The sequence below is a fragment of the Virgibacillus kekensis genome (assembly GCF_042654125.1).
GTDB lineage: Bacteria > Bacillota > Bacilli > Bacillales > Amphibacillaceae > Lentibacillus > Lentibacillus kekensis.
Genome location: NZ_JBHSFU010000011.1, coordinates 115,344 through 161,112, shown reverse-complemented (window position 1 = coordinate 161,112; position 45,769 = coordinate 115,344). Strand labels below are relative to the sequence as shown.

Annotated in this window: 44 protein-coding genes, 1 tRNA gene, 1 rRNA gene, 1 pseudogene and 2 other annotated features; of the genes and pseudogenes, 17 read left to right on the top strand and 30 right to left on the bottom strand. The window is 43.4% G+C overall.

Annotated elements, in window-relative coordinates:
• From ACFO3D_RS16895 to ACFO3D_RS16865, 7 genes are all read right to left on the bottom strand, one after another.
• A 16S ribosomal RNA gene (locus ACFO3D_RS16895) occupies positions 1 to 72 on the bottom strand; the annotation flags it as partial.
• Positions 73 to 597: 525 nt separating this feature from the next.
• Positions 598 to 1,404: an adenosylmethionine decarboxylase gene (speD, locus tag ACFO3D_RS16890; RefSeq protein WP_390298850.1), complete on the bottom strand. Its 807-nt coding sequence runs from the start codon at positions 1,402 to 1,404 to the stop codon at positions 598 to 600.
• Positions 1,405 to 1,579: 175 nt separating this feature from the next.
• Entirely contained in the window at positions 1,580 to 2,938 is a 1,359-nt protein-coding gene (locus tag ACFO3D_RS16885) for a GntP family permease (RefSeq protein WP_390298847.1), read from the bottom strand.
• Between the two features lie 82 nt (positions 2,939 to 3,020).
• Positions 3,021 to 4,169: a galactonate dehydratase gene (dgoD, locus tag ACFO3D_RS16880; protein ID WP_390298844.1), complete on the bottom strand. Its 1,149-nt coding sequence runs from the start codon at positions 4,167 to 4,169 to the stop codon at positions 3,021 to 3,023.
• Positions 4,166 to 4,807: a bifunctional 4-hydroxy-2-oxoglutarate aldolase/2-dehydro-3-deoxy-phosphogluconate aldolase gene (locus ACFO3D_RS16875; RefSeq protein WP_390298873.1), complete on the bottom strand. Its 642-nt coding sequence runs from the start codon at positions 4,805 to 4,807 to the stop codon at positions 4,166 to 4,168. The genes dgoD and ACFO3D_RS16875 overlap by 4 nt, the downstream gene beginning before the upstream one ends.
• A gap of 17 nt (positions 4,808 to 4,824) precedes the next feature.
• A complete protein-coding gene (locus tag ACFO3D_RS16870) occupies positions 4,825 to 5,781 on the bottom strand; it encodes a sugar kinase (protein WP_390298841.1) in 957 nt (318 codons plus the stop codon).
• A gap of 74 nt (positions 5,782 to 5,855) precedes the next feature.
• Positions 5,856 to 6,710, bottom strand: a complete 855-nt coding sequence (locus ACFO3D_RS16865; RefSeq protein WP_390298838.1) for a MurR/RpiR family transcriptional regulator — start codon at positions 6,708 to 6,710, stop codon at positions 5,856 to 5,858.
• 133 nt (positions 6,711 to 6,843) lie between these two features.
• Between ACFO3D_RS16865 and gnd the strand changes: the two genes are divergently transcribed.
• Both gnd and gntK read left to right on the top strand, forming a co-directional pair.
• Complete coding sequence (gnd, locus tag ACFO3D_RS16860; protein ID WP_390298835.1) at positions 6,844 to 7,731, top strand: phosphogluconate dehydrogenase (NAD(+)-dependent, decarboxylating); 888 nt, start codon at positions 6,844 to 6,846, stop codon at positions 7,729 to 7,731.
• A 127-nt stretch (positions 7,732 to 7,858) separates the two neighbouring features.
• Positions 7,859 to 9,406, top strand: coding sequence for a gluconokinase (gene gntK, locus ACFO3D_RS16855; RefSeq protein WP_390298870.1), 1,548 nt, complete (start codon positions 7,859 to 7,861; stop codon positions 9,404 to 9,406).
• Positions 9,407 to 9,804: 398 nt separating this feature from the next.
• Here gntK and ACFO3D_RS16850 read toward each other — a convergent pair whose 3' ends face one another.
• The 18 genes and pseudogenes from ACFO3D_RS16850 to selB form a co-directional block, all read right to left on the bottom strand.
• Positions 9,805 to 11,061, bottom strand: coding sequence for a SpoIID/LytB domain-containing protein (locus ACFO3D_RS16850; RefSeq protein ID WP_390298832.1), 1,257 nt, complete (start codon positions 11,059 to 11,061; stop codon positions 9,805 to 9,807).
• Positions 11,062 to 11,106: 45 nt separating this feature from the next.
• On the bottom strand, positions 11,107 to 11,787 hold the full coding sequence (locus ACFO3D_RS16845) for an aspartate/glutamate racemase family protein (RefSeq protein ID WP_390298829.1): 681 nt from the start codon (positions 11,785 to 11,787) through the stop codon (positions 11,107 to 11,109).
• Positions 11,775 to 13,127 carry a TRAP transporter large permease subunit gene (locus ACFO3D_RS16840; protein ID WP_390298826.1) on the bottom strand — a complete coding sequence of 451 codons (1,353 nt, stop codon included), beginning with the start codon at positions 13,125 to 13,127 and terminating at the stop codon, positions 11,775 to 11,777. Before ACFO3D_RS16840 ends, ACFO3D_RS16845 begins: the two co-directional genes overlap by 13 nt.
• Positions 13,128 to 13,156: 29 nt before the next feature.
• On the bottom strand, positions 13,157 to 14,323 hold the full coding sequence (locus ACFO3D_RS16835; protein WP_390298823.1) for an NAD(P)/FAD-dependent oxidoreductase: 1,167 nt from the start codon (positions 14,321 to 14,323) through the stop codon (positions 13,157 to 13,159).
• Positions 14,307 to 15,545 (bottom strand): NAD(P)/FAD-dependent oxidoreductase, encoded by a 1,239-nt coding sequence (locus tag ACFO3D_RS16830; RefSeq protein ID WP_390298820.1) that lies wholly within the window; start codon positions 15,543 to 15,545, stop codon positions 14,307 to 14,309. Before ACFO3D_RS16830 ends, ACFO3D_RS16835 begins: the two co-directional genes overlap by 17 nt.
• Positions 15,542 to 15,841 carry a (2Fe-2S)-binding protein gene (locus ACFO3D_RS16825; protein ID WP_390298817.1) on the bottom strand — a complete coding sequence of 100 codons (300 nt, stop codon included), beginning with the start codon at positions 15,839 to 15,841 and terminating at the stop codon, positions 15,542 to 15,544. The genes ACFO3D_RS16830 and ACFO3D_RS16825 overlap by 4 nt, the downstream gene beginning before the upstream one ends.
• On the bottom strand, positions 15,838 to 16,104 hold the full coding sequence (locus ACFO3D_RS16820; RefSeq protein WP_390298867.1) for a (2Fe-2S)-binding protein: 267 nt from the start codon (positions 16,102 to 16,104) through the stop codon (positions 15,838 to 15,840). The genes ACFO3D_RS16825 and ACFO3D_RS16820 overlap by 4 nt, the downstream gene beginning before the upstream one ends.
• A gap of 161 nt (positions 16,105 to 16,265) precedes the next feature.
• Entirely contained in the window at positions 16,266 to 17,885 is a 1,620-nt protein-coding gene (locus ACFO3D_RS16815) for a long-chain fatty acid--CoA ligase (RefSeq protein WP_390298815.1), read from the bottom strand.
• 610 nt (positions 17,886 to 18,495) lie between these two features.
• Positions 18,496 to 19,632 carry a CaiB/BaiF CoA transferase family protein gene (locus ACFO3D_RS16810; RefSeq protein WP_390298812.1) on the bottom strand — a complete coding sequence of 379 codons (1,137 nt, stop codon included), beginning with the start codon at positions 19,630 to 19,632 and terminating at the stop codon, positions 18,496 to 18,498.
• Positions 19,633 to 19,805: 173 nt separating this feature from the next.
• Entirely contained in the window at positions 19,806 to 20,951 is a 1,146-nt protein-coding gene (locus ACFO3D_RS16805; protein ID WP_390298809.1) for an acyl-CoA dehydrogenase family protein, read from the bottom strand.
• Positions 20,952 to 20,985: 34 nt separating this feature from the next.
• Positions 20,986 to 21,753: a 3-hydroxyacyl-CoA dehydrogenase gene (locus tag ACFO3D_RS16800; protein WP_390298806.1), complete on the bottom strand. Its 768-nt coding sequence runs from the start codon at positions 21,751 to 21,753 to the stop codon at positions 20,986 to 20,988.
• A gap of 318 nt (positions 21,754 to 22,071) precedes the next feature.
• Positions 22,072 to 22,200 carry a hypothetical protein gene (locus tag ACFO3D_RS16795; RefSeq protein ID WP_390298803.1) on the bottom strand — a complete coding sequence of 43 codons (129 nt, stop codon included), beginning with the start codon at positions 22,198 to 22,200 and terminating at the stop codon, positions 22,072 to 22,074.
• Positions 22,201 to 22,268: 68 nt separating this feature from the next.
• Positions 22,269 to 23,345: a bifunctional 3-deoxy-7-phosphoheptulonate synthase/chorismate mutase gene (locus ACFO3D_RS16790; RefSeq protein WP_390298800.1), complete on the bottom strand. Its 1,077-nt coding sequence runs from the start codon at positions 23,343 to 23,345 to the stop codon at positions 22,269 to 22,271.
• Positions 23,346 to 23,458: 113 nt separating this feature from the next.
• Positions 23,459 to 23,671 (bottom strand) — a binding site (T-box leader).
• A 45-nt stretch (positions 23,672 to 23,716) separates the two neighbouring features.
• Positions 23,717 to 23,945: a binding site (T-box leader), on the bottom strand.
• Between the two features lie 101 nt (positions 23,946 to 24,046).
• A complete protein-coding gene (locus ACFO3D_RS16785; protein ID WP_390298864.1) occupies positions 24,047 to 24,673 on the bottom strand; it encodes a thioredoxin family protein in 627 nt (208 codons plus the stop codon).
• 15 nt (positions 24,674 to 24,688) lie between these two features.
• The gene (locus ACFO3D_RS16780; RefSeq protein WP_390298797.1) at positions 24,689 to 24,802 is read right to left on the bottom strand and encodes a TlpA family protein disulfide reductase; all 114 of its coding nucleotides are present in this window, start codon (positions 24,800 to 24,802) and stop codon (positions 24,689 to 24,691) included.
• Positions 24,803 to 24,826: 24 nt separating this feature from the next.
• Positions 24,827 to 26,230 carry an L-seryl-tRNA(Sec) selenium transferase gene (selA, locus tag ACFO3D_RS16775; RefSeq protein WP_390298794.1) on the bottom strand — a complete coding sequence of 468 codons (1,404 nt, stop codon included), beginning with the start codon at positions 26,228 to 26,230 and terminating at the stop codon, positions 24,827 to 24,829.
• A gap of 29 nt (positions 26,231 to 26,259) precedes the next feature.
• Positions 26,260 to 26,442: pseudogene (locus tag ACFO3D_RS16770) on the bottom strand (Rdx family protein); the annotation flags it as partial.
• Between the two features lie 123 nt (positions 26,443 to 26,565).
• A complete protein-coding gene (gene selB, locus ACFO3D_RS16765; RefSeq protein WP_390298791.1) occupies positions 26,566 to 28,461 on the bottom strand; it encodes a selenocysteine-specific translation elongation factor in 1,896 nt (631 codons plus the stop codon).
• A gap of 284 nt (positions 28,462 to 28,745) precedes the next feature.
• On the opposite strand from selB, the gene ACFO3D_RS16760 reads away from it, so the two are divergent.
• From ACFO3D_RS16760 to phnC, 5 genes are all read left to right on the top strand, one after another.
• Positions 28,746 to 28,842 (top strand) — tRNA-Sec (locus ACFO3D_RS16760).
• Between the two features lie 117 nt (positions 28,843 to 28,959).
• Positions 28,960 to 30,009 (top strand): selenide, water dikinase SelD, encoded by a 1,050-nt coding sequence (selD, locus tag ACFO3D_RS16755; RefSeq protein WP_390298788.1) that lies wholly within the window; start codon positions 28,960 to 28,962, stop codon positions 30,007 to 30,009.
• Positions 30,010 to 30,130: 121 nt separating this feature from the next.
• Positions 30,131 to 31,033, top strand: coding sequence for a phosphate/phosphite/phosphonate ABC transporter substrate-binding protein (phnD, locus tag ACFO3D_RS16750; protein ID WP_390298785.1), 903 nt, complete (start codon positions 30,131 to 30,133; stop codon positions 31,031 to 31,033).
• 11 nt (positions 31,034 to 31,044) lie between these two features.
• A complete protein-coding gene (phnE, locus tag ACFO3D_RS16745; RefSeq protein WP_390298782.1) occupies positions 31,045 to 31,800 on the top strand; it encodes a phosphonate ABC transporter, permease protein PhnE in 756 nt (251 codons plus the stop codon).
• Positions 31,801 to 31,813: 13 nt separating this feature from the next.
• Positions 31,814 to 32,551, top strand: a complete 738-nt coding sequence (gene phnC / locus ACFO3D_RS16740; protein ID WP_390298779.1) for a phosphonate ABC transporter ATP-binding protein — start codon at positions 31,814 to 31,816, stop codon at positions 32,549 to 32,551.
• 70 nt (positions 32,552 to 32,621) lie between these two features.
• Here the strand turns inward: phnC and ACFO3D_RS16735 are convergent, their stop codons facing one another.
• Complete coding sequence (locus ACFO3D_RS16735; protein ID WP_390298776.1) at positions 32,622 to 32,825, bottom strand: thioredoxin family protein; 204 nt, start codon at positions 32,823 to 32,825, stop codon at positions 32,622 to 32,624.
• A 233-nt stretch (positions 32,826 to 33,058) separates the two neighbouring features.
• Between ACFO3D_RS16735 and ACFO3D_RS16730 the strand changes: the two genes are divergently transcribed.
• A complete protein-coding gene (locus ACFO3D_RS16730) occupies positions 33,059 to 33,553 on the top strand; it encodes a DUF3231 family protein (RefSeq protein WP_390298861.1) in 495 nt (164 codons plus the stop codon).
• Between the two features lie 46 nt (positions 33,554 to 33,599).
• The gene (locus ACFO3D_RS16725) at positions 33,600 to 34,817 is read left to right on the top strand and encodes an MFS transporter (RefSeq protein WP_390298859.1); all 1,218 of its coding nucleotides are present in this window, start codon (positions 33,600 to 33,602) and stop codon (positions 34,815 to 34,817) included.
• Between the two features lie 8 nt (positions 34,818 to 34,825).
• Here the strand turns inward: ACFO3D_RS16725 and ACFO3D_RS16720 are convergent, their stop codons facing one another.
• Positions 34,826 to 35,440 (bottom strand): YitT family protein, encoded by a 615-nt coding sequence (locus tag ACFO3D_RS16720; protein WP_390298773.1) that lies wholly within the window; start codon positions 35,438 to 35,440, stop codon positions 34,826 to 34,828.
• Between the two features lie 109 nt (positions 35,441 to 35,549).
• Here ACFO3D_RS16720 and ACFO3D_RS16715 point away from each other — a divergent pair, with 109 nt between their 5' ends.
• Positions 35,550 to 35,708 carry a hypothetical protein gene (locus tag ACFO3D_RS16715; protein WP_390298770.1) on the top strand — a complete coding sequence of 53 codons (159 nt, stop codon included), beginning with the start codon at positions 35,550 to 35,552 and terminating at the stop codon, positions 35,706 to 35,708.
• 164 nt (positions 35,709 to 35,872) lie between these two features.
• Here ACFO3D_RS16715 and ACFO3D_RS16710 read toward each other — a convergent pair whose 3' ends face one another.
• Genes ACFO3D_RS16710 through ACFO3D_RS16700 form a run of 3 tightly spaced genes read right to left on the bottom strand, consistent with a single transcriptional unit; the run spans position 35,873 to position 37,739 of the window.
• Positions 35,873 to 36,271 (bottom strand): VOC family protein, encoded by a 399-nt coding sequence (locus tag ACFO3D_RS16710; protein ID WP_390298767.1) that lies wholly within the window; start codon positions 36,269 to 36,271, stop codon positions 35,873 to 35,875.
• 14 nt (positions 36,272 to 36,285) lie between these two features.
• The gene (locus ACFO3D_RS16705; protein ID WP_390298764.1) at positions 36,286 to 37,047 is read right to left on the bottom strand and encodes a phosphosulfolactate synthase; all 762 of its coding nucleotides are present in this window, start codon (positions 37,045 to 37,047) and stop codon (positions 36,286 to 36,288) included.
• Positions 37,044 to 37,739, bottom strand: a complete 696-nt coding sequence (locus tag ACFO3D_RS16700; protein WP_390298761.1) for a 2-phosphosulfolactate phosphatase — start codon at positions 37,737 to 37,739, stop codon at positions 37,044 to 37,046. Before ACFO3D_RS16700 ends, ACFO3D_RS16705 begins: the two co-directional genes overlap by 4 nt.
• Positions 37,740 to 37,997: 258 nt before the next feature.
• On the opposite strand from ACFO3D_RS16700, the gene ACFO3D_RS16695 reads away from it, so the two are divergent.
• From ACFO3D_RS16695 to ACFO3D_RS16665, 7 genes are all read left to right on the top strand, one after another.
• Complete coding sequence (locus tag ACFO3D_RS16695; protein WP_390298758.1) at positions 37,998 to 38,699, top strand: phosphoadenylyl-sulfate reductase; 702 nt, start codon at positions 37,998 to 38,000, stop codon at positions 38,697 to 38,699.
• 16 nt (positions 38,700 to 38,715) lie between these two features.
• Positions 38,716 to 39,816 carry an inorganic phosphate transporter gene (locus tag ACFO3D_RS16690; RefSeq protein ID WP_390298755.1) on the top strand — a complete coding sequence of 367 codons (1,101 nt, stop codon included), beginning with the start codon at positions 38,716 to 38,718 and terminating at the stop codon, positions 39,814 to 39,816.
• Positions 39,813 to 40,964 (top strand): sulfate adenylyltransferase, encoded by a 1,152-nt coding sequence (sat, locus tag ACFO3D_RS16685; protein WP_390298752.1) that lies wholly within the window; start codon positions 39,813 to 39,815, stop codon positions 40,962 to 40,964. Before ACFO3D_RS16690 ends, sat begins: the two co-directional genes overlap by 4 nt.
• A gap of 2 nt (positions 40,965 to 40,966) precedes the next feature.
• Positions 40,967 to 41,563: an adenylyl-sulfate kinase gene (gene cysC, locus ACFO3D_RS16680; RefSeq protein WP_390298749.1), complete on the top strand. Its 597-nt coding sequence runs from the start codon at positions 40,967 to 40,969 to the stop codon at positions 41,561 to 41,563.
• A 178-nt stretch (positions 41,564 to 41,741) separates the two neighbouring features.
• Positions 41,742 to 42,971 carry a dicarboxylate/amino acid:cation symporter gene (locus tag ACFO3D_RS16675; protein ID WP_390298746.1) on the top strand — a complete coding sequence of 410 codons (1,230 nt, stop codon included), beginning with the start codon at positions 41,742 to 41,744 and terminating at the stop codon, positions 42,969 to 42,971.
• A 187-nt stretch (positions 42,972 to 43,158) separates the two neighbouring features.
• Positions 43,159 to 43,962: an ABC transporter ATP-binding protein gene (locus tag ACFO3D_RS16670; protein ID WP_390298743.1), complete on the top strand. Its 804-nt coding sequence runs from the start codon at positions 43,159 to 43,161 to the stop codon at positions 43,960 to 43,962.
• Positions 43,955 to 45,574, top strand: a complete 1,620-nt coding sequence (locus ACFO3D_RS16665; protein WP_390298740.1) for a hypothetical protein — start codon at positions 43,955 to 43,957, stop codon at positions 45,572 to 45,574. The genes ACFO3D_RS16670 and ACFO3D_RS16665 overlap by 8 nt, the downstream gene beginning before the upstream one ends.
• The last annotated feature ends 195 nt before the right edge of the window (positions 45,575 to 45,769 follow it).

Below are 45,769 nucleotides of genomic sequence, written 5' to 3'. Positions count from 1 at the left end.
CCCGCGCTCGACTTGCATGTATTAGGCACGCCGCCAGCGTTCGTCCTGAGCCAAGATCAAACTCTCCATAGAAAACTAACTTTTGATTTCATCAAAAGTGTAGTTGCACTTGTGCAAAGAAGAATAAGTAAATATTCTTCTTTGCCAAAAAAGTTTGATATGATTGACACCAATCAATCATATAATGTCTTAGCTTTTAAAAATAGAATTCAGGGGAAAGCAATAAATGCTTTTCCTGTCTTCTTGACATACTGGTTGTTTTGTTCAGTTTTCAAGGATCAAATTTCAACGCCAATCTCAAAATGGCGACTTTATTAATATACCATATCAACATCATGGATGTCAATAGATTTATTAATTTCTTTTTATTGATAACTAAAGTCGCTTTTTTTAGCAACCTAATTAGTATATCATTTGTGAGCTCTCATGTCAAGGAAAGTTTTGATTTCCGTTTCCATGAATATCACCGTTTAACGCGAGCAAATTGCCTCCGTTTTTTGCGGCAAGAACAATAATACAACGACTGCAGGATAAAGTCAATATCATTTCATGTAGATATTTTTTCCATTTTTCCTTCTGTAATTCCCTCTTCCAGTCTTATTTATCAGACATATTCTTTCCATAGAAGATTTCATTCATCTCCGTCTCTAACTGTTTCGAGATTTCATTTTGTCTTTGCTTACTTAAGTTATCCTTTGTGTAACCAAATAGATAATTGTCCAAATCAAAATCTCTAAGTTTACATTTTGTATGGAATATATTCTCCTGGAAGACGTTAACATCGATCATGTCGTATTCAGCTTTTACTTCATCAGGTATGTAGTTTTGTATGGAATTTATATCATGATCTATAAATAACTTATTCCCGTTCTTGTCACGAGTAAAACCTCTTACGCGATAATCCATTGTCATTATATCTGTATCAAAGGAATGAATAAGGAATCTTAGAGCTTTTAGCGGAGAAATTTCCCCACATGTGGAAACATCAATATCAGCCCTGAATGTACTAATCCCTTCGTAAGGATGGTATTCGGGATACGTATGGACAGTAACATGGCTCTTATCAAGCTGTGTTACTACCGAATTAGGTAACGGCCCCGGCGTCTCATCAAAAGCATCAGTCGGAATATCAGCAACCGGCTCCTCCGAAACAAGTAAGGTGACACTCGACCCTTGTGGTTCAAAATCCTGTTTGGAGACATTCAGGACATGTGCTCCAATTATATTTGCAACCTCACTCAATATTTCAGTCAGGCGATTCGCGTTATACTGTTCATCAATGTACTCGATATATGCCTCACGCTCTTCTTTTGTCTCCGTATAACAAATATCGTACATATTAAAACTGAGGGTTTTCGTTAGGTTATTAAAGTCGTGCAGTTCAATTGTGTCTTTTTGGTTCATAACCAATTTACTCCTTATATGTGTTTTCAGGCTGCTCTTTCACTCGTATTATATAGAAGAAAAATCTTTGCGTTATATTTTTCCCTTCTCCTTATAAGTTAAACGTAAATTATAATGGAACGTGTTGAACACAAAAATGCCTGTCACGTAATATGACAGACACTTTGTTTGATTACTATATAAAGATACTAATGATTAACGAAACACCAAATCCGACAAATGCGATTATTGTTTCCATAACTGTCCATGATTTTAATGTATCCTTCTCTGACATTCCAAAGAAACGGTTTACCATCCAGAAACCTGAATCGTTAACGTGTGACGCGATTGTAGCACCGGAAGCTATCGTAATAACAAGTAGTGCCAGCATTGGCCCCCCTATGCCTAGTGTATCAATCACCGGCGTGATAAGACTAGCAGCGGTTACCATTGCCACCGTAGCTGAACCTTGTGCAATCCGGATAGCTGATGCTACTACGAAAGCAAATACAAGGATTGGGATATTAAAGTCACTCATAGATTGAGCAAGGACTTCACCGATTCCTGTTTCAACTAGTACTTGGCCGAAAATACCACCCGCACCGGTGATTAGTATAATGATACCTGCAGGCTCAAGTGCTTTCGTTGCAATTTCCTGGATTTCAGAGCGTGTATAGCCACGACGTGTACCAAGGAAGTAGAAAGTAAGTAATGCTGTAATAGTTAGAGCTACTCCCGGGTTACCAATGAATGATAAAACTGTACGTACCGTGCTCTCTTCCGGAAGTAAAACACCTCCGAATGTGTTTAACAGAATCAGAAACAACGGCAACAGGATAAGTGCTGCAATCATTTTAAAGCTTGGAAGTTCTTTTTCGTATGTTTTCCCTTTTGCCTTTTCAGCAAGGTTCTGCATCATTAATTCAGGTACGGGAACATGAATCTTTTTAGCAATGTAAGAACCAAAAATTGGTCCTGCAATAATTGCAGCCGGTATACCAGCAAGAAGACCGAACAGAATTACCCAACCAAGGTTTGCTCCAAGTAAGGATGATACAGCAATCGGACCTGGAGTTGGCGGCACGAAACTGTGCGTTACGGCCAGACCTGCAAGTAATGGAATACCATAGAATAACAGGGATTTACCTGTTTTCTGTGCAAGACTGTAAAGGATCGGTACTAAAATAACAAAAGCTACATCCAGAAATACTGGAATGGATATAATAAAACCAGTTAACATAAGTGCCCAATTCACTCGTTTTTCCCCAAACTTGTTCATCAGGCTAAGCGCAAGCCGCTCGGCTCCGCCTGAAACCTTCAGTATCTCACCGAACATGGCACCGACACCGATAATAACGGCTATCTCTCCGACGGTTCCACCCATACCAGCCTGGACAGCTTCAAATAGTTCTGATGGACTCATGCCTGCCAGAAGACCAACAATATAACTTACAACGATTAGTGCAATAAAAGCCTGCAGATTCAAACGGATTACCAGAAATAACAGCAGGGCTACGCCGAATGCGGCGAGTAAAATCAATCCTAGTGTAGACATTTAAATTCCCCTCTTCTTAAAATTTTATAGCGTTTACATTTCAGCAATACCTGAACAGCTATCTTCCATATAACGCCCCCTTTTACCACTCAGCTACTGTTCCATCGTCATGACGCCAAACTGGATTCTTCCAGCTGTGCCCTTTTTTAGTGGCCTCTTTGACGCGCTCTTCATTAATCTCTATTCCAAGTCCAGGGCCTTCGGGTATGCTGACATTTCCGTCTTTATATTCAAACACCGAAGGATTTACCAGATAATCAAGTAGGTCACTACCCTTGTTGTAATGAATTCCAAGACTTTGTTCCTGAATCACGCAGTTTGGTGTACATGCGTCAACCTGCAATGAAGCTGCAAGGTTTATTGGTCCCAGTGGTGCGTGCGGTGCCACAGCGACATCGAAAGTTTCTGCCATTGCCGCAATTTTCTTCACTTCCAAGATCCCCCCGGCATGTGAAAGGTCCGGCTGTATTATATCCACTATCCCATCCATCAACATCTGCTTAAAGCCCCAGCGGGTGTAGTTTCGTTCGCCGGTAGCAATAGGTGTCGTTGTATAGCTCGCAATATTTTTGAATGCTTCCAGGTTCTCAACCAGAACGGGTTCCTCAATAAACATCGGTCGATACTGCTCCAGTTCTTTGACAAGAATTTTAGCCATAGCCTTGTGAACCCGACCATGAAAATCAATACCAATCCCAAAGTCACTGCCAACAGCTTCCCGGATTGCTGCCACGCGATTAACTGCAGCTTCCACCTTTTCATGACTGTCGATATAATTCATCTCTTCGGTTCCGTTCATTTTAATCGCCCTGAATCCTGCATCCGCTTTTTCTTTGGCAGCCGCACCAACTTCCTGTGGGCGGTCGCCTCCTATCCAGGAATAAACCTGAATATTGTCTCGAACTGATCCACCAAGCATTTCATATACCGGCATATTATAGTACTTACCTTTTATATCCCAAAGTGCCTGTTCAATTCCTGAAATGGCACTCATGAGAATAGGACCGCCGCGGTAAAAACCTGCACGGTATAATACTTGAAAATGATCCTCTATCTTTCGGGGATCCTTACCAATTAAATAATCCATAAGTTCACGGACAGCTGCTTCGACCGTATGGGAACGACCTTCAACTACAGGCTCCCCCCATCCGCTGATTCCTTCGTCTGTTTCGATTTTAAGAAACAGCCACCTCGGTGGTACTTGGTATAACTCAAAGTTTGTTATTTTCATTGCTGCTCCACATCCTTTATCGCATCAGTGAATTGTCTGGCTTTGTCAGTTATTTCTTTTAATGTTTCCGGATTTACTCCACGTTTTGTATTAACGAGCGCACTGCCAAGACCTGCTGCGACCGCACCTTTTTCAAAATACTCACGGACATTATTCAGGTCGACACTGCCTGTAGGCATCAGCGGAATATGCGGCAATGGTCCATGAATATCTTTTATATAACCGGGACCCACTGTTCCAGCAGGGAATATTTTAATTAAGTCCGCACCATTTTCATATGCGGTTAATACTTCTGTAGGCGTCAAAGCTCCCGGGATACTTACAACCCCGTACCGTTTTGTCATTCTGATGGTTTCCACGTTTACCGTCGGTGAGAAAATAAAGCTTGCTCCAGCCATAATCGCAGCCCGGGCAGTCTCCGGGTCAAGCACTGTTCCAGCTCCAACCACCATTTCATCGCCAAATTCCTCGTTCACCCTCCGGATGAGAGTCTCTACCTCGGGAGTATCGGCGGTGATTTCGAGAATGTGAATTCCTCCTTCATTGAGAGCACCGGCAATCGAGAGAACGTCATCTCCCTTCGCCCCGCGGATTACGGCTACCAGTTTGTGTTCTTTGATTCGTTGAAAAGTATCCATTGTCAAAATAAAACCTCCTATCGGTCTACATCATTCAGATAGTCTCTTTGCATGAAATTCGTAAGCCTTTTCAAATCAGGCAGTCCTTCAACGTCACCATCTGCCATAGTCACCATAGCGCCGACTCCATTGCCTCGCTGGACCGCTTCTTTTATTGCAAGACCATCAATCAGCCCGGAAAGACACCCTGCCGCAAAGCCATCCCCTGCCCCCACAGGGTCTGTAACATCCTCTACCGGAAAACCTGGCACAATTCCACTGAATTCTTCGGAAGCAACGTAGGCTCCTTCTTTTCCAAGCTTCATTATCACGGCCGACGCGCCATTATCAAGAAATGCCTGTCCCAGTGTTTCGTGATCTGACTCCCCGAATAAAAACTCAGCTTCATCAACTCCCGGCAGTACAATATCAGCCATACCGGCAAGCTCTAGAAGCACCTCCCGCGCCCTGGTCTCGCTCCAAAGTTTCCTCCGCAGATTTGGGTCGAATATCACTTTCACACCTGCACTTTTAGCATGTTTCACTGCCTTTAAAACGGTTTCACGACAACTCTCACTTAGTGCAGGGGTAATCCCGGTTATATGGAGGTATTTTGCTTTTGAAATATACGCCTCATCCAAATCGGCTGATGTCATCTTGCTTGCCGCAGAATCTTTCCGGTAATAGCTCACTCTTGCTTCATCAGCAGTTAGTTTTTCCTTGAAAAATAGTCCTGTGGATGCACTGTCATCAAATTTCACTTCACTAACATCCACCCCTTCTCCCCGGATGAACGATAAAATGCGTCTTCCGAATTCATCATTCCCCAGACGGCTGATCCATCCCGCCTGGTGGCCAAGCCTTACCAGCCCAATCGCAACATTTGATTCGGCTCCAGCTATTTTTGTTGAAAAATCGCCAGCATACCGCATCAGGCCGGAAGAAGCTTTAGGGGTGAATAGTACCATTGATTCTCCTAGCGTAATTACATCCATACCCTTCCCACCTTCCTGTTGTTCCATCAAACACATTTAAAACGTTTACATTTTCCTGAGAAAAAAATAAGCTATTATAACCTTTTTAGCGAAATAGCTTCCCGCATATTCTGGAGCGCTTTTCGAGCGTCCTCCTTTTTGGCGATCATCGTATTGGTATATAACGCATCAATAATTGTCAATTGCGCTATTCTTGATGACATTGCCTCAGAACGAAAGTCAATTTCCTCGGACACTGTATACAAGGAAATGTCCGCTTCCTTCGTTAATGGTGACTTGGCGAAGTTCGTTATACTGATGGTAATTACACCTTTTGCCTTTAACGTCTGCAGAATATCCAGCATATCTTTTGTCGATCCAGAGTGCGAAATTAACACCGCAACATCTTGATTGGTCAACTGTGACGCTGACATAAGCTGCATATGTGACTCAAGATGCGCATTCACTTGCAAACCAGTTCGAATAAACTTGTGGAAAGCATCTAGTGCAACAACAGCTGAACCCCCACTACCGAAAAATTCAACTCTATTTGCACCGATGATAGCATCAGTTGCCTTTTGAAATACTGCACCATCCACAATTTGCAGCGTATCTTCAAGTGTTTTGATATTGGACCGGAAAACTTTTTCAGAAACAGATCCAACACTGTCCTCATCGCTTATTTTCTCGTGAATGTCCTTCATTGGCGTGACGATTTCTGCAGCAAGCGCAATTTTGAACGCCTGATATCCTTTGAAGCCAACTCGCTTACAGAACCTGAATACAGTGGATTCAGCAATCTCCAGTTCATCTGCCACCTGGTTAATCGTATTATGGATTATATTCTGGGGATTATAGAGAACATAGTCAGCAATCTTCTTTTCCTTATCACTAAATTTTCCATAGTTACTTCGGATTCTGGCTAACGCATGTTTTTGATTGTTATCCATTTATCTGCTCCCACTTCGAATTTATAAACCGATTATATAAGAAAAAAATTCTTTTATCAATATTGATTATGAAAAAAAATTTGATATACTGGCAGTAGAATCGAAAAAATTCATATTAATGAGGTGTACAACTATGAAGTTAGGCATTATTGGGCTCGGTAAAATGGGATATAATTTAGCATTGAATTTAGTTGACCATGACCATGAAGTTGTGGGATATGATAATAAAAAAGTTGAGGCAGCCGACGAAAAACTGCTTATTAAAGATTCAATTAAAAATCTGGTGGAAGAACTACCATCACCAAAAATAGTCTGGCTGATGGTTCCTGCCGGCGAAATTACAGAAGCAGTAATCAGTGAGCTTACCTCCCTTCTTTCCGAGGGAGATATGGTAATTGACGGCGGGAACTCCAATTACAAGGATACACTCCGGCGGGCTGCTTCATTAAAAGAAAAAGGAATATACTTATTTGACTGCGGAACAAGCGGTGGTACAGACGGCGCTAGAAACGGTGCTTGTACAATGATTGGCGGGGATGTAGAGAAGTTCAAGATAATTGAACCTCTTTTCGAAGACCTCTCTGTGGAGAATGGATACTTATATACCGGCAAAGAAGGAAGCGGTCATTTTCTGAAAATGGTCCATAACGGAATCGAATATGGTATGATGCAGTCAATCGCTGAAGGATTTGAAATACTGAATAAAAGCGAATTTGATTATGATTACGAAAAAGTAGCTAAAGTGTGGAATCATGGGTCTGTAATCCGCTCATGGCTGATTGAACTTATTGAAAACGCATTTTCCAAGGATGCTAACCTTGATCAGCTGCGTGGTGTAATGAATTCCTCCGGAGAGGGAAAGTGGACTGTCGAGTCTGCACTGGATTTTGAAGTTGCAGCTCCAGTAATTGCATTGTCACTGATGATGCGCTACCGTTCCCAGGAGGATGACACATTCTCTGGAAAAGTTGTTGCTGCGCTAAGAAATGAATTCGGCGGCCATGCAGTAGTAAATAAATAATTTCAGCAGAAGGAAAAAGGATGCCGGCAGCACCTTTTTCCTTTTCTATGGCTAGGCGTTTCTGATTTAGTTAATCAATTTATCATATCTTTTTAATATAAAGCAGTATAAAACGGCAGGAGGCACTATCATGAAACAATCATTCTATTTAGGTGTGGACATTGGAACAACCAGCACAAAAGCTGTTCTTTATACAAAAGAAGGCAGTGTTGTGTCCTCCCATACGATAAATTATCCTTTATTCACCCCAAATCCTCTGATTGCAGAGCAGGACCCAGAGGAAATCGTAAATGCGGTGGTTGGCACAATCCGGGAATGTGTTCGGAAGAGTGAACTGTCTTCAGACCAGCTGAAACTGATTTCCTTCAGTTCAGCTATGCACAGCCTGATAGCAGTTGATGAGAACGGTTTTCTGCTTACCAACAGCATCACATGGGCAGATACCCGAAGTGCCGAACACGCTAAAAAAATAAAAGAAGAACACAATGGTCATGATATTTACTTGCGGACCGGCACACCTATTCATGCAATGTCCCCATTATCCAAACTTGTATGGTTGCGGGATTCTAAACCGGACGTCTTTCAAAAGGCAGCTAAATTTATTTCGATTAAGGAGTATGTATTCTTTAAACTGTTCGACAGCTACTTAATCGATTACTCGATAGCATCCGCTACAGGCCTCTTTAACCTGCAAACACTTGACTGGGATGACGAGGCACTGAAACTAACTGGAATTACGCCACAGCAATTATCAGAGATTGTTCCAACAACACATAAAGTGACCGGACTCAAAAAAGAATACCGGGAAGCTATGGGACTAACTGAAGAAGTTCCATTCATTATTGGTGCTAGTGATGGCGTACTTTCAAACCTCGGTGTTAATGCAATTGACCCGGGTGTGGTTGCAGTCACAATTGGAACGAGTGGGGCCATTCGTACAGTTTACAACGAACCGAAGACCGATCCGAAAGGCCGCATTTTCTGTTATGCACTTACCGAAAATCACTGGGTGATCGGTGGTCCTGTAAACAACGGCGGGATTATCCTGCGCTGGCTGCGGGATGAATTCGCGGCTGCTGAAGTGGAGACTGCCAAGCGTCTCAATATCGATCCATACGATGTACTGACCAGAATAGCTTCAGGCGTCAATCCAGGCTCCGACGGGCTTATTTTCCATCCATATATGACCGGCGAGCGCGCCCCACTCTGGAACGCGAACGCTAGGGGGTCGTTTTTCGGACTGAGTGTTCACCACAAGAAACAGCATATGGTCCGCGCAGTACTTGAAGGAACAATCTATAACCTCTATACAGTTCTGCTCGCGCTTGAAGAGCTGACCGGCGAGCCAAAAAGCATTCAGGCTACAGGTGGTTTTGCCCGTTCGGAAATGTGGCGTCAGCTGATGGCCGATATATTCGATAAACCGGTAATTGTTCCGGAAAGTTATGAAAGTTCTTGCCTTGGAGCAATCGTGCTTGGTATGTATGCGTTAGGTGAGATCGAGGACTTTAGCGTTGTTTCCGATATGGTTGGGCAAACAAATACCCACCATCCTGTGGAAGAAACAACAAATGTTTACCGGGAGCTTCTGCCAATCTATATCCGGTTATCCCGTAAATTGAATGAGGAATACGACAGTATCGCAGCATTTCAGCGAAAATATCTTGGTGAATAAGAACAAGAAGAGACTGGGATAAAAGTGTATAAGCAACATAAAATCCGAACTATCTTATAGTTCGGATTTTATATTAGCATGCCTTCGTATAAACTATAAACTGCGACATAACAGCGAGGGAAATACATGGAGACTCCTGCGGGAAAGCAGCGGCTGAAAATCCCGCAGGAAGTGGTTTTCTTCCGAGGAAGTTGAAGCGTTGCCCGCGGAAAGCGGAATGTATTTCCGGAGCGAACTACGAGCTACGTCGCATTTTATTTCAACTTTGAAATAAAATCCAACTAGAAAAAGATCGCCTCTGTAAAGGAAAGTTTTCGTTTTGGATCCAGCATCTTTTATAACAAAGTACACGTCATTAATACATTCGTAACTGAATTAACTAAACCAACAAATCTTGTTTACTCTTCATATATATTTTCCAAGGAAGTTCCCGGGTAATAAAACTCGATTATCTCCCGGTAAGACTTACCTTGTTCCCCCATAACAGCTGCTCCCCACTGACTCATACCCACCCCATGGCCAAATCCAAGTCCTTTTACAGTATAGGTACTGCCATTTTCCTTAAAAGACTCAATCAGATAGCTTTTAAATGTTGTCCCGCCAATCATGGGTCGGATTCGATCCAGGGCAACATTTTCAAGTGAAACACGTTCAAACATAATTGTACCTTCTGGCAGTCGGTGCAGGAAGTCCACAGAAATGGAACCTCGCAAACTTCGGCCAGATTCAAGTGTCTCTTCGGATATTTCAAAATGTGGCACAGCCAGTACCTTTATATCCCCTGGATAGCCGTTCCGGGCCAGCCACCGCTTCATGACCGACACTATTTCCAGGTCTTCCTCAACCGTACCCTGCCACCAGTTTGGATAGTTCCAGTCTATTTTCTTTAGTTCCACTTGGACCCGCTCCAAAGAGAATTCCCAGGGATAGGTTGGGTCATAAGGGTCACGTTTGATTGGAAAATAAGGCAATGCTTTTTCCTTCCATACATGGGAATTATTTTCGGTGATTCCTCCGTTGCTTGCCGAATAGAAAGCATCTATCAGCTTACCCTTGTAGGTGATTACTTCCCCGCGTGTCTCCTCCACTGCTTTAGTTGAAGATTCCTTCCATTGATAGCCACCGTATACTTGGTACTGAATTGTATCGTTCATTGGCTGGTTCATATGGGAAACTGCATAAGTACGGGCAGCCAGCGCCTGGGCCTTTAAGGTTTCAAGCGGCCAGGACGGATAGGATTCAAACGGGACCACTCCTTTTAAATAATCGTCAAGTGGCAACTGGTTGACCGGACGGATATATTTTTCTTTCTCGACCTGAAATTCCATTGCACCGAGGTATGGCTGGCCATTAATATATACCCTTTGGTTTGTGTTATATTTTTCAGGAATGAGTACGAGCGAATCATTTAATATAATTTTCATATCCGCTCCTTGCAGAATAAGTTTTCCTTTCTCAACTTTTAACGAATACGTTACCCCTTCTTTGACAGTCAGCATCGGGGAAAACGTGGAATACCCTCCTTCCAATCTGAATTCGAGCTTGGGTATATTACCAATCTTGTTGACAAGCCTGACGGTTACCATTTCCTCTGCAGTTGTGGAAATAGGAAAGATGAAAAATAACAGTGAAGTAAATAACAGTAAATATCTCATAAAGATACTTTTCCAATACATGTTCCTTCCTATTCATCCCGCCACTCAGAGGGATGCATGCACATAGGATACAAGGGTATTTATATCGAAGACCGGCACTCCTGCCGTCTGTTTAATTATTTTCTTATATGGTGGCATATTGGTGCACTCCAGAACAATCGCTCTTACATCAGGATTAGTACTCATCAGCCTGCTCGTAGCCTGTTTTAGTTCGTCGGTAACCGCCTTTTCATCAAGTTGGGCGGTTTGGGTAATGATTGCCTCGGTAAAGGCACGCATGTTGTCCATCCCTTCAACAGCTATCATTGTCCGATGAACATTAATATTTTTGAAGTGTTCGTCTGTCAGACTTTCTTTTCGTGCGGTCAGCACTCCCGTTTCCCCACCAGTGATTGCATGAACCAGCGGAATTTGCATCAAACTCGACGAGAAAAATGGAATGCTGAGGTCTGCCTGTATTTTTTTCTGAAATAATGCCAGAAACCCGCAGCTGGTCGTAATTGCTTTCACGCCATCCTCCTCCAATTCTTTCGCCGCCCTAGCAAAATAACTGACAAGTGATTGATCAGGCCTTTTTACCACACTATCAGGTATAGCGTTCTTCACAACCCTATAAGCCAGCGGGAAAGGGAATGTCTCCGGGTTTCCTATATCGCCAACCGGTCTTTTAAAACTGGTATCGAGCATGAGTACACCTATTTTGGGCCCTTCATTTAGATAAACCATACTAATAACCCGATAATCAGGAAGTAAAGCGAGTTAGGCAGTGCCAGCATCATTACTTTTAATGGGTCCACCTTTTTGTTTAGAATACCGCCAATCAAACCACAGACAACAAATGCAGTTAATCCGACCGGTGGCATATTCTGGCCTGCTGCTGCGATATGCGACGCTCCAAGGGCGATTAATGTAGGGTCAACGTCCAGATTCTCAAGCATTGGTCCTAGGAAAGTGACAATAACAGATTGAGCAGTAGTTTGTGATCCGGTCAGCATCCCTACCATTACCATGGCAAACGCTCCACCTAGTTTAATCATGGACGAGGCAAGCGTTTCAGTCATCATTGCCACTTTGTCAATAAGGCCGGATGCATAAAAAACACCCACCATTATACCTGCACTCACCTGAATCTGGACTGTCTGACTCACCTTAGCCAGGCCACTCTTCATCACACCTTTTGTTTCTTTTCTGACCGATGGGAACAAAAAGCTGACAAGAAAAGCAATAATAATGGCGCTGACAACCTGGAATGTTATACCCTGAATGATTGGAATATCCTGAAGTGGTGTCAATATAGCTACAAGGAAGGAAACTTCGGTGAAAATATTGTAGTTAAACAATGTATTGGCCAAAACAATTACAATAAGTACGATTAGAGGAATAAGTGTTTTCCATCGTTCTTTGAGGATTTGAAAAACGGACTTGTCAGGCATTAGCTCATCAGGCATCTTTCTTCCCCGCACAAAGCGAAATGATTCTACTATTGCAAAGGCCGCACCGATTGTTACTGTTATATAAGCAAGCTTAATAACCGGCCATGGATCTGTTCCCACCAGAGAGGCTGACAGAAAGACGGCCTGTGTAATCGGAGGCATAATGGATCCCAGCGACGCACCAAGCAGAATAATCATCCCAATTTGTTCAGGTTTCAGCTTCAACTCAGTCAGTGAATGAATAACGAGAAAACCAATTACTGTCGCAGCTGCAATTGCATCCCCAAGTAGTGACCCTGCAAGAATCAGGGTGATAAATATGGCGGCGATCAGCCCTTTTGGTGAATTACCAAACGCAGCACGGAGACTGTTCAGCGTTGTCTCCATTGCACCCAGTCTTACCTGAGATTCAGCATAAAGACTTCCAAAAATAGAGAGCATAATAACCCAGGAAAGCCGGTCGATACCATCAATGAACGCCAGCACCGTTTCCCCCGGATTAAGGCCCGAAATAATCGCAGAAGAAATTGCCGCGACCAATAGCGCAACCCGAATGTCCCCACCTACTTTGGGGATCCTTTTCCACAGAGCAATAACAAACAGCAATACCAACGGAATTATGATTTCCAGCATTTTTCCATCCCCCTTTTTTCAAAAAAAAATCAAACGGCTTTTAAGCGTTCCAGTTTTAGGGCATCCAGGAACTCGCGGTATTCCTCCTCACCATCGACAAGAGCTGCAACAAGTCTTCCCGTGATTGGCGACAAAGCGATGCCATCCCCCTCATGCCCAGCCGCGATGATAAACCCTTTTATACCATCCACTTCATCGATGACCGGAAGACCATCCGGGGTAAAAGGGCGAAAACCCGTCATTGTCCGGATAACTCGTACTGATTTCAGTGAAGGAGCTATTCGGCATGCGTGAGCAGCGATTGCAGCAACAACATCGGGTCCAACTTCTCGGTCGAATCCTTTAAATTCCCTGCTGCCTCCAATCAGCAGATTACCTGTTGCTGTTTGCCCAAGTGATAACCCAATCCCATATGGAGGTGTATTATCATTCGATCGGTCTGTCAAATGCTTTGTAGCGATATACTGGGAACACAGAATGTTACCATTAATGGTTCGAGGTATTCTCTCCGTAATCAGAATAACCCCACGGCGCGGGATGATCGTGAGCGTGGTCCCGACCATTTCTGCAATCGAAGGAGCAAATGGTCCGGCTGCGTTTATGACTAGATCTGTTGCAATATAACCTTTTGTTGTGGTTACCCCTGACACTTTACCGTTCATTACATGTATCCCTGTCACTTCCGTGTGGGTGTGAATATTCACCCCCAGTCTTTCTGATGCCCCGGCTAATGCCTGACTTAAAAGCAGCGGATTAACTTCAGCATCCTCACCGCTGTATGTGGCTCCGTAAATGGTTTTTGATAAACATGGCTGCCAGGCAAGCGTCGCCTTTCGGTCAAGCAGATTCACCTTTATACCAGCCTTACTTTGCTTTCCCACAAATTTTTTCATGAATTCCATATGTTCTTCCTGCTCAATCACAATCATGCCGCCATCTTTCTTAAATTCTATGGAGGCGTCCAATTCATCCTCCAGAGTCTCGTACATCTGTCTGCTCGCCTTTGCAAGTTTGACAGAAAAGCCAGGATTCTTGGATTGCAGAAAAATTGCCTTGTCGCACGAACCGGAAGTTTGTGCCCCCATTTCCCCTTTTTCAACAAGAATTACTTTCCGCTTCGTCTTCGCCAGGTGATAGGCAACCGATGTCCCTATAACACCTCCTCCAATTACTACTGCATCAGCTGTTTCTCTCATTCCGCATCTCCCCTTTACCCTGTACTGTCAGCCAGTTTTTCCATAATTGCTCAAGCTTCTTTCTGCCACCGTTAATGTTCGGCTGAAAACTTAAAGACGATTCCTCTCTTGTTTTTTCAACCTCATCCTGGGCTATCCTAATTCTGTTTTCCGCATCATCCAATAATCCCAATCTTTCACTGATTACCACTCCTGCTAGTTCTCCTTGTTTCATGGCGACTTTGGCACTTTCAATCCCGGTGATATTTCCAGCTACAAATATCCCAGGCTTTGTGGTTTCCATCTGAGGACTATGGAGGGGGACATGCCCGCCTAAATCTTCTATATAAACACTCTTACATCCGGCAGCATTTGCTGATTCTGTTAAGGGATACAAACCGCCCGAAATACAGACACAGTCCACATCATATTCTTTTTCCGAACCAGCAACTGGTTTTCCTTCATTATTTACGGTCATGGTTTTAATTCCACTAACTTGATTCTCACCCATTATCTCTACTACCGTTCTTTTTAATAAAAGTGGTGATTTCCACGCGCGGATTCCAAAGGAAGGATAGAACCTTGCCGCCAGCTGACGTACTGATTCATAACCTGCCAACTTTCCTGCCATTCTAAGGAATCTGCTCGGGGCCAGGTGTGCCAATGATGATAAGTATGCAATCGCTGATTCAGGGGTCGAATTGGCATGATGAAAAGCGCTATGAGGTGGTAAAAAAATTCCCGCTACCTTAACTCCTGCCATTGTCAGTTCGCGGGACACGGTAAGCGCAAGCGGGTCGAGTCCGATAATTGCGACCTTTTTCCCGGGTATAACACGGTGATAGTTTGTCAGCACCTGAGCAGCCCCGATTGCCATTACCCCTGGAAGTGTCCATCCAGGTACTGGTATTGCCTTTTCAGCGGCGCCTGTGGCAATTAGGACATACTTCGCTTGCAGTGCTTCCCCTGAATTGAGCATCACACGCCAGTCGGGATAAATCCCCCAAACTTCCCGGTTCTCATAAACAGTTATCTTACTTTTTTCAGCCTTATTTACCAATTTCTCCGCTACCTCTTTGCCAATCCACCACCCATTCGATTCTTCATGCAGCTGACCCAGCAATTTACCACCTAAGACTGAGTTTTCATCTATCACCGCTACTTTTGCCCCTGCCGATGAGGCTGTTATCGCCGCACCCATTCCCGCAGGTCCCCCACCCACTACTGCAAGATCAAAGTTCATAAACGTTCTCCATTCTGTGAGAGAATTATCATTTTATCTTTAACTGGGGTTATACAGGCCCGCACGCTCCGGACGCCATTAACGGTAACACGGCATTCATAGCAGTGCCCGATTCCACAGTAGAGTCCTCGGGGCTTTTTCTCTTTTTCAGAATAACGTAAAATCCGGATCTGGTTAGCTAACAATGCAGCTGCAATTGACTCCCCCTCTTGAGCAGTATAATTTTTGCCATTATACGTAATAGTGACCGTGTTCTTTTTCAATGGTCCTAAAATGGGATGATTTGTAATTCTCATACGCTATTATCCTTTCTGCTCTGGGCTAATTCGGAAAGAGTCGGCGGGCGTATCGGTGCCCTGTTGGTTAAATCAGAAGAATCGGGGATTAGTTGAGTACTATAGTGTGAGACCAACTGTTCCAGCAGTGGCCTGCAAGTCCTGCTCTGACAAAACCCCATCCCCGCTCGTGTACGCAATTTCAGTTCCCTGGTAGTCTTGACACCATCTTCCAAAATTGAACGCTTAATCTCTTCCAGACATACTTCTTCACACCGGCATATAACTGTATCGATGGTCCGTTCACCTCCACTGCTTGTATTCTACGTATTATTGAATAAATATTATCGGATGCAGTCATATAGAACATGAAGCTGCTATAACGACATTTTTTCATCAAAAAAAACGCCACTGTATAGCGACGCTTTCTAGCAAACCTATTAAACTATGACTGAATTGTCAACCGCTCTTTCACCTGCTCACGCAGAGCCATTTTCAAAAACTTACCAACTGAGGTTTTCGGTATTTCCTCGATAAACAAAACCTGATCAGGCAGCCACCATTTGGCAAACTGCGGGGCAAGAAATTGCAGCAGATCTTCTTGGGAAACAGTATCTTTATAACCTTCCTTCAGCACGACACATGCCACCGGACGTTCTTGCCATTTTGGATCGGGAACAGCAACCACGGCCGCTTCAAATACTGATTCATGGGCCATTAATGCATTTTCAAGGTCCACCGAGGAAATCCACTCTCCGCCACTCTTAATCAAATCTTTCGTCCGGTCAACAATTTTTATAAATCCTTCTTCGTCAATAGTTACTACATCCCCTGTATGCAGCCAGCCATCACGGAAAGCGTCCGCACTCCGCTCATCCTTATAATAACTATCGGCAATCCACGGCCCTCTCACCAGAAGTTCTCCCATCTCCTGGCCGTCCCATTTGGCTTCACCATTATCATTAACGACTTTAATTTCAATTCCGGGTACTGCTGTTCCCTGTTTCGATCTGATCTCCAGTTTTTCTTCTTCCGGTAGATTCTGCTGATAGCTTTTTAGTCTGGATAAGATTACCAACGGGGTTGTCTCGGTCATCCCATAAGCATGGATAAAAGGGATACCATATTTTGATTCAAATGCCCGGATCATCCCTTTCGGCGCAGCAGACCCACCACATAAAACCGCCCGGAGACTGTCGGTGTTATAACTTTTCTTCTCCAGTTCATTTAATAATCCGAGCCAAATAGTAGGAACACCGGCAGTAATTGTAACTTTTGTTGACTCGATTAACTCCGCCAACAGCTGTGGTGTTGGATAAGGTCCTGGCAATACCTGTGTTGCCCCTACCCAAGTTGCTGCAAATGGTGTGCCCCAAGCATTGGCATGAAACATTGGGACAACCGGCAGGCAGACATCCGACTCGGAAACACCTGCAGTGTCACTTAGACAAAGAGCCATACTGTGGAGAACCAGCCCGCGGTGCGAGTAAAGAACACCTTTTGGCTTTCCGGTTGTTCCGGATGTATAGCAGATTCCGGCCGGGTCTTCCTCTTCAATTTTATTGGAAAAAGAATACTTCTCATCACCACCAGCAAGTAAATCTTCATACGAATATAGCGGCTGCAGACTTGATGCAGGGAGGTCATCCTCGTCAGTCATGACTACAATCGCTTCCACACTTGAGAGTTTGTCTTTTATATTTTCAAGCAATGGCATAAGCCCTGCGTCCACCATTAGTACTTTATCTTCCGCATGGTTAATAATATAACTGAGATGTTCGGCCGACAATCTGATATTGATAGTGTGCAGCACTGCCCCCATCGATGGAACTGCAAAATACGCTTCCAGATGCCTGTGATCATTCCATGCAAGTGTTCCGACTTTGTCTCCTTTTTTAACTCCCAGCTTTTCAAGCGCACTTGCAAGTGACCTTGTTCGCGCACCAATTTGTTTATAAGACAGCCTGTGAATACCGCTGGAAGTACGTGAGACAACTTCTTTCTTTGGAAAATAACTCTCTGCCCGCTCAATCATGGAATTTACGGTTAATGGCGTGTTCATCATAATAAGCTTCCTCCTTTATATTTTAGCCTGAAATTGTTTTACGTTCTTGTAAGCGCCTGTCGGATTCGCAAAAAAGATACTGATCTTTTGTTCTTCGATTACTTTAAGTACATGGATGGGATTGAATTCCTGGTGAAAACCTGATACTTCCCAGGTATGTGGCGTTTAAGGCAAATAAGTTGAGTTGTGTTAAGTGGAATAATGGTGCGATTAGAAAACTTGGCTTATCGCCAAGCTTTAATGGCGAAAGCCTTAGTTGCACTTATGCAGTAAGAAAGTATTTATATTTTCTTACCTGCCAAGAAAAAGGTTGTCTTCCGGCCCGATTTTCATCATAATTGCAGTTGAGAGGCCAACATGGAGAAGCTGATGATGATCAAGCAGAGCACCTTTTGGCCGGTGGTAGTTACTGAGGCGTATAAAATTTCGCCGTCATCCGATTCGTCTACCTCAACATTTGGTTCGGATTCATTATTACTGACTTAAACTGATTATTTCCTGCGTTTTTGCCTGCTGAAAATTTTTATCCGGTGTGCGACGGACATTTCTTGCTAGGTGAACCCAAATCCATATAAATACCTCCCTCTTATAATTGAAGCATTAAAAATATTCATTTCGTAATACCCATTTCTCTTAGTATTTCTTCTGTGTGTTCTCCAAGCTTAGGAGCCTGCGAACGGATTTCACCTGGTGTTTCCGATAACTTAATGGGAATACCAATTTGGTTAATCGCTCCCAGTGTCGTATGGTTTACGGTTTTAACCATTTCGCGTGCCTTAACCTGGGGATCTTTTGCCACCTCCTCAAATTCCAGCACGGGAGATACGCAGGCTTCGACACCGGCGAATACTTCAAGCCACTCCGATAGCGTTTTTTCCGAAATAATTGTCTGAATCTCGTATTTCAGCCGGTGCTGATCTTTAAGAGGTGCTTGAAGCAGCGGTATAAATTCCTTTTTTTCGATTACGTCACAAAAAGACTTCCAGAATTTCGGCTCAAGTGCTCCGACAGAAAGCCAGCGTGAATCCTTTGTCTCGTATACCGCATATGCTGCCAGCCCGCCGGCAAGCATATGCTCACCACGTACAGATTTTATCTGACTATTTAAGTAATTCGGTAATGTAGTCTGCAGCCATGAGATCACGCCATCGAGCATAGAAATATCAACAAACTGCCCCTTCCCGGTTTTCTCTCGTTCCAATAACGAGAGCATAATACCTAATGCGGCAGGAAATGCTCCGCCTCCAATATCAGCAATCTGAGTTGCCGGGATAACCGGTTTACCCCCTTGTTCCCCCATCAGATTGAGCAGTCCAGCGTAACTTAGATAATTAATGTCATGACCAGGCATTGTTGCATAGGGGCCTGTCTGACCAAAACCGGTTATAGCACAATAAACAAGGCCGGGATTAATTACTTTTAGTTTCTTGTAATCGATTCCCAACCGCTCCATTACCCCAGGTCTGAACGACTCAACCACAACATCGGCCGTTTCAGCCAGCCTGAGAAATTGTTCTTTTCCCTCCTCTGTCTTGAGATTCAAACTAACACTCTTTTTATTGCGGTTAAGGGAATGAAACATTGTACTGTTTTCATCCAGTTTCGGTTCATAATTCCGCGCATAATCACCTGCATGAGTATCCTCTATCTTAATAACTTCCGCCCCGAAATCTGCCAGCAGCATTGTACAGTATGGTCCCGGCAACAGCCGTGTCAGATCGAGTACCCGAATTGATTTCAGCGGCAAAAATATCCCCTCCTTGTTAGATTGGTGGTAGCTTCTTACCGGATGGTTTTAATGAAAGCCCTTTCAAATCGCTATACTATATATATACGGTTGGGCTGCAGGTTAATACCTCGGCACCCTCCTGATTTGTGACAGAAATATCAAGTGTCGGACTTCAATCAATAACCCCTCCGTTACAACCCCATATTTTTAGCGATAATTACCTTCATAATTTCATTTGACCCAGCATAAATCGAGGCAACCGCTGAATCGCGATAACGTCTAGCAATCTCGTATTCTTCCATATAACCGTAACCACCATGGAGCTGCATACATTCCCATGCGACTTTCTTAGCAAGGTCTGTGGTCCACCACTTTGCCATCGAAACTTCTGTGACGATATCCTTTCCGCTGGCATGATTTTCAATAAGACGGTCAACAAACGTTCTTCCAATCTCTATTTCCGTTTTCAGCTCGGCAAGCTTGAACTGGGTGTTTTGAAACTTGCTTATCGGACGTCCAAACGCTTTACGTTGCTGTACATAGTCCATTGTTAACTCCAGCATTATTTCTGCGTTTGCTATACTTTGGATGGCTACCAACAGCCGCTCCTGCTGCAATTTATCCATCAAATAATAGAATCCTTTTCCTTCCTCGCCAAGGAGATTATCTGATGGCACACGCGCATCCTCGAAAATTAGTTCGCTAGTATCGTTGGTATGCTGTCCCATTTTCTGCAGCTTTTTTCCTTTTTTGTATCCGGGTGTCCCTGCTTCGACAACAATCAGGCTGATACCCTTATGTGGAGGGTCTGCTTGTGGGTCCGTCTTCGCGACAACCACAGCGATGTCTGCACTGTGACCATTCGTTATGAATGTTTTTTCGCCATTGATAATATAATCATCGCCATCTTTTATAGCTGTAGTTTTGATAGCCGCCAAATCTGACCCTGCGCCTGGCTCGGTCATCGCAATCGCTGAAATTAAATCACCGCTAATCGACCCGGGCAGCCAGCGTTGCTTCTGCTCTTCCGTACCAAACGCTTCAATATACGGGATTACGATGTCATTATGCAACCCAATTCCGACCATACCGGTACCAACCCGCTCAAACTCCTCACTGATTACCACCGCATAGCCGAAATCTGCATTCAACCCGCCGTACTTCTCATCAACCTGAGGACAAAGAAATCCTTGCTCACCAGCTTTCTTCCAGAACTCCCGTGGAACCTCCTGATTGTGTTCCCACGTTTCAAAGTTTGGCACCGCTTCTTTTTCGAGAAATTTCCGTAATGCTTTTCGGAAAATATCATGCTCTTCTTTTAAAAAAGTCCGTTCCATGCCTCCTGCCCCTTCCGTCTGCAAGTCTATTAATCTATTTCGGCTGCATTCTTATTGCAGCGTCAAGCCGTATTGTCTCGCCGTTAAGCATAGGGTTCTCAATGATACTTGCGGCAAGGAGCGCATACTCGGCTGGATAGCCAAGACGAGATGGAAACGGTGTCATTTTGCCCAGTGCTTCCTTTGCCTTATCCGGAAGACTCTCAAACAGTGGCGTTTCGAATAACCCTGGAGCAATCGTCATCACACGTATTCCCAACTTGGAAAGGTCCCTGGCAATCGGTAATGTCATCCCGACAATTCCACCTTTCGACGCACTGTATGCAGCCTGTCCAATCTGGCCATCATACGCCGCAACAGACGCGGTATTAACAATCACACCACGCTCACCATAATCATTAGGGTTATTTTCAGCCATCTTCTCTGATACCAGCCGGATCGCGTTGAACGTTCCAATCAGGTTAACCTGAATCACCTTGGAAAAAGAACCAAGGTCATGTACTCCTTTGCTGCCAAAAGTCTTTTTCGCCACAGCAATTCCCGCACAATTTACCAGTACATTTATTTTTCCGTATGTATCGACTGCTTTATCCAATGCATGCTGGACACTCGACTCATCGGTTACATCAGTCTTTTGAAAAGCAACATTTTCACCGAGTTCACTTACAAGATTGCCGCCCTTCTCTTCATCAAGGTCTAGTATAAAGGCTTTTCCACCTTCTGAAACTATCTTTTTTACCGTAGCCTCGCCAAGTCCCGATGCCCCACCTGTGACAACGGCAACATTATCGTTAGTTTTCATTTTATTGTCCTCCTAACATTGCATACAACACTTGCCTTTAATTTTAAAGACTATTCAGTAAATGTCAAGTAATTTTCTAACAATTAAAATAATTGAGTGCGAATCCTGTTGATACTACAATTTTTTCTGGCTATATTTTCTCGTTTCTTCTTCAACAGTGTACCTTTCGAATTACTGGAGCAAAGCTTGATATTATTTCGCATCTATCAATGCACCAAACCATACGAGATGAGCCACTTTTAGAATCGCTGATATACGGTTATATAAATTTTGTTAGCAGAAAAGGCCGTCCTATCGAAATAGGACAGCCCTCCACACCTAGTTATAATGTTTTTCAAGCCACTGATCAATCAATGTAAACAGCCGCTGATCCAGCTGACTTTTATACTCTTTCATTATCCCGAGCATTGTATGTTCTTTTTCATATTTCCGAAGAATATGGTTCATATCCTTATCACCTGTCACAGCAAGAACTGGACATCGCACTACTTAAAACGTGGATTCTCCCACTATTATTACGCCAGTTTATCTTTAAATGTTTTTAAGTCTTCAATGAATGAATTGAATTCGGCAATATCCATTTGCTGGGCGGAGTCAGACAATGCAACGGCAGGATCCGGATGCACTTCCGCCATAACCGCATCTGCGCCGATCGCTAGCGCCGCTTTAGCTGCAGGGAACAGCAAATCTTTACGTCCGGTTGAGTGCGTTACATCCACGGTAACCGGCAGGTGCGTTTCTTTTTTCAGAATCGGTACTGCTGAAATATCAAGCGTGTTCCGTGTTGCTTTTTCGTAAGTACGGATTCCACGTTCACACAGGATAATCTGGTCGTTACCGCGCGAGATAATGTATTCAGCAGCATTGATGAACTCTTCAATCGTTGCAGCAAGCCCCCGTTTCAACAGTACCGGTTTTTTCACACTTCCAACAGTCTTAAGCAGTTCAAAGTTTTGCATATTCCGTGCACCAATCTGGATAACATCGACATAATCAAGTGCTGTCTCCACATCCTGCGGGGTAAGGATTTCACTGACAACCGACATTCCGACTTCATCAGCAACTCTACGAAGAATCTGCAATCCTTCAATTCCAAGCCCCTGGAAATCATATGGTGATGTCCGTGGCTTGAAAGCACCGCCCCGGAGTAAAGTAAGCCCCTGTTCCTTCATGGCAACTGCAACTTCTTTCACCTGATCGTAACTCTCCACTGCACATGGTCCCATGATGAAACGCTGGGAGCCATCGCCGAATGTCTCGCCGTTCACATCGACGATTGTATTTTCCGGCTGTGCTTTACGTGAAACGAGCAGGGCTTTTTTATGATTGTCTTTCTGAAGTTCAAGGCTTGCTTTAAAGATTTCCTTGAAAATATGCTGAACTGTAGAGAGTTCAAATGGGCCATCATGATTTTCGATAATCAAATCAAGTGACTGACGTTCACGTACTGGGTCGAACCGCACTATCCCTTGTTTCTCCTTCACATGGCCAATTTCCTGAACAATTTCTCCCCGTTTATTAAGCAATTCAAGAATTTGCAGATTCACCTCATCAATTTTGTCACGCAGTTGGCTCAAATCATTTGTAGTCATAAGTTATTCCTCCTGAAATTAATTTTTGTATGTTTTTTTGACCAAACAACTTTCTAAAAAGCCCCTTTCCTCCCTCCCAGAATGCAAAACGTCCCTGTCGCATCCTTTGATACGACAGGGACGATAATTATCGCGGTACCACCCTGATTGTGAACAGCTTCGTTCACCTCTCATTGTTTGTTAACGATCATCTGACCGTCTTTCCCAGGTCGGAAAAGAAGCTCCCGGAATGTAATTCATGCCTTATCTATGTCTGATTTCCACCAACCATCAGCTCTCTGTAACAGGGAGATAGGACACTACTGTGCTCCGTTCATTGCATGTTTTAATATTCATTTTTTAATCAAAAAATCCCCACTGATATAATAATCAGTAGGGACGATTTTATCGCGGTACCACCCTAGTTGTGAAGAACATTCTTCACCTCTCGAATTTGTTAACGGTAAATTACCGTCTTTCCCTTCATAAAGAATTCACTTTACTACGGAAAAGAAGCTCGAGGACTGTAAATTTCATGTTTATCTATGGCTGGTTCGCAGCACCACCAGCTCTCTTTGCAGGGAGATAAGACATTACTTAGGTTCCTGTCATTGCTGAATTATTTAACTCTTTTAAATGTTATAGTTTTATTATTATATGCTGTGATTTTTACTTTGTCAATACATTTTGCGAAAAAATCTTATAATTATACATTTAGCCTATTAATTATTCGGCAGAAAACAGCCATCCGGCCCACATACCAGTCCCTTACTGCGACGCTCTTCCTCTAGCTTTTTTTCCTTTTCCAGTTGTTCTTTTTGCCATTCAAAGTCAATTTCAGCGCCGAATTTCTCTGGATATCGGATATACCATCGCTGTTTTCGGATAGTAAAATTATCTGGATCCAATAGAATCGCATCGTCAAGTTCCTGTAGTGCTTCGTCATTAAGGTTCTGTTTGGCATATTCCATACCCAGTTTGTATTTTGTCTGTGCCAACTGCAATTGCAGGTCAGAAACCCCTTGGTCCGACTCACCGTCGTTAAATTCAACTGTCTCTACTTCTCTATGAATCAATCTCTCAACTGCATTCACATGATCCGAATTTTCTACATTGAATCGTTCCTTGATCATACGGATCCTTCCATCTTCATCAATGAAAATTCCATTCGGCACAACCTTAAAACCAAACATGTTCACCAGCGTATTGTTTGTATCGACAAGGGTTGGAAAAGAAATCCCCTCGGTAAACGGCTTCACGACATCCGGTCCCTGACCATCAACCGCTACTGATAAAATTTCAAAGTTATTATCTTTGTTTTTCTCATATACTTCCTGCCAGCCTGGCAGTTGCTCACGGCATCGTCACCAGGAAGCCCACATGAAAATTAATCTATTTTTACCATGAAAATCCTTAGTCGAAACTTTTCTGCCATGAAGGTCTGTAAGCGTTATGTCCTGCATTTTTTCCAATAACACACTAATTCCTCCTTATGTCGGATATTATTTTTCCTGCTCAATCGCTTTAAATCCATTGATAATTTCCTCGATTTCTTCACTGGTAACCGTACGAAAATCAATCAGAACCTGCTCATTCATTATTCGTGTGATAATCGGTTTAGGGCATGTGCGTAATCTGTCAGCTAGCTCCTGCTCTGTAAAAGAGTCGTGGGTTACGGTAGCAACGAATGTCGGAAGTTCCACTCCGGGCATGGTTCCGCCACCTACCTGTGAAGTGCTTTTTTCCACGCCGATCCTGAAAGAAGCTGCCTCAGACCGCATAACACTAGCAAAGTGCTCAGCGTCCTGTCTTATTTCTTCAGCAGTACGGCTGATGTCGCGAATAGCAGGAATTTCTTTCTCCCTGTTTGTAAGATACATCTTTAACGTTTGCTCAAGCGCAGCAAGTGTCATCTTATCCACCCTCAGCACTCTGGCAAGCTGGTGTTTTTTTAGTCGATCTATGATTTCTTTTTTACCGGCGATTATACCAGCCTGCGGACCACCAAGCAATTTATCGCCACTGAACGACACAACATCTGCTCCTGCCTCAATCACCTGACGGACTACGGGCTCCTCACCAATTCCGTCTTCCCCATAATCAAACAATGACCCGCTCCCCAGATCTTCATAAAAAAGAAGGTTGTGTTTCTGGCCGATTCGTACTAGTTCTTCGGTTGAAACGGATTTTGTGAAACCAATCGTCCTAAAATTACTTGTATGCACCTTCATCAGCATTGCTGTCTCTTCATTTATGGCATTCTCATAATCGGACAAGTGCGTTTTATTCGTGGTTCCAATTTCTTTAAGATATGCTCCGCTTTCTTCCATTATTTCCGAGACACGAAATGACCCGCCAATCTCTACTAGCTGGCCGCGCGATACAATGACTTCCCTTTCTTTCGCCAGCGCGGTCAATATCATAAACACGGCAGCTGCATTGTTATTAACAACCATTGCAGCTTCTGCACCGGCTGACTCTTTCAACAAATCCTCGATAATGTCGTGCCGTGAGCCGCGTTTACCTGATGACAGATTAAACTCCAATGTGGAATAACTTTTGGCAACTTCGGCAGCATATTCAGCTGCCTGATTACTTAGTCTCGCTCTGCCAAGATTGGTATGCAGCACTGTTCCCGTTCCGTTTATAACCCGGGACAATTTATTTCTGCTCCATTCAGCCACTTTCTGTTCAACGTTTATAAATATAATGCTGGTAAAATCGTGTTCCGGGTATAGGGCGGGCACCTGACCATCTTGCAGTTCAGCACGTATTTGTCCTAAAACATTCCGAATATACGCGGTTAACCGCTCAGACGTCAGTTGATATTTATCACATAATTTTGTAAAACGGCAGTCCCGCTGAATTTCATGAACGGGTGGCAGCTCGCGCAGATAATTTTCCATTCCATGTCCTCCCTGCCCGGCGGAACCTTCTAACCTTCCATTTGAGCAATAATATCCTTTACATCCGGATATTCCCCTGTCTCGAGTTTCGAATAAATCTTTTCACCGTCGACAAAGACTTCAAACGCTCCACCTGAACTTGGCAAAAGCTCCAGTGAAGTGATATTCTGCCGGAAATGAGTGAATAACTGTTCCGCAAAACTTGCGGCTCTTGGTGCGTAGTTTCACATCATGCAAAATTCGATCTTTACCTTGTAGCTCATCAAAAAATTCCTCCCTCGGTTATTTTTATATTTATTTTAAAGCAAGCTATGTCCGGAAAAAAATAATAAGCTTTATTTTCGCCATTTTCGCTTATTTTCAATTCGTTCCGTCAGACCCTGGTCATCAAGCAGCTCGAGAATAGGAATCACATACTTACGGCTTACACCCAAAACTTGTTTAGCCTCTTTGATGTCAAAAGAAGATCCTGTATCCCGTTTCAGGTTTTCTACCACTTCATTATAAGCACGCGAATGTACCAGCATGTCATTAGTTAAACGGTACGCCTGTCCCGTATTAATAAGATAATAAGCTAACTCGTTACGGTCCTGTTCGTTAATTGGTGTTCCTTTAAAATACTCTTCCCAGTTACAAACCTTTAGTCCATCAGCTTTAAAAGCTGTAATAACTTCCTCCATTCGAGCCTTCCACTGTTTTGGTAAATGAGGGTTAAAAAAAGCATTCAATATGAATTGACCGTGCTTTTTAAATATGCCGTTTTCGATTAACACAGACAGACTGTATTCGGCAAGATCTTTTGAAAATTGATCACTTACGGTTTGAAGCAGTTCAGCTTTGTCCATTCCAGTCCGCATTGGATAAAAATCGTGGAACCTGTTTACGGATTCTTCCATCATTGTACTTACCTGTCGCACAAGTTTTGGCAAGCTATATTCATCTTCTGTAACTTCTACGAGATCTCCGTCAGCAAGCCCATTTTCCAATACAGTGTTTACCGTTTCTTTATCAAGCGTGGTGAATTGGATAATTTTTTTCCTGCTCAGAACCTGGTGACCGTTCAATACCTCTGCAATCAAATTTTCCGGTGTTCCTTCTTTCTTATCATGTAGCATCGCTATAGTTTCTTTTCCAAACCGGTACTTTTCCCCCTGTGGCTCAATAATCCAACCCCCACCAAGCGTCTCCATCGGTGTTGGCCTCCGCAAAATGAAACGATCTCCCCGCCGGACAACAATTTCTTCATTGAGCCGAATCTGACATAGAACCTCTTTTTCAGTGGCTTCCAACGTATTTCGGTCAAAAAACACAATTTTGCCCATGACCTCTGATGTGCCCGTATGGATTCTAACCGGAGCACGCTGCTTAAGTGGAGTGAAATCTCTACCCACTACAGAAAGTGAAACATCAATAGTGTCGGTGACAAGAAAATGGTCAGTGGACACGAGTACATTACCACGCTTTACTTCCTCTTTGTCCACACCACCGAGATTAATGGCAGTCCGCTGACCAGCCCTTGCTGTATTCACATCCTGATGATGGACTTGGATTTGCCGTGCCTTAACTTTTTTGTCTTCCGGAAGAAGTCGAAGCTGACTTCCCTGTGTTACCGTTCCTTCATATACAGTGCCGCGTACAATTGTTCCTTTTCCCTGAATAGAAAACACCTGGTCAACCGGCAGACGGAATGTCCCAAATGCGTCACGGACTGGCACATTTTCCAGTTCATCGAAAATAAGCTTTTTCAATTGATTGATCCCCTTACCAGATAGACTGTCCACAAAAGCGTAAGGCGCACTGTTAAAAACAGTCTTTGAAAGGCTTTCCCTGATATCCTCCGAGACCAGTTCAAGCATTTCATCATCAACTCGATCAATTTTGGAGATGGCGACGATACACCGCTCAATACCGAGGAATTGCAGAATTTCCAAATGTTCCAGGGTTTGCGGCATCACTCCTTCATCTGCCGCAACAACAAGAATCACCAGATCGATTCCTGCGACGCCTGCAATCATCTGTCGAATAAACCGCTCATGCCCCGGCACATCCACAATAGCTAAATTAGTGCCATTTTCCATCCTCAACGGCGCATAACCCAGCTCGATGGAAATGCTTCGTTCTTTTTCTTCCTTGAGCCGGTCTGTATCGACATTAGTAAGCGCTTTGGTCAGCGCTGTTTTGCCATGATCAATATGTCCAGCCATGCCGATTGTAAAATAGGTATCTCCCATTGCCCTGCACTTCCTTATGTATGATACTTTTACTTTAAGTAACATCGGCCCCAGTTTCAAGAAATTACCTTGGCTGGAGGCATGGATGCGGCGTATCGCTCAACAAAGTTGTATTTTCGCTTAATAAAGTCTTAATACCTTAATCTTGCTTCATTTTCGCGTAATAATATCTGAAAACCGCTTAATATCCTCCCCGGCAATGACTCGAACCATCTTCCCGGTAAGTCCGCACGCTTTATTTTCAACTAATAATAACTTATAATTGTTTCCGGAAGTTCTATCATGGGGTTGGATGGGTGACTGGTGTCCTCCTGGGTCTTCAAAACCCTGAGGGAGGCGCGTGCCGTCTCCGGTGGGTTCGATTCCCACACAGTCCCGCCATACATAAAAGCTTAGAATGCGACATTCCCTCAATCTTTTGGGATAATAGAAAAGGACATCATTAAAACATATGGTGTCCTTTTGCTATTTGAGCTTTCACCGAAAGGAGCTGGTAAAATGTCTGGAGAAGATAAAGTTAAGTTAACTTCCTTATCCAGTAAAGGTGGCTGAGGATGCAAAATCGGTCCTGAAGACCTGGCGCAGGTTCTGCGTCATTTACCAAAATCAGTTGATGATCCAAATTTACTTGTCGGTCTGGATACGTCCGATGATGCCGGAGTTTATAAAATAAACGACGAAACAGCAATCGTTCAGACACTGGATTATTTCACCCCTATTGTGGACGACCCATATATGTTCGGGCAAGTTGCAGCAGCGAACGCGCTGAGTGATGTCTATGCCATGGGTGGGAAACCAATTACCGTTATGAATATCGTCGGATTCCCAATCAACAAACTGGACCAGAGTATTCTGGCTCAAATACTTGCAGGTGCATCCGAAAAAGTAAAAGAATCGGGTGCCGTTATCGTTGGTGGACATTCCATCGATGATCAGGAACCAAAGTTCGGCCTATCCGTAACCGGTACAGTACACCCTGACCGAGTTCGTACAAATGCAGGCGCGAAACCTGGCGACAAGATTCTTTTAACCAAACCAATTGGTATCGGAATTCTTACTACAGCAATAAAAAATGATTTGCTTTCACCTGAAAAACTGGACGAAGTTATGAACCTGATGGCAACTTTAAACAAAGACGCTGCCGAAGTAATGGAAGATTTCCATGTTAATGCGTGCACCGACGTTACCGGATTTGGGCTCCTTGGCCATGCCTATGAAATGGCAAAAGGCAGTAACGCTGGCATCACCATAAATAACAGTGATGTTCCGGTTGTCGAAGGTACTCATGAACTTGCCGAACAAAATGTTGTCCCGGGCGGAAGCCGAAAGAACCATAAATGGCTTGCTGAAAATATTGAATATAGTCCGGACATCAGTGAAACCAATCAGCTTATTCTGTGTGATGCTGTTACATCCGGCGGATTGCTTATCTCAATCCCTGCCAATGAAGCAGAATCTTTACAAAAGAGACTAATTGAAAAAAACGTTTCGGCTTCCATTATTGGAGAAGTAACCAAAGAAAACCCAGGTAGAATTAAAGTAATCTGAAAATAAGGGCTCAATTTGAGTCCTTATTTACATAAGGAATTTATTTAATTGGCAGGATTTTCGGCTTTTACAATAAATACTGTTGAAAGTACGTTTTTAATTGCAAAGCGAGGAATACACCATGAAAAAATTAATCTTAATGATATTAATGATTAGCCTAGCGCTGGTCTTTTCAGCATGTGGGGACACGGGAGAAAACAGTTCCAGCGAAAATAATGGCAAGAAAAATGAGGCTTTTACAATCGGAGTAATTCCAGTCCAGACGGAAGGCGCGATGGACGACGCAATGGAAAAACTGCAATCACGCCTGGCGAAAGGACTGGACCGGGAAGTAAAACTCGAAGTATATCCGAATTACAATGGCGTTGTGGAAGCAATGAACTACGATAAAATTGATATGGCTTATCTCGGTCCATTAACCTACGTAATCGCCCATGCCAAAAGTGGAGCAAAAGCGATCATTACTCAATTAATTGACGGAGAGCCCTTCTATCATTCGTATATCATTACAAACAGTGAAAATGAATGGGACTCACTTGATGATTTGGTTAAAGAACCAGGTAAGGTTGACTTTGCTTTTGGTGATATCAATTCCACATCAGGCTCATTAATTCCTACAATTGAATTGCAGGATCGTGATATATATGAGTCACCCGACAAGCATCAGTTTAACTCGATACGGCATACAGGATCACATAATGCAACAGCCATGACAGTACAGAACAACCAGGTGGATGCGGGCGCCATAGACAGCGCAATTTACCACCAGCTTATTGAGTCAGGAAAACTAGATGAAGAGAAAGTGAAAGTTATCTGGAAGTCTGAAAAACTGTTCCAATACCCATGGGCAGTTCATAAAAACACGGATAAGGAAACAATAAAAAAACTGCAGGAGACTTTCCTGGCAATCGACGACCAGGAGATACTCGATGCTTTTGGCGCCGATGGATTTACCAAAGCAAGCAATGAGGACTATGAAAGCATCAGGAAGGCAGCTGTAAAACAGGGAATTATTAAGGAATAGAGCTGATAATAATGTGGTTCAAAAAAATAAATATTGTTACCATACTTATGCTGTTCATCGCTGCATGGTACAGTATGCGGCTCACTGAATTTGACCTGGCAAAATTTAAAGATTTCAAGAACATGATTGATTTCCTTGGGCAATGGTTCCCAATGGATTTTTCCCGTATCGAGACTTTACTTTATGATTCACTCGAAACGTTGGCAATGGCTTTTCTGGGAACCTTTTTTGGCCTGCTGATTGGACTGCCACTGAGCTTCATCGCCGCCCGTAACACAGCACCATTCAAGTCACTGTATCAATTTTCCCGGGTGGCGCTGAGTTTTGTCCGGTCAATCCCAGAAATTGTCTTTGGGCTGATTCTCTTAACCACGCTCGGACTTGGTCCTTTCCCTGCAGTGCTCGCTATTATGTTCCATAACATTGGTGTTCTGGGCAAACTAATTTCAGAACTTATCGAGGCGTCAGACCGCGGGCCACTGGAAGCAATGAAGGCCGTTGGTGCGAAAAACTGGATTGCAAATCTGTTCAGTATAATCCCACAAATTTGGCCAAATGTGCTGTCCCATTATTTTTACCGGTTTGAAGTGGCAATTCGCACGTCCCTAATTTTAGGTTTTATCGGTGGCGGAGGGATTGGACAACGACTCTTTAATGACTTTAATGTTTTTCATTATTCGGCTGTTTCGCTTGATGTGTTAATTATAATGATTATGGTGATAATCGTTGATTTTGCAAGCAGCTATGTACGAAATCGGATCATCTAAAGGAGGCAAGCGAATGATTGAGTTACACGATGTTTCTGTCCGCTATCCCGGGGCCAATACAGATGCACTTTCCATAAAAAGCTTGTCTTTTAAGCAAGGTGATTTTATTTGTGTTTTGGGGAAAAGCGGCGCAGGTAAATCAACGTTCATTCGCTGTTTGAACGGACTTCAGAGGCCGTCATCCGGAGAAATTTATCTTGCTGACAACCAGATTACTGCTATTAGTACAGGGGAACTGCGGAAAGCAAGGCGTGAAATGGGAATGATTTTTCAACACTTTAATCTGATTCCGCGCCTAACCGTGATGCAAAATGTACTGACAGGCACATTCGGTTACCGGTCTTCTTTTAAAAACCTAATTGGCTGGTTTTCCAGGGATGAAATAGAACAGGCAAAACAAATAATCTCGGATGTGGGTCTTTCCGAAATGGCGAATCGAAAAGTGGAAAACCTAAGCGGTGGTCAAAAACAGCGCGTCGGTATCGCAAGAGCCATGTTGCAGCAGCCCAAAGTCATGCTTGGCGATGAACCCGTATCAAGCCTTGATCCGGGTACTTCCAGTCATATTTTTAAGTTGCTTAAAGAATTGCATTTACGTCTTGGTTTACTAACGGTTATCAACGTACATGACGTCGAGCTTGCCCGCCGATTCGCAACAAGAATTATTGCTTTGAAAGACGGCAAGGTGATCTTTGATAGCATACCTGAACATTTCTCCACTGAGGCGTACAGAAAGACCTACGAATCGTAAAACGAAAGTGTCCCGGTTTTTGCCCGGGACACTTTTTCTAGCTTAACGCAACAAAACCTGCAATAAACCTTTAAGACAATGCAAAGTCAGTTACAGGATCTTCCGACAGAAAACCAACAGAACGGTTTGTCTCTTCCCCGTCCTTAATCTGTATTAATGTGGGGATACTCTGGACACCGAACTCCCCTGCCAACTCAGGTGACTCATCAACATCAACGTAATAAAAATCAACGGAATCCACCTGTTCAGCTACGCTTGAGACCACCGGCCTCAATTGACGGCAGCCTGGTCACCAATCAGCACCAAACTCCAGAATCATCGGCCGGGTCATACTTTTAACAAGCTGGTTATACTCTTCAGTAGTAATTGTTTTTGCCATGTTAAACCCTCCTTCTTACTTTATCCTTCCCGATTTGCTGAATTCTTTATCCCTTTTGCAAGGAATTCCCATTACATATTTTTACCCCTCAATGGCAGACTAATTTAAAAAGTCCATTTAGGGGGTTAATTATCTTGAGTAAACCACAAGAAGAACCGCTGCATTCAGGAGAAGTATTTAATCTTTGGTCTTATTTATTTGCTACGAAGGCAACGCTTGTTACAATGCAAATCCTGACTAATCATACGGGCGATCAAGACCTGAAAGATCTGCTTGATGATCTTACAGAAAACAGTTTTACCCAGGAAGACCAGCAAACGGAGACCATCCTAAAGGAAGCAGGAATCAGGTTACCACCCGCACCACCCGATCGTCCTAATGTGGAACTTCAGGATATCCCTGCAGGTGCCCGTTTTAACGATGCTGAAATTGCCGGCCTGGTCCAGAAAGAACTGATAACTGGAAAAATTACCTGCAGCTATATAATGGGCATTTCAACCAGGGAAGATATAGCGGAGTTGTTTGGCGACTTTCATACACAGAAAGCCGAATATGAAACAAAACTTCTAAAACTGATGAAAGAAAAAGGCTGGCTTGTTTCCCCGCCTATCAATGTTAAATGATGCAGCAGAACGGTGGTGAACAATAGTGGCAAAAAAAGCAAAGGGTATGATTATTGCCGCAATCGGTTCAATCCCCCTGATTATGACGCTTGGGAACTCAATGCTGATTCCGATTCTCCCGGCAATGAAAAAGTCGCTCGACCTTTCTCAGATGCAGGTAAGCCTTACAATTACCGTATTTTCGATTGCTGGTGCCATATTTATTCCTATTGTAGGATACTTATCCGACCGATTCTCGAGAAAAGTAATTATTTTGCCGTCCCTGATCCTGTTCGGGCTCGGTGGCCTTCTTGCGGGGTTTGGCGGGTCTTCCCTGCCCAATTCGTATGTCTGGATTCTAATAGGAAGGGTTATCCAGGGAATTGGCGCAGCCGGAACAGCACCAATTGCAATGGCGCTCACTGGAGACTTATTTAAGGGCGGTGAGCAAAGCCGAGTGTTGGGTATATTTGAAGCATCTAATGGACTCGGTAAAGTGCTGTCACCAATAATTGGTGCTCTGTTGGGACTGGTTGTCTGGTATGCCGTTTTCTTTGCTTTTCCAGCGCTTTGTATTATCTCCATACTTCTTGTCTGGATTTTCATTAAAGAAAAAAGCAATCGTCAGGCTCCTCCCCCATTCCACAAGTATGTCCGTGGATTGCTAAGTGTTTTTAAACATGAAGGACGCTGGCTGTTCACGACCTACCTGGCAGGCGGTACATGCCTGTTCACATTGTTTGGTATTCTTTTTTTCCTATCCGATGTGCTAGAAAAGAAATATAATATTGATGGTGTCATGAAAGGGCTAATCTTAGCTATTCCATTAATGGTGATGGTGACAACATCATATATCACCGGAACCAAAATCGGCAAAAACCTGGAACGCATGAAAAAAATAGCCCTGATTGGATTCGGGCTGATGACCATATCTTATGGCACACTTGTATTTGTTGAAAAGCTGGTACCCTTTCTCATGATTCTTGCCATTAGCAGTGTTGGCGCTGGCCTTATCCTACCTTGTGTCAACAGTATAATCACCGGAGCTGTAAGCAAGGAACGAAGAGGGTTTGTCACTTCGCTTTATGGATCAGTTCGATTTCTTGGTGTGGCAGCCGGCCCTCCCATATTTTCCAGATTAATGGAATGGTCAAGAACAGGGATGTTTATCTCACTCGCTACTTTCACCCTTATTGTTGGATTGCTAGTACTGCTGCTGATCCGCGTTAAAGGTAAGGATGGCAAGGAAAACCGAAACACCCCAATCCGATATAAATATGTATAGCATTCAGCTTAAGGCTTTTTCCGCCAGCTGAGCGCGTACGGCTGTGGAATTTCAAGCCGGCAAATCAAATCCACCATGGTCGTTGAAATCCATTGACTTAATAGTGCAAGAAAAATGATTTTCCAGCTGATGATAGCTGCGGTGATCAAGAATATGAAAGCATTCAGAAAGAACAATGGTTTTCCGGGTAAGATATTGCGACCAGTTGAAATCATAAATGCAATAACCCCTACCCCGCCATTTGATACGCCCTGCCGCATTAGGATACCAATTCCGGTGCCCAGCAGAATGGAGCCAATTACCAGGTCAAGAAAGACATGGCGGTGAACAAGGGTAAAATGTGTTTCGAAAAAATCAACCGATAATGATGTCATCGTGATCCCGAGAAATGTCCATAAAGCAAACCGTTTTCCGAGAATCTGCACACCAAGGAGTAGCATGGAAAAGTTAACAATCCATAGTGAGGGGCCCATGCTGATTCCGGTTATATAGTTCAACAGGATGGCAATTCCGCCTGCACCACCTGAGGGAATGGATTGCGGAAAGAGGAACAACCCCATCCCAAGTCCTTGTATAGCACCGCCAATGACAACTAGTCCATTTTTTATAAAAAATTGCTGCATGAAACTCCTCCTCAGGGAGCAACATGCTGGGACATGTCTCCCCTCCTAATTTCTATTCAGGTGCAGGACAAATCATGATTCCCTTTACGGAAGGAAGGAGGAATTTTCAATGGATAAAAATCAACTTAAACATCAGGATGACCGACCGAAAGTCGCTCCCGGCATTGACCCAGACGATTCATTCGGCGAAAAAGCAACTGAAGCCGAAGTTAAAAACAACCAATCTACCCAAGTAACCCGTCTCACACTTGATGAATATGAAGAATGAGGGACAAGGGGTGAGGGACGAGGGGTCAGGCTCCTTGTCCCACTTAAACGAAGAAAATGGACCGTCTTAATTGTAAATTCAATTAAGACAGCCGCTTCTTCCTGAGCACCAAAACCCTGCCGGTTTCAGTCCTCAAGGCTGATTTTTCAACCGCCTTACCTCCCCTAATATGCCATCGAAGCGTCATGATAATATTTAAATTCGAGCAAATTATTCGCCGGGTCAACCAGGAAGAATGTCATGTGTTCCTCCTGCTTCCCCTTGAAGCGAACCATTGGCTCTTTAAAAAATGGAAGTTCTTTTGCGGTTGCGGCTTCCAGCGCTGTATCGTACTCCTTCTTCTCCAAAAAGGTAATCCCATAGTGCCTTGGATACATTTTTGGATTCTCATCAATATTATCCGGGCTTAGATGGCAAACGACCTGATCACCAAAAAAGTCAAAGGTTACCCGGTCATCGTACCGCCTTGCGAGCCTGCATCCCAGTTTCTCATAAAACTCCACCGTTTCATCCAAATCCTTACATGGTATTGCCAAATGGAATACCTTATTAGTTTCACGCATTCGCTTTTCCTCCTTTAAAATAAATGAAATGTATCTGACCTCAACCCCAGCCTTAGTGTTTCTAGCGCAATCACTTCTGAAAGTGCAATATTGGCCAGGTTTACATCAGGCCCTCCATACTTAATAAAAAATGACTGCATTTTTTTGGTCGGCGCCTCAAAAATGAGCCTTTCCAGCGGAATACCTGATTCCAGAATTTCCTCAAAGATATCGGTCCGGAGAGCACCATCTTCCCGGCAAATCCCTGCCGTTCCACTCTCCCTTGCTTCTGTGATCACTTTTTCGGCCCCAGCTGAAATATCTTCATGTATATGATCAACCCACTCCGATGAAAGCTGACTGTCAGAATAGACAGCGTCCTTGTTACCAACCTCGCTGAACACGGTGAACTCCCGCGAGAATTCACTTATAAACCTTGCTTTCTCTGAATTAGTGATCGCTACTGTTCCATTTGAAATTTCCACATGGTTGCAGTCGAATTCGCAGCACAGATCATAAAAATGCTCAATTTTACCAACACTGAGGAATTTTTCAAATAACGTTCCTCCAAAAAAGAAATCAATGTTATTTTCCCGTAAACAGGCGATTTTTTCTTCAAGAAACGGTGTGACAAGCGAGGTTCCCCAGCCGAATTTCACAAAATCTATAAACTCACCGGAGCTGCGGATTGTGTCAATAAACAGATTAAGTGGGGCCCCGTTATCAATGATGACACTCAATCCATTACTGCGAGGTTTGCTTTCCCTGTCCGGTAGTGGAAGTCCTGCATTTCTCATACAATAACCCTCTCAATCATCGGTATTTTGCCGGTCCCGTTCACTTTCATTACAAAGTCGGATGGCCTCTCTTCCAAACAAATCAGAAGGTCTTCACGTTTGAACTCTGGTTTTTTCTCATCAAAAAACTTCTCTGCCGCTTCCGACTGTCTGATTCGATTAATCACTTCCAAAAAAGAAATATCCCGGGAACCCTCCAATATACTCTTTATATAGACTGCACAGGCAAAATCGTCTTCATCGGTGGGATGGGATGCAACGATATTTATTACAGGAGGATCTAATCTGTCAGCGAACTCTTCACGAACATATTCAGCTGTTGTCTTTGCACCAGCAAATCCGGTAACAAACAAGTGCTCCGTATCCAGGCAGTTTAACGCTGCCCGCACTCCATTAGTCGTCTTTTGAACCAGCGTACGCCCCTTAAGTTCTTGTTGCTTGATTTGATATGGTGAGTTCTCGAAATTGAACCCTTCAATCGGATAACCATTCGTTTCCCCTGCCAAAAGAAACGTCGGGTTTTTCTGTCTGAATTTTATAGCCTGTTCTGCTGTTTCCATAAGTAAGATCCGGTCAGCCCCCTGTAAAAGAGCATAGAAGGAAACAGTAAACGCTCGAATGACATCAACGACAATTGTAACGTTCGACTGGACCGGTGGCGTATGGCTGCCCTGGAATAAATGAATTTGCATCCTCTCCCCCCTAACAATGAATTGCACTCATGGATTACTGCACTCCAGACCGCTGACCATACAGCATACAAAAAGTATATTCGCCCATTACATTTCCGTTACTTTTCTTACAGGTAAAGTCTGAGGATTTGGGCTTTTATCCTTTAACAATCCACAGATTCGGTGAATACATTAACTCTAAGGCAGATACCCAATCAGGTGTCTGTATGTACGGAATTTGTAAAAAAACATTAAATAAGCGAGGGAAGAAATAAAGATATGCTGACATATAAAGACTGGGACGAGAAAGTCCAAACGGATTTGAACAATCAATTAAAGGATTTTATGCATGTCATCCGGTGGGCATTTGAAGAATATCAAAATAAAATAATCTACGCTTGCAGTTTTGGGGCAGAAGGAGTTGTCCTGCTCGATTTGATCGCCAAAGTTAACTCAAAGGCTAAAATAGTTTTCCTGGATACCGAACTCCATTTTCAAGAAACATACAATCTGATTGAAAAAATAAAAGATAGGTATCCGGATCTCCATATAAATATGGTAAAACCCGAACTGACACTGGAACAACAGGCAGAAGAGCATGGTGAAAAACTATGGAAAAAAGACCCGAACCTTTGTTGCAGCATCCGTAAGATCAAACCATTGGAAAAAGCGCTCTCCGAAGCAGAAGCATGGTTTTCGGGTCTGCGACGTGAACAGTCGTTAAGTAGAAGGAAGACAGAGTACATCAACCGGGATGACAGGTTTAAGAAGATAAAAATCTGTCCGCTGATTCATTGGTCCTGGGATGACGTATGGACCTACATCGAACTTAATGACCTTCCATATAATGAGCTCCACGACCAAAACTATCCAAGTATCGGTTGTGCGATGTGCACGCTGCCTGTTGAGGAAAAAGCTGATTCACGGGCAGGTCGCTGGGCTAATTTTAATAAAAAAGAGTGTGGACTGCACCAAACCTGACTAGGGGCTGTTAATCATGATAACAATGATACTTCTGCTTATTTTCGCATGCTTTTTTGCCATAAACATTGGTGCAAGCGGTGCGGCAGCTACCCTGGGAATTGCCTACGGATCCGGAGCGGTAAAAAAACGAACAACGGCCCTCATCCTGTGCGGTGTTGGCGTCCTGCTTGGTGCAGTAACAGGCGGTAGTGAAGTAGTGCGTACAATCGGTTCGGGTATCATACCCGAATCCCTCATATCGACCAATATTGCATTGATTATTCTGGTAGCCGCATCCATTTCGCTGTTTCTTGCTAACCTTGGTGGTATTCCGCTCTCAACAAGCGAGGTGACTGTCGGTGCCATTGTAGGTGTTGGGATTTCCTATCAGGTGCTGTTCATCAATTCGCTTACGGTAATTATAGTGTGCTGGCTTCTTGTTCCCTTCGCCGCTTTTATCCTGGCATATGCAACCAACAAATGCATACGCATTATGGAAAGAAAGCTACCTTTTTTATCACAAGGGAATTGGCCGAAGATATTAGCTTTACTGGTATTGGTTACCGGGTTTCTGGAAGCCTTCTCAGCGGGAATGAATAATGTCGCAAATGCAATTGGTCCAGTGGTGGCTGCAGGGCTGGTTACTATTGATTCTGGAATCTTGATAGGCGGTATCTTTGTTGCACTGGGAGCTATCCTTCTAGGCGGGAATGTGATCGAGACAAACGGAAAACGAATAACCAACATGTCATTACTGCAGGGCAGTGCTGTATCAGGAATTGGAGCAGGGCTTGTAATGGTTGCTTCCATCTTTGGCATTCCAGTACCGCATACCCAGGTAACCACCTGCAGCATCATGGGAGTCGGTGTATCGGATAATGGTCGGGAAATTTGGAAAAAAAACATCATGACGAAGCTGGTAAGTACATGGGTACTCTCCCCACTGCTTTCCCTGGTAATATCCTATAACATGGTAGAAATCTTAAAAGACTTTAATTTCACCGGAACAGCTATACTTCTAGGACTTTTCTTTGTTATGTATCTGCTTAGCTCCCGAACTAAAGAAATAGCAATCCGGCCCTTATCCTTTTATGGAAATTATACTTTAGTGAAGAATAGGAGGAAGATGCCATGAACAAACCCCACGGCGGTATATTGATAAACAAAGTGGATACCAATTATAAAACAGACCACGGCTTCCAGGAGGTGGAACTGGATTCAATGGCACTAAGTGACCTAGAGCTGATAGCAACAGGGGCTTACAGTCCGCTGACCGGATTCATGAACCGGGAGGATTATTCATCCGTTGTCCAGTCAATCCGTCTCAAGAACGGGCTACCCTGGAGTATCCCTATTACCCTACCAGTTGATGAAAAAAAAGCAGATACACTCGCAATCGGGGATACAGTGAATCTTGCACGGGATGGTATTATAGTTGGAACATTGACTATTGAGGATATTTACACCCCGAATAAGGAATTGGAGGCCAAAAAGGTTTACGGCACGACTGACCGAAGCCATCCAGGCGTAAAGAAAATGCTTTCCCGTCACGACACATACATCGGTGGCCCCGTTACACTGGTACGATATCCGGAGAAAGAACAGTTTCAGGATTATTTTCTCGAACCAAAAGAAACCCGAAAAACTTTTGATGAATTAGGCTGGGAGACTATTGTCGGTTTTCAAACGCGCAATCCCGTCCATCGGGCACATGAATACATTCAAAAAACTGCCCTTGAGACAGTCGACGGATTACTCCTCCACCCGCTAGTTGGAGAAACGAAGTCAGATGACATACCGAGCGAACTCCGGATGAAATGCTACCATATCCTTCTGGAGAACTATTACCCGAAAAACCGTGTTTTCCTGTCAGTTTTCCCGGCGGCCATGCGATATGCCGGTCCCCGTGAAGCTGTTTTCCATGCACTAGTACGCAAAAATTACGGTTGCACTCATTTTATTGTTGGCCGGGATCACGCTGGTGTTGGTGACTATTACGGCACATATGACTCGCAAAAGATCTTCCAGAACTTTACCGAGGATGAAATAGGCATTACCATTCTAAGTTTTGAAAACAGCTTTTACTGCAAAAAATGTGAGAGCATGGGGACGTCTAAAACCTGCCCGCATCCATCTGATAATCATATCTCCCTTTCCGGCACAAAAGTCCGGGCAATGCTCCGTGAGGGCAAGATGCCACCAAAACAATTCAGCCGGCCGGAAGTCGCAAGCACGTTAATCACTGGTATGTCTGCAGAACATTTAACAGGAACGGAGCGATAAGCATGACACAGCAAAATTTAATCTGGCATCCAGCCACCATTACAAAGAAGGACCGCCAAAAATTAAATGGTCATAAGAGCTGTGCCCTGTGGCTTACCGGTTATTCCGGCTCTGGAAAATCCACGGTGGCAAATGAACTCGACCGCCAGCTTCATGCTATGGAACTACAAAGCTATGTCTTGGATGGAGATAACGTCCGGCAAGGGTTAAATAGGGATCTGGGATTCAGCCAGAATGATAGGATTGAAAATATTCGGAGGGTTGGAGAAGTAGCTAAACTTTTCGTCGATAGCGGAGTTATTGTAATGACTGCATTTATCTCCCCGTATCAAAAAGACCGCAATCAAGTAAGGGAGTTGTTTGACGCTGATGAATTCTTTGAAATATACATCGATTGTCCGCTCGAAGTATGTGAAACCCGAGATCCTAAAGGCCTGTACCAGAAAGCTAGAAACGGGGAAATCTGTGACTTCACCGGGATAGATTCACCTTATGAACCACCTTCCTCCCCCGACCTGACAATCGACACTGTTAACTTCTCAGTCAATGAGGCGGCAAAAGAAATAGTCGCTTTTCTAAAGACAGAGAATATATTTTAACTTTGAGGGCTGGCTCATCTGTATGAGTCAGCCTTCTCTTTTGGCACAATACCATCTCCAGAACCACCCAGTATCTTCTTAAATAAGTCTCAGCCTAAAAATAGTTGTATTTTAAAGCAGTTCATGACATATTTATTTATATAGAAAGTTATAAAAATTTAGAAAGGAGATGAAAGTTATGGCAAAAGCCGGGAAAATCGGTTTACTGCCACAGATTCTTATTGCCTTTGTTGCAGCCATACTCGCTGGTGTAATCTTTGGTCCGGCAATAGATGTTGTCCAACCTTTAGGGGATTTATTTTTACGGCTTATTAAATTTATTATCGTTCCGTTGATTGTATCCTCATTGATTGTTGGGGTAGCAAGTACTGGCAACATGGAAACCCTGGGAAGAATTGGCGGCAAAACAATACTCTATTACATTTGCACAACCTTTTTTGCTGTCTGTATTGGACTGCTAGCAGCTACGATATTTTCTCCAGGAACCGGGGTATCTATATCCAATGCAGGTGAAGTACCTGAAGCCACCGAGACTGGCGGATTTATCAGCGTTCTCCTGAACATTATTCCAACAAACCCGATTGAAAGCTTATCAAGCGGTAATATTCTGCAGATAATCTTCTTCTCTATTTTCGTAGGGGTAGGTATCACTATGGTCGGTGAAAAGGCTGACCCAGTTTATCGTTTCTTCGACGGATTTGCTGAAGTAATGTACAAAATCACATGGGCGATCATGCGACTTATCCCTCTTGGAGTATTCGGCTTACTCGCTCCGATTATCGGGGAATACGGCCTTTCCGTACTTATGCCAATGATTAAGCTTATAACTGTCGTAGCAGGAGCATGTATTGTCCATGCAGTTGTAACATATTCCATTGCTGTAAAAACCCTTGGGAAAATAAGTCCTTTGAAGTTCTTTAAAGGAATTGCACCGGCAACCCTCGTTGCGTTCAGTACCCAGAGCAGCTCTGGAACCCTGCCTGTCACAATAAAATGCTCGGAGGACAACTTGGGTGTACCAAAAAGGATATCAAGTTTTGTCTTGCCACTCGGCGCAACGATTAATATGGACGGAACTTCACTTTATCTAAGTGTCGCCGCCCTATTCACTGCCCAGGCTTACGGTATTGAACTGACATTCAGCCAGATTCTTATGATTGTCCTGCTTTCTACCTTAGGTTCCATTGGAGCAGCAGGTGTACCGGGCGCTGGTCTAGTAATGCTGACCATGGTTCTTACAGCTGTTAACTTGCCACTTGAGGCTATTGCACTAATCGCAGGTGTCGACCGGTTCATGGATATGTTCCGAACCGCCACCAACATTACCGGTGATGCATCAGCAGCTGCAGTAATTAACGCTTCTGAATCTCGAAAAGAACATACAGAACCGGCCGCAGAAGCTGGTTAAGATAATTACCCAACTTATTATTCGTCCTTCATATTTTTATGGAGGATTTTTTTTATTGTAATTCACCCGGTTACAGGCAGGCATAGACCGGATAACCAACCTATATACTGAATTTTTTCTGATTATTTATCTCGATATCTTCCAAATTATGTTAGAATTATTATACTATTGTGTTTAGAAGGTGATTATGATTGAAAATACATATGAAAAAATAGTCTCGCTTAAGGAGCTTTCGATCCATCTTGGCGGCAAAATGGTTCTAAATAGAATTAGCCTCGATGTCTATAGAGGGCAGATTATCGGGTATATCGGGCCAAATGGTGCAGGAAAAAGCACAACCGTTAAAATTATGCTCGGATTAATGGATGCCTACCAAGGAGATGTCGAGATTTTCGGCAAGGATATAGCTTCAGGAGATCATACATATAAGCGAAGAATCGGATATGTTCCCGAAAATGCGGAAATCTACGATAATCTTACGGCCCAGGAATACTTAACTTTTGTCGGCCAGCTATATGGAATGGAAGAGAGAGAAATTGAAAATAAGGCCAGAAAATTAATGGCTCAATTTGATATGGAAAATGTCTTTCATACTCGAATCTCCTCCTTCTCTAAAGGTATGCGACAAAAGGTTCTGATTATTTCCAGTCTGCTTCATGATCCCGATTTGCTGTTTCTGGATGAACCCCTTAACGGTCTTGATGCGAACAGTGTAATGATTATAAAAGAAATCCTGGCACAGCTGGCGGCACAGGGAAAAACAATTTTCTATTCCTCCCACATTATGGATGTCGTCGAGAAAATCAGTAACCGCATTATCCTGTTGGCAGAAGGAGAAATAGTCGCTGACGGCAGTTTTTCCGAACTGCAGAAGAAAAATACAGAAGGTACATTGGAGGAAATTTTTAACCAGCTAACCGGGTTCAATGAACATAAAGAAATCGCTGGTGAATTTGTTCGAATTGTCAACGGGGGAAAACGTGATGGATGACTTTCGCTCCCTCAAATTATTGGACTCTTTCAAGTTCCTTTTCAAAGCTCTTCACGTTGACTATGGTACGATGCGAAAAATTCTCGAATTAAAATTGACAATGGACCAACGCAGAGCACCAACTGTTTTCACCGCCCAGTCAGCCAAGAAGAAAGAGGGAAATCAATTTCTCAAATCTTTGTGGATTTATACACTATACGGGCTCATTATAATTCCCTTTTTATTTATGGACAGCAATTATATATTCCAGATGAGCCTAGCTTTTGGCATTATCCTCTTTTTCCTGATGACATCAATGATATCAGAGTTCACTACGGTTTTACTCGATGTGCGCGATAAAAATATTATCGGCACAAAACCTGTCAGCAGACGGTCGTTAAGTGCAGCCAGAATGGTACATATCTGTATTTATATGACATTGCTAACTTTAGCAATCGTTATCATCCCGCTTGGCGTTATGATTTTTAAAATAGGTCTCGCATTCTCCCTATTATTTATAGGTATGCTTCTGTTAAGCGTGCTGTTTGTTATTGCGCTCACGGCACTGATTTACATATTTATTCTAAGATTTTTCAGCGGCGAACAATTAAAAGATATCATTAATTACGTTCAGATTCTGTTATCGGTTGGTGTTGTTATAGGATACCAGGTACTTATCCGTTCGTTTGAATTTGTGGATTTCACTACTTCTTTCCACTTCAGCTGGTGGCATATCCTTATCCCACCTATTTGGTTCGGCGCGCCATTTGAAGTGTTTCTTGCGCAAAACCATTCAAGTGGAATGATTACTCTAACAGTACTAGGTATTATCATGCCAATTATTTCAATTCTGGTATACTATCGTTTGATGCCTTCATTTGAACGAAATCTGGAAAAACTGCTGACCGAATCTCGGGATGGGAAAAAATCAGCATTTAGCTTGAACCGTTTGCTGTCACGGCTTGTCTGTTTTACAAAAGAAGAACAGGTATTTTTTCAGTTTTCCGCACTGATGATGAGCAAGGAAAGGGATTTTAAACTGAAAGTATATCCCTCCCTGGGGATGGCGCTGATTTTTCCATTCCTATTTCTGTTTAATATGATACGGGATGGCGGATTAAACGATTTATCGGGAAGCAAAATCTATTTAACCATTTATTTCAGCAGTATAATAATCCCAGCTGTCATCCATATGCTGAAATATGCAGGATCATACCGGGGCGGATGGATATTCACGGCCGCCCCCGTCAAAAATATTAGTCTTCTCGGTCGAGCTGCGGTCAAAGCTTTTATTGTTAAACTGTACCTGCCTGTGTTTACAGTACTAAGCGTTGTATTTCTTGCTATTTTTTCAACCGAAATTCTGCCTGACCTGGTTGTAGTATTTTTATCGGGATGTATTCATACCATTCTCTCATATATACTCTTAAATAAAAATCACATCCCATTCAGTGAGTCGTTTGAATTCGCTCAGGAAATCAATACAGCCGAAAATATTATGCTGACAATTCTGGCAGGGGTTTTTGCTATAGTCCATCTTATGGTGATATCAATAAGCTATGGGATTTATATTTATTTGGCAGTTTTGCTGTTTGCGCTTATAACAAGTTGGATAGTAGTCTTCCGTAAATAGTAACAGTAAAGAGAGGAATCGAGCGGCTAATTTCCAGCCGCTCGATTTTTTAATTTCCGACCTGCCATGGGAGAGCAGCTTTCTTGGGCTGCCGCAAATTCGGTATTGCAGCTTGCTTGCACACTTAGCACCGACCTGTAGACTGGACCTTCAGCCCTGTCCCTGTTTACGCCGTAGCGATGAGAGGTCGAACGA

Excerpts from the sequence above, each read along its gene's own strand:
- ACFO3D_RS16845 (WP_390298829.1), bottom strand. The coding sequence starts at position 11,787 with ATGGTTTATCTAAATGAAGGGCCCAAAATAGGTGTACTCATGCTCGAT.
- ACFO3D_RS16675 (WP_390298746.1), top strand. The coding sequence starts at position 41,742 with ATGGCAAAAGCCGGGAAAATCGGTTTACTGCCACAGATTCTTATTGCC.
- ACFO3D_RS16835 (WP_390298823.1), bottom strand. The coding sequence starts at position 14,323 with ATGAGAGAAACAGCTGATGCAGTAGTAATTGGAGGAGGTGTTATAGGG.
- phnC (WP_390298779.1), top strand. The coding sequence starts at position 31,814 with ATGATTGAGTTACACGATGTTTCTGTCCGCTATCCCGGGGCCAATACA.
- ACFO3D_RS16725 (WP_390298859.1), top strand. The coding sequence starts at position 33,600 with ATGATTATTGCCGCAATCGGTTCAATCCCCCTGATTATGACGCTTGGG.
- speD (WP_390298850.1), bottom strand. The coding sequence starts at position 1,404 with ATGAACCAAAAAGACACAATTGAACTGCACGACTTTAATAACCTAACG.
- ACFO3D_RS16720 (WP_390298773.1), bottom strand. The coding sequence starts at position 35,440 with ATGCAGCAATTTTTTATAAAAAATGGACTAGTTGTCATTGGCGGTGCT.
- selA (WP_390298794.1), bottom strand. The coding sequence starts at position 26,230 with ATGGAAAATTATCTGCGCGAGCTGCCACCCGTTCATGAAATTCAGCGG.
- ACFO3D_RS16800 (WP_390298806.1), bottom strand. The coding sequence starts at position 21,753 with ATGAAAACTAACGATAATGTTGCCGTTGTCACAGGTGGGGCATCGGGA.
- ACFO3D_RS16825 (WP_390298817.1), bottom strand. The coding sequence starts at position 15,841 with ATGAGAATTACAAATCATCCCATTTTAGGACCATTGAAAAAGAACACG.
- ACFO3D_RS16670 (WP_390298743.1), top strand. The coding sequence starts at position 43,159 with ATGATTGAAAATACATATGAAAAAATAGTCTCGCTTAAGGAGCTTTCG.
- ACFO3D_RS16705 (WP_390298764.1), bottom strand. The coding sequence starts at position 37,047 with ATGAGAAATGCAGGACTTCCACTACCGGACAGGGAAAGCAAACCTCGC.
- ACFO3D_RS16830 (WP_390298820.1), bottom strand. The coding sequence starts at position 15,545 with ATGAACTTTGATCTTGCAGTAGTGGGTGGGGGACCTGCGGGAATGGGT.
- ACFO3D_RS16805 (WP_390298809.1), bottom strand. The coding sequence starts at position 20,951 with ATGGAACGGACTTTTTTAAAAGAAGAGCATGATATTTTCCGAAAAGCA.
- ACFO3D_RS16795 (WP_390298803.1), bottom strand. The coding sequence starts at position 22,200 with ATGAACCATATTCTTCGGAAATATGAAAAAGAACATACAATGCTCGGG.
- ACFO3D_RS16815 (WP_390298815.1), bottom strand. The coding sequence starts at position 17,885 with ATGATGAACACGCCATTAACCGTAAATTCCATGATTGAGCGGGCAGAG.
- ACFO3D_RS16840 (WP_390298826.1), bottom strand. The coding sequence starts at position 13,127 with ATGCTGGAAATCATAATTCCGTTGGTATTGCTGTTTGTTATTGCTCTG.
- ACFO3D_RS16695 (WP_390298758.1), top strand. The coding sequence starts at position 37,998 with ATGCTGACATATAAAGACTGGGACGAGAAAGTCCAAACGGATTTGAAC.
- ACFO3D_RS16710 (WP_390298767.1), bottom strand. The coding sequence starts at position 36,271 with ATGCGTGAAACTAATAAGGTATTCCATTTGGCAATACCATGTAAGGAT.
- phnD (WP_390298785.1), top strand. The coding sequence starts at position 30,131 with ATGAAAAAATTAATCTTAATGATATTAATGATTAGCCTAGCGCTGGTC.
- phnE (WP_390298782.1), top strand. The coding sequence starts at position 31,045 with ATGTGGTTCAAAAAAATAAATATTGTTACCATACTTATGCTGTTCATC.
- ACFO3D_RS16865 (WP_390298838.1), bottom strand. The coding sequence starts at position 6,710 with ATGGATAACAATCAAAAACATGCGTTAGCCAGAATCCGAAGTAACTAT.
- ACFO3D_RS16690 (WP_390298755.1), top strand. The coding sequence starts at position 38,716 with ATGATAACAATGATACTTCTGCTTATTTTCGCATGCTTTTTTGCCATA.
- ACFO3D_RS16850 (WP_390298832.1), bottom strand. The coding sequence starts at position 11,061 with ATGAGATATTTACTGTTATTTACTTCACTGTTATTTTTCATCTTTCCT.
- ACFO3D_RS16715 (WP_390298770.1), top strand. The coding sequence starts at position 35,550 with ATGGATAAAAATCAACTTAAACATCAGGATGACCGACCGAAAGTCGCT.
- selB (WP_390298791.1), bottom strand. The coding sequence starts at position 28,461 with ATGGGAGATACCTATTTTACAATCGGCATGGCTGGACATATTGATCAT.
- ACFO3D_RS16885 (WP_390298847.1), bottom strand. The coding sequence starts at position 2,938 with ATGTCTACACTAGGATTGATTTTACTCGCCGCATTCGGCGTAGCCCTG.
- dgoD (WP_390298844.1), bottom strand. The coding sequence starts at position 4,169 with ATGAAAATAACAAACTTTGAGTTATACCAAGTACCACCGAGGTGGCTG.
- ACFO3D_RS16700 (WP_390298761.1), bottom strand. The coding sequence starts at position 37,739 with ATGCAAATTCATTTATTCCAGGGCAGCCATACGCCACCGGTCCAGTCG.
- ACFO3D_RS16875 (WP_390298873.1), bottom strand. The coding sequence starts at position 4,807 with ATGGATACTTTTCAACGAATCAAAGAACACAAACTGGTAGCCGTAATC.
- cysC (WP_390298749.1), top strand. The coding sequence starts at position 40,967 with ATGACACAGCAAAATTTAATCTGGCATCCAGCCACCATTACAAAGAAG.
- gnd (WP_390298835.1), top strand. The coding sequence starts at position 6,844 with ATGAAGTTAGGCATTATTGGGCTCGGTAAAATGGGATATAATTTAGCA.
- ACFO3D_RS16665 (WP_390298740.1), top strand. The coding sequence starts at position 43,955 with ATGGATGACTTTCGCTCCCTCAAATTATTGGACTCTTTCAAGTTCCTT.
- sat (WP_390298752.1), top strand. The coding sequence starts at position 39,813 with ATGAACAAACCCCACGGCGGTATATTGATAAACAAAGTGGATACCAAT.
- ACFO3D_RS16870 (WP_390298841.1), bottom strand. The coding sequence starts at position 5,781 with ATGGATGTAATTACGCTAGGAGAATCAATGGTACTATTCACCCCTAAA.
- ACFO3D_RS16790 (WP_390298800.1), bottom strand. The coding sequence starts at position 23,345 with ATGACTACAAATGATTTGAGCCAACTGCGTGACAAAATTGATGAGGTG.